47 protein-coding genes and 1 CRISPR repeat array are annotated in these 57,671 nt (G+C 58.1%); of the genes, 23 read left to right on the top strand and 24 right to left on the bottom strand.

Translation table 11 applies throughout. The annotated features are described in order from the left end of the window. Positions 1-15: 15 nt before the first annotated feature. From arsD to C463_RS13905, 6 genes are all read left to right on the top strand, one after another. Positions 16-342: an arsenite efflux transporter metallochaperone ArsD gene (arsD, locus tag C463_RS13930; RefSeq protein ID WP_008444912.1), complete on the top strand. Its 327-nt coding sequence runs from the start codon at positions 16-18 to the stop codon at positions 340-342. Then, positions 343-2,277 (top strand): arsenical pump-driving ATPase, encoded by a 1,935-nt coding sequence (gene arsA, locus C463_RS13925; protein ID WP_049905954.1) that lies wholly within the window; start codon positions 343-345, stop codon positions 2,275-2,277. Next, positions 2,274-2,642 (top strand): halo-CC-star protein HcsL, encoded by a 369-nt coding sequence (hcsL, locus tag C463_RS13920; RefSeq protein WP_008444910.1) that lies wholly within the window; start codon positions 2,274-2,276, stop codon positions 2,640-2,642. Before arsA ends, hcsL begins: the two co-directional genes overlap by 4 nt. Continuing rightward, positions 2,633-2,821 carry a halo-CC-star protein HcsS gene (gene hcsS, locus C463_RS13915; protein ID WP_008444909.1) on the top strand — a complete coding sequence of 63 codons (189 nt, stop codon included), beginning with the start codon at positions 2,633-2,635 and terminating at the stop codon, positions 2,819-2,821. The genes hcsL and hcsS overlap by 10 nt, the downstream gene beginning before the upstream one ends. A 186-nt stretch (positions 2,822-3,007) precedes the next feature. After that, positions 3,008-3,367 carry an ArsR/SmtB family transcription factor gene (locus C463_RS13910; RefSeq protein WP_049905952.1) on the top strand — a complete coding sequence of 120 codons (360 nt, stop codon included), beginning with the start codon at positions 3,008-3,010 and terminating at the stop codon, positions 3,365-3,367. Next, positions 3,360-4,205 (top strand): arsenite methyltransferase, encoded by an 846-nt coding sequence (locus tag C463_RS13905; RefSeq protein ID WP_008444906.1) that lies wholly within the window; start codon positions 3,360-3,362, stop codon positions 4,203-4,205. The genes C463_RS13910 and C463_RS13905 overlap by 8 nt, the downstream gene beginning before the upstream one ends. 283 nt (positions 4,206-4,488) lie before the next feature. On the opposite strand, the gene C463_RS13900 is transcribed toward C463_RS13905, so the two are convergent. Genes C463_RS13900 through C463_RS13855 form a run of 10 tightly spaced genes read right to left on the bottom strand, consistent with a single transcriptional unit; the run spans position 4,489 to position 18,486 of the window. Then, positions 4,489-6,012, bottom strand: coding sequence for a primase-associated protein (locus C463_RS13900; protein ID WP_008444904.1), 1,524 nt, complete (start codon positions 6,010-6,012; stop codon positions 4,489-4,491). Further along, on the bottom strand, positions 6,009-6,893 hold the full coding sequence (locus tag C463_RS13895; protein ID WP_008444902.1) for a DNA primase-like protein: 885 nt from the start codon (positions 6,891-6,893) through the stop codon (positions 6,009-6,011). Before C463_RS13895 ends, C463_RS13900 begins: the two co-directional genes overlap by 4 nt. Continuing rightward, entirely contained in the window at positions 6,890-10,714 is a 3,825-nt protein-coding gene (locus C463_RS13890; RefSeq protein WP_008444900.1) for a hypothetical protein, read from the bottom strand. Before C463_RS13890 ends, C463_RS13895 begins: the two co-directional genes overlap by 4 nt. Then, complete coding sequence (locus C463_RS13885; RefSeq protein WP_008444898.1) at positions 10,707-12,941, bottom strand: VirB4 family type IV secretion system protein; 2,235 nt, start codon at positions 12,939-12,941, stop codon at positions 10,707-10,709. Before C463_RS13885 ends, C463_RS13890 begins: the two co-directional genes overlap by 8 nt. After that, positions 12,925-14,046: a hypothetical protein gene (locus C463_RS13880; RefSeq protein WP_008444896.1), complete on the bottom strand. Its 1,122-nt coding sequence runs from the start codon at positions 14,044-14,046 to the stop codon at positions 12,925-12,927. The genes C463_RS13885 and C463_RS13880 overlap by 17 nt, the downstream gene beginning before the upstream one ends. A gap of 2 nt (positions 14,047-14,048) precedes the next feature. Continuing rightward, positions 14,049-15,164, bottom strand: coding sequence for a hypothetical protein (locus tag C463_RS13875; protein WP_008444892.1), 1,116 nt, complete (start codon positions 15,162-15,164; stop codon positions 14,049-14,051). Between the two features lie 2 nt (positions 15,165-15,166). Then, positions 15,167-16,024 carry a hypothetical protein gene (locus C463_RS13870; protein ID WP_193365871.1) on the bottom strand — a complete coding sequence of 286 codons (858 nt, stop codon included), beginning with the start codon at positions 16,022-16,024 and terminating at the stop codon, positions 15,167-15,169. Beyond that, positions 16,021-17,754, bottom strand: coding sequence for a hypothetical protein (locus tag C463_RS13865; protein ID WP_008444889.1), 1,734 nt, complete (start codon positions 17,752-17,754; stop codon positions 16,021-16,023). The genes C463_RS13870 and C463_RS13865 overlap by 4 nt, the downstream gene beginning before the upstream one ends. 27 nt (positions 17,755-17,781) lie before the next feature. Next, positions 17,782-18,201: a hypothetical protein gene (locus tag C463_RS13860; protein ID WP_008444888.1), complete on the bottom strand. Its 420-nt coding sequence runs from the start codon at positions 18,199-18,201 to the stop codon at positions 17,782-17,784. A 6-nt stretch (positions 18,202-18,207) separates the two neighbouring features. Further along, on the bottom strand, positions 18,208-18,486 hold the full coding sequence (locus C463_RS13855) for a hypothetical protein (RefSeq protein WP_008444886.1): 279 nt from the start codon (positions 18,484-18,486) through the stop codon (positions 18,208-18,210). A 196-nt stretch (positions 18,487-18,682) separates the two neighbouring features. Here C463_RS13855 and C463_RS13850 point away from each other — a divergent pair, with 196 nt between their 5' ends. Further along, positions 18,683-19,030: a DUF6788 family protein gene (locus C463_RS13850; RefSeq protein WP_008444884.1), complete on the top strand. Its 348-nt coding sequence runs from the start codon at positions 18,683-18,685 to the stop codon at positions 19,028-19,030. Between the two features lie 65 nt (positions 19,031-19,095). Here C463_RS13850 and C463_RS13845 read toward each other — a convergent pair whose 3' ends face one another. The 4 genes from C463_RS13845 to C463_RS13835 all read right to left on the bottom strand — a co-directional run bounded on the left by C463_RS13845 (position 19,096) and on the right by C463_RS13835 (position 23,669). Continuing rightward, positions 19,096-19,527, bottom strand: a complete 432-nt coding sequence (locus C463_RS13845; protein WP_008444881.1) for a TRAM domain-containing protein — start codon at positions 19,525-19,527, stop codon at positions 19,096-19,098. 239 nt (positions 19,528-19,766) lie between these two features. After that, positions 19,767-19,979, bottom strand: coding sequence for a hypothetical protein (locus C463_RS18825; RefSeq protein ID WP_137695258.1), 213 nt, complete (start codon positions 19,977-19,979; stop codon positions 19,767-19,769). A gap of 293 nt (positions 19,980-20,272) precedes the next feature. Continuing rightward, complete coding sequence (locus C463_RS13840) at positions 20,273-21,256, bottom strand: hypothetical protein (RefSeq protein WP_008444880.1); 984 nt, start codon at positions 21,254-21,256, stop codon at positions 20,273-20,275. A gap of 1,156 nt (positions 21,257-22,412) precedes the next feature. Beyond that, positions 22,413-23,669 carry a Cdc6/Cdc18 family protein gene (locus C463_RS13835; RefSeq protein WP_049905947.1) on the bottom strand — a complete coding sequence of 419 codons (1,257 nt, stop codon included), beginning with the start codon at positions 23,667-23,669 and terminating at the stop codon, positions 22,413-22,415. A gap of 909 nt (positions 23,670-24,578) precedes the next feature. Here C463_RS13835 and C463_RS19780 point away from each other — a divergent pair. Next, on the top strand, positions 24,579-24,872 hold the full coding sequence (locus tag C463_RS19780) for a hypothetical protein (RefSeq protein ID WP_239638914.1): 294 nt from the start codon (positions 24,579-24,581) through the stop codon (positions 24,870-24,872). Between the two features lie 72 nt (positions 24,873-24,944). On the opposite strand, the gene C463_RS19410 is transcribed toward C463_RS19780, so the two are convergent. Continuing rightward, complete coding sequence (locus C463_RS19410; RefSeq protein WP_008444876.1) at positions 24,945-25,985, bottom strand: restriction endonuclease; 1,041 nt, start codon at positions 25,983-25,985, stop codon at positions 24,945-24,947. Positions 25,986-26,014: 29 nt separating this feature from the next. Here C463_RS19410 and cas6 point away from each other — a divergent pair, with 29 nt between their 5' ends. The 8 genes from cas6 to cas2 all read left to right on the top strand — a co-directional run bounded on the left by cas6 (position 26,015) and on the right by cas2 (position 35,466). Further along, positions 26,015-26,821 (top strand): CRISPR-associated endoribonuclease Cas6, encoded by an 807-nt coding sequence (gene cas6 / locus C463_RS13815; RefSeq protein ID WP_080510854.1) that lies wholly within the window; start codon positions 26,015-26,017, stop codon positions 26,819-26,821. Continuing rightward, positions 26,818-28,968 carry a type I-B CRISPR-associated protein Cas8b/Csh1 gene (cas8b, locus tag C463_RS13810; protein WP_008444873.1) on the top strand — a complete coding sequence of 717 codons (2,151 nt, stop codon included), beginning with the start codon at positions 26,818-26,820 and terminating at the stop codon, positions 28,966-28,968. Before cas6 ends, cas8b begins: the two co-directional genes overlap by 4 nt. Beyond that, positions 28,965-30,083 (top strand): type I-B CRISPR-associated protein Cas7/Csh2, encoded by a 1,119-nt coding sequence (gene cas7b, locus C463_RS13805; RefSeq protein ID WP_008444871.1) that lies wholly within the window; start codon positions 28,965-28,967, stop codon positions 30,081-30,083. Before cas8b ends, cas7b begins: the two co-directional genes overlap by 4 nt. After that, positions 30,083-30,874 (top strand): type I-B CRISPR-associated protein Cas5b, encoded by a 792-nt coding sequence (gene cas5b / locus C463_RS13800; protein ID WP_008444868.1) that lies wholly within the window; start codon positions 30,083-30,085, stop codon positions 30,872-30,874. Before cas7b ends, cas5b begins: the two co-directional genes overlap by 1 nt. Next, on the top strand, positions 30,825-33,668 hold the full coding sequence (locus C463_RS13795) for a CRISPR-associated endonuclease Cas3'' (RefSeq protein WP_449271968.1): 2,844 nt from the start codon (positions 30,825-30,827) through the stop codon (positions 33,666-33,668). The genes cas5b and C463_RS13795 overlap by 50 nt, the downstream gene beginning before the upstream one ends. Then, on the top strand, positions 33,665-34,210 hold the full coding sequence (gene cas4 / locus C463_RS13790; RefSeq protein ID WP_008444864.1) for a CRISPR-associated protein Cas4: 546 nt from the start codon (positions 33,665-33,667) through the stop codon (positions 34,208-34,210). The genes C463_RS13795 and cas4 overlap by 4 nt, the downstream gene beginning before the upstream one ends. A gap of 2 nt (positions 34,211-34,212) precedes the next feature. Next, complete coding sequence (gene cas1b / locus C463_RS13785) at positions 34,213-35,205, top strand: type I-B CRISPR-associated endonuclease Cas1b (RefSeq protein ID WP_008444860.1); 993 nt, start codon at positions 34,213-34,215, stop codon at positions 35,203-35,205. After that, entirely contained in the window at positions 35,206-35,466 is a 261-nt protein-coding gene (gene cas2 / locus C463_RS13780; RefSeq protein ID WP_008444858.1) for a CRISPR-associated endonuclease Cas2, read from the top strand. Positions 35,467-35,567: 101 nt separating this feature from the next. Further along, positions 35,568-40,527: direct repeats of the CRISPR family, unit length 30 nt; unit sequence GTTTCAGACGTACCCTCGTGGGGTTGAAGC. 243 nt (positions 40,528-40,770) lie between these two features. Here the strand turns inward: cas2 and C463_RS18050 are convergent. From C463_RS18050 to C463_RS18820, 9 genes are all read right to left on the bottom strand, one after another. Continuing rightward, positions 40,771-41,856, bottom strand: a complete 1,086-nt coding sequence (locus tag C463_RS18050) for a TrmB family transcriptional regulator (RefSeq protein ID WP_008444853.1) — start codon at positions 41,854-41,856, stop codon at positions 40,771-40,773. Further along, positions 41,856-43,019: an ABC transporter ATP-binding protein gene (locus C463_RS13775; RefSeq protein WP_049905945.1), complete on the bottom strand. Its 1,164-nt coding sequence runs from the start codon at positions 43,017-43,019 to the stop codon at positions 41,856-41,858. Before C463_RS13775 ends, C463_RS18050 begins: the two co-directional genes overlap by 1 nt. Beyond that, positions 43,016-44,149 carry an ABC transporter ATP-binding protein gene (locus C463_RS13770; protein ID WP_049905943.1) on the bottom strand — a complete coding sequence of 378 codons (1,134 nt, stop codon included), beginning with the start codon at positions 44,147-44,149 and terminating at the stop codon, positions 43,016-43,018. The genes C463_RS13775 and C463_RS13770 overlap by 4 nt, the downstream gene beginning before the upstream one ends. A gap of 2 nt (positions 44,150-44,151) precedes the next feature. Further along, complete coding sequence (locus C463_RS13765) at positions 44,152-44,904, bottom strand: carbohydrate ABC transporter permease (protein ID WP_008444850.1); 753 nt, start codon at positions 44,902-44,904, stop codon at positions 44,152-44,154. Between the two features lie 134 nt (positions 44,905-45,038). After that, the gene (locus C463_RS13760) at positions 45,039-45,926 is read right to left on the bottom strand and encodes a carbohydrate ABC transporter permease (protein ID WP_239638913.1); all 888 of its coding nucleotides are present in this window, start codon (positions 45,924-45,926) and stop codon (positions 45,039-45,041) included. Between the two features lie 21 nt (positions 45,927-45,947). Continuing rightward, complete coding sequence (locus C463_RS13755; RefSeq protein ID WP_008444846.1) at positions 45,948-47,177, bottom strand: ABC transporter substrate-binding protein; 1,230 nt, start codon at positions 47,175-47,177, stop codon at positions 45,948-45,950. A 164-nt stretch (positions 47,178-47,341) separates the two neighbouring features. Next, the gene (locus C463_RS13750; RefSeq protein ID WP_008444844.1) at positions 47,342-48,877 is read right to left on the bottom strand and encodes a sulfatase; all 1,536 of its coding nucleotides are present in this window, start codon (positions 48,875-48,877) and stop codon (positions 47,342-47,344) included. After that, positions 48,874-49,119, bottom strand: coding sequence for a DUF1450 domain-containing protein (locus tag C463_RS20220; RefSeq protein WP_080510853.1), 246 nt, complete (start codon positions 49,117-49,119; stop codon positions 48,874-48,876). The genes C463_RS13750 and C463_RS20220 overlap by 4 nt, the downstream gene beginning before the upstream one ends. Next, positions 49,116-50,057 (bottom strand): hypothetical protein, encoded by a 942-nt coding sequence (locus C463_RS18820; protein WP_008444843.1) that lies wholly within the window; start codon positions 50,055-50,057, stop codon positions 49,116-49,118. Before C463_RS18820 ends, C463_RS20220 begins: the two co-directional genes overlap by 4 nt. A gap of 400 nt (positions 50,058-50,457) precedes the next feature. Between C463_RS18820 and C463_RS18040 the strand changes: the two genes are divergently transcribed. From C463_RS18040 to C463_RS18810, 7 genes are all read left to right on the top strand, one after another. Next, positions 50,458-52,428 (top strand): amylo-alpha-1,6-glucosidase, encoded by a 1,971-nt coding sequence (locus C463_RS18040; protein ID WP_080510852.1) that lies wholly within the window; start codon positions 50,458-50,460, stop codon positions 52,426-52,428. 350 nt (positions 52,429-52,778) lie between these two features. After that, a complete protein-coding gene (locus tag C463_RS13745) occupies positions 52,779-53,732 on the top strand; it encodes a mannonate dehydratase (RefSeq protein WP_193365872.1) in 954 nt (317 codons plus the stop codon). Positions 53,733-53,776: 44 nt separating this feature from the next. Continuing rightward, on the top strand, positions 53,777-54,640 hold the full coding sequence (locus C463_RS13740) for an NAD-dependent epimerase/dehydratase family protein (protein WP_239638912.1): 864 nt from the start codon (positions 53,777-53,779) through the stop codon (positions 54,638-54,640). 4 nt (positions 54,641-54,644) lie between these two features. Beyond that, entirely contained in the window at positions 54,645-55,697 is a 1,053-nt protein-coding gene (locus tag C463_RS18035; RefSeq protein ID WP_160163107.1) for a lactonase family protein, read from the top strand. A 569-nt stretch (positions 55,698-56,266) separates the two neighbouring features. Next, positions 56,267-56,503, top strand: a complete 237-nt coding sequence (locus C463_RS18815; RefSeq protein WP_137695252.1) for a hypothetical protein — start codon at positions 56,267-56,269, stop codon at positions 56,501-56,503. Between the two features lie 16 nt (positions 56,504-56,519). Further along, positions 56,520-57,062 (top strand): hypothetical protein, encoded by a 543-nt coding sequence (locus C463_RS13735; RefSeq protein WP_008444838.1) that lies wholly within the window; start codon positions 56,520-56,522, stop codon positions 57,060-57,062. 121 nt (positions 57,063-57,183) lie between these two features. Beyond that, on the top strand, positions 57,184-57,417 hold the full coding sequence (locus C463_RS18810; protein WP_152422422.1) for a hypothetical protein: 234 nt from the start codon (positions 57,184-57,186) through the stop codon (positions 57,415-57,417). Positions 57,418-57,671: the final 254 nt, after the last annotated feature.

Below are 57,671 nucleotides of genomic sequence, written 5' to 3'. Positions count from 1 at the left end.
CCTTCCGATCCACGAATGACTCAACTCACCCTGTACGAAGAAGCGATGTGCTGTTCCACCGGCGTCTGTGGCCCAGACCCGGACGATGAACTCGTCGAAGTCAGTGCCGCCCTCGACCAACTCGAAAACGAATTTGATGTCGACGTGTCGCGAGCGAATATGCAACACAACATCGAGGAGTTCCTCGAAACCCAGCAAATCGCCGATCTGGTCGAGGAGCACGGCCCGTCAATTCTCCCGATTACCGTCGTCGACGACGAGATCGTCGCCAGAGAAGCGTATCTCTCGTACGACGAACTCGCATCGACTCTCGAGGATTCCCCAGACCCACAGGAAGCGTAAATGACTGCTACACAAACGCCAGCGAAAGAAGTTGTTGAACCGAACAGCGAAGATACAGAGTTCGTCTTCTTCAGCGGGAAGGGCGGTGTCGGTAAGAGTACTGTCAGCTGTGCCACGGCAACGTGGCTGGCCGACAACGACTATGATACACTGTTGGTGACGACCGACCCGGCGCCGAACCTCTCCGACATCTTCAACCAGGACATCGGCCACGAGGTCACCGCCATCGACGACGTCCCGAACCTCTCGGCCATCGAGATCGATCCCGACGTCGCCGCCGAAGAGTACCGCCAGGAGACCATCGAGCCGATGCGGGCGCTCCTCGGCGACGAGGAGATCCAGACCGTCGAAGAGCAACTCAACAGTCCGTGCGTCGAGGAGATCGCCGCGTTCGACAACTTCGTCGACTTCATGGACAGCCCCGAGTACGATGTCGTCGTCTTCGACACCGCCCCCACCGGACACACCATCCGCTTGATGGAGCTCCCGTCAGATTGGAACGCCGAACTCGAGAAGGGTGGGTCGACGTGCATCGGGCCCGCGGCGTCGATGGACGACAAGAAGGCGGACTACGAGCGCGCCATCGACACGCTCTCGGACGAGTCCCGGACGTCGTTCGCGTTCGTCGGGAAACCGGAGTCATCGTCGATCGACGAGATCGAACGTAGCGCGAGCGACCTCGCCGAGCTCGGTATCAGCTCGCAGCTCCTCGTCGTCAACGGCTACCTACCGGAGTCGGTCTGCGAAGACCCGTTTTTCGAGGGCAAGCGTGCAGACGAACAGGCGGTCATCGACCGTGTGCAGTCGACCTTCGATCAGCAGGCGCTCGCGACGTACCCACTTCAGCCCGGTGAGATCGCGGGCCTCGAGCTGCTCTCGGACGTCGGTGGCGTCCTCTACGACGGCGAGGAGGCGACCGTCGACGTGGATGCGGCGACGCGACGGGCGACCAACGAAGATACCGTGGACTTCGACTCGTTTACCGATGGCGACGCGGTCGCCGAGGAACTCGTCCCCGTCGAGGAGACGCGGTACCTGTTCTTCACGGGCAAGGGTGGTGTCGGGAAGAGCACGATTGCGTCCACGACGGCGGTCTCGCTCGCGGAGGCCGGCTACGAGACGCTCGTCGTGACGACGGACCCGGCTGCGCACTTGGCGGACATCTTCGAGCAACCTGTCGGTCACGAACCGACGTCGGTCGGACAGGCGAATCTCGACGCCGCCCGCATCGACCAAGAGCGCGCACTCGAGGAGTACCGGACGCAGGTCCTCGATCACGTCCGCGAGATGTACGCGGAGAAGGACGACACGCAGATCGACGTGGAGGCGGCGGTCGCGAACGTCGAGGAGGAGTTGGAGTCGCCCTGTGCCGAGGAGATGGCGGCGCTCGAGAAGTTCGTGAGTTACTTCGAGGAGGACGGCTACGACATCGTGGTGTTCGACACCGCACCGACGGGACACACGCTTCGGTTGCTGGAACTGCCGTCGGACTGGAAGGGATTCATGGACCTTGGGTCGCTCACGAAGGGAGCTGCCCCGGCGAACGGCGGGAAGTACGACGAGGTCATCGAGACGATGCAGGATCCGAGTCGGAGTTCGTTCGCGTTCGTGATGTATCCCGAGTTCACGCCGATGATGGAGGCCTATCGTGCTGCGATGGACCTCCAGGATCAGGTCGGCATCGAGACGTCGCTCGTGGTCGCGAACTATCTGCTCCCCGAGGATTATGGCGATAACGCGTTCTTCGAGAATCGGCGCGCGCAGCAAGCGGAGTACCTCGAGGAGATCAGTGAGCGCTTCGACGTGCCGATGATGCTCGCGCCGCTGCGCCAGGAGGAGCCCGTCGGTCTCGACGACCTCTGCGAGTTCGGCGCGGACGTCACGGGCTTGGATGGCGTGGGCGAGGACGACCGCGAGGAGGTGACGGTGTCATGAGCGAATCCCCTGTCGAGACGAGGGACGTTGAGGCCGAGCTCGAAGCGTTCGTCGACGAACTCCTGGCGTGTGAGACGTACCAGGCGTTGGTCGACGCACGTGAGGCACTCGAGGCAGACGCCGAGGCACAGGAGTTGCTGGATACATACCGGGAGACCGAGCGCGAACTCCAGGACAGCGAGTTCGACGCGTCGCTCATGAGCGACCTCCGGGACATCCAAGATGACCTCTCGGAAATCGAGTCGGTCACGCGCCATCGCGAGGCCCGGGAGGCGTTCGAGGAGCTACTCGCGGAGACGAACGACGTCGTCAGCGAGCGAATCGGCCAGGAGTTCGCGCAGTCGCTCGGAGGTGGGTGCTGTTGAGCGACGTTGACGACGTTCTGACCGCTGCCGAATCCCTCGGTGGGGCGCTCGCAGAGGCGAAATCGGAACGCGACCGGGACGACTTCGAAGCCTTGCTCGATGACTGTACGGAGACGATCACTGAGGTGACCGGCGTCGACTACGGCGACGCCTGTGACGCTGGTAGCGACTGCTGCTAGACCAGGCACACGCTCTCCGATCAAGGCTTCTCGACCAGCAAAACAGATCACGGACTCGGCTTTCTTTGTTTCCTCGCGGTGGTTCGTCAGAGCTTGAGGGTCATTGAGGAGTGTCTGTGAACATCGGAGGAAGTGTCTTTTTCGAGGGCAACGTATTAGTGCTTGATTGTATAAGCTAGAGCTGATATGATTCAGGACGCAACCGCTGATGGAGTTATGGACGCATCCGACGCCTGCTGCGCCCCGCCTGGCAACGTCGACTCGGACGCGATGGCGACGGACCTCCAGACGCTCTCAGCCATGGGCAACGACACCCGGTACGAACTCCTCCGACGCATCGCGAACGCCGACGACGGCGTCTGCGTCTGCGACCTCGAAGCCACAGTCGGCGTCAGCCAGAGCGCGGTCAGTCAGGCGCTCTCCCGACTGTACACCGCGGGCCTGGTCACGCGGCGCAAGGAAGGATCGTGGCGCTACTACGAACCGACCGAGACGACCGAAGTTCTGCTCGAAACGCTCGACGACCTGCGAGGCAACCATGAGTAATGACAACGAGACGATGGTCGCCGATCGCGATCCCGAGGAGACTCGCGAGATGGTGCGGGAACGCTACGCGGGAATCGCCACGAGCAGCCAGGACTGCTGTGGTGACGTCGGTTTGGATGTCTCTGGCGACGGTGGTTGCTGTAGCGACGAAACGGAGGCATCCGGGAGCGAACGCCTCGGGTACGACGCCGACGATGTCGCGTCGGTCGCCGATGGCGCGGACCTCGGTCTCGGCTGCGGGAACCCGAAGGCGTTTGCCGCGATGGCTCCCGGCGAGACCGTTCTCGACCTGGGCTCCGGCGCTGGCTTCGACTGCTTCCTCGCCGCCCAAGAGGTCGGACCGGACGGCCACGTCATCGGTGTCGATATGACGCCCGAGATGATCTCGAAGGCCCGAGAGAACGTCGCGAAGAACGACGCCGAGAACGTCGAGTTCCGACTCGGCGAGATCGGTCACCTCCCTGTCGCCGACGAATCCGTCAACGTCGTCATCTCGAACTGCGTTGTCAACCTCGCCCCCGAGAAACAACGCGTCTTCGACGACACCTATCGCGTGCTGCGACCCGGAGGTCGCGTTGCAATCTCCGACGTTGTCCAGACCGCACCGTTCCCCGATGACGTCCAGATGGACCCGGACTCCCTGACGGGCTGCGTCGCCGGCGCATCCACCATCGACGATCTCAACGCTATGCTTGACGAGGCGGGCTTCGAGGCGGTCGAGATCGCGCCGAAGGACGAGAGCACCGAGTTCATCAGCGACTGGGACGCCGACCGCGACCTCGGCGAGTACCTCGTTTCCGCTACCATCGAAGCCCGAAAACCAGCCCGCGACGACTGACCGGCCGAATCGGTCGCACGTCGCTGTCCGCCCGCTCCCTCTGTTGTCCACGCTGTCCACGAGTACAGGTGCGACAGATCAGTGTCGTTCGAGCCCGACGGAGCCGAATTCGCGTACTGAGATATATATGACTCATAGCGGGAGGGATTATGGCCGTTATGCATAGACGTAGCATGGAAGAGACTCGGCCATCGCAAGCGGTTGTGTTTGGGGATATCCACGGGAACGCCACCGCACTCGAAGCCGTCTTTTAGGATTTCAAATAGAATCGGATAGCTGTAGTTCAGAATTGCTCAGTGGGACCAGCTGATCCCTCCTCAACCTGCTCGTACATCTCGTCCGGGAACGGGAGACTACCCCAGATTGAGTAGGGACACTGGTCTTGGCCGATACAGTAGCGCTGTAGGTCGTCGTTATCGCAGTTCATCGGCAACGGCGTGTCGCCGCCGATGGTGTTCGAGAATTCGTAGCGAACCTGGTACTCGGTCTCCTGCTCGTCGTACCACGGCCACCGAGAGAAGACGTCCTTGAGGTCCGCGGCGATCTCGTCGAGGCTGCTGTCCTGATACTGCGGGAGCCACATCACCATCCGCGCAAAGTTGTAGAGGTCCTTCCGGACGGGCTTCTTCTCGTGTAGCCGTTCCTCCATATTCGCCATACAGGGGAGTTCGAAGAGGTCCTCGATCTCTCGCATCTCGATCTGTTCGGCGCCAGTCCCGGCTCGCCCGATTCGGTACGTATTGACGCGCCCATCGCGGTCGATCGTGACGGCCGAGTGGGACTCATGGTCGGCTAGCGTCTTCGCGAGACTGCTCGGGCTCGAGATCCAGTCCGTTACAGAGGATTCCCAGTCATCTTCAGCGTCGTACGCCGCAACCGCTCGATAGAGTTCTTTCGCCGTGTGGAACTCGCCCTTTTGTGCGACCTCGTCGGGGGCGTCAGTTAGGGCCCGGCGGAGGACGCGGATCGTCCGCTCCCCACGATCCCAGTTCCGCCAGATCCGCTCGTGATGGCCGGTCTCGAGGAAGCGACCGATCCGCTCCGTAATCGCCGACTCGTTCGCAGTTAGCCACGTCAGCTGATCGTCGGAGAGCCCGTCTTCTTGTACCCGCAGGAGCTTCTTGAACGCCCGCTCAGCATAGTCCCGATACTTGCTGTCGAAATCACCGACCGGGACGTACAGCTTGTTGTCTTTCACTCGCGTCAGTATCTCCCGGCCATCGTCACTCCCCGTCGACGCCTCGTCCTCCCGAACGAGACATTTGCGTGACGCCGCCGCCATCGGGATTTCGAGGTAGAGACAATTCCCGAACTCCGGCATCTCCGTGATGCCCGTACAGACCCGACCTGGGTGTGGGCCATCCTCACCGGGCTCCTTGCTGTACAGCACGTCGGCGATGTCCTGTTGGAGCGATCCATCACCGTGGGCGCGGATGAGTGAGGCGAGATTGTTGACGTACAGCTCCCGGATGTCGTAGAGGACCTGGATGTTCCGTGGCGACGCGTGCTCGAATTTCGGGTGCTCTTTCACACAGATCGCACTCAGCGTCGCGAGCACTGCGAGCGTTCCCGGCTCGTCGACGAACGGCTCCTCAGCGGCATCGGCACGAACCTGCTCTTTGAACGCCGCCGTGCCGAACCGCTCGACGTCGTTCACGAGATCCTCAGGCTGGTCCTCGCCGTCGACGACGTATCGATTGTAGCCACGCGTAAACAGCTGGTTGATGCGGGTTTCACCGTACTCCAGCGGGAGTGCCGCAACTCGATACGCCATGTCCTCGTCGTCGGTGGGCGTACTCGGACTCATTCGTCGATCACCTCGGGTGTCGCCGAACGAACGTCGAATGCCGGGCTCTCGATGGGTTGAACGATGCTACAGACGTCGGCGTGAAGTGAATAGGGCAGCCGGGCGACCCGCCGACGGTCGGCCGTCACGACGGGGTCGATGGGGATGTCGTACGTCTCGAGAAGGAGGTCGTTCAACACTTCGCGACTCTGCTCATCGTACCGGTGCGCCGGGTCCGTATCGAGGAGGTAGACGTGGACCCCCTGCCCGCTGTACACGACCATCGTCTCCTCGGCATCGAAATCGTCTTCGAAGATATCGCGCACTTCGAACCCGTACTCGATGGCACGGTCGACGTCTTCGAAGGCGTACGGATACCCCTCTGGAGGGGCGTCAAGGATTTCTGCGTCGTTGAGGAGCGCATCGTCATCCCGGTCGTCAACGCTCGCCGAAACCAACTCGTCCGCTCGGTCGCGAGCGATCTCTTTCGCATCGATGTCGACCAAGAGGACCCACGGTCGTTCCCAGTGATCCAGCGCGTAGTAGACGGCGTCGGGCCGTGGATCAGGTTGCTCCAGCACCTCCGGGTCTGCGAGTGCGAATTCGCTGCGCCCAAGCGGGTCGTTCTTGGCGGGGTGGCGAATGAACTCCACAACGTCCTCGAAGTCGTCGAACTCGGGTGTCGTTCGTTCCCCGGATCTATTTGTCTGCCACGTATCCCGCCGGATGAAGTCCTTGTCCGGTACCTCGTCTTTACGAACCGGATGGGGGTCTCGAAAGCCGACGGCGTACTGCTTTGGCCCATCAGCCGTGATGAACTCGGGGAGGTCGCCGATGTAGCGCGGGAACTCCTTGACGTAGTAGGCGTAGATCTCCTCACGAGTAGCCTGTCGCCACGTCATTGGCTGACCTCCTGATCGAGATTCTTGAACCCTCGAACGGTGGTCATCCCTGCTGTATCGAAGTCCGCCACAGCGTTTTGGATCGTCGAGAACGACCGTGCGTCACGTCCGCTGACGCTCTCCTCGATCCGATCCGCGTCAGACAGCTTGTCCAGAACTTCGACGGCAGTCTCACGGTTGTTGAAAGCCCAGATTGCGTCGGCGTCCACTGCGCTGAGTTTATCGTAATCGTCGACCGGCGCGTGGGTGTTGTTGCTCGGGAGTTCTGCCTCCCCGACCCAGACGAGTTTACCCTCCGTGTCGAACCCGGCGACGTCGAACACGGTGTCAGCATCGTGTTCGTAGTACGGTTCCACGCGGGCGACATCGTCCTGCTGCTGAAGCCACAGCTCGAGGAGGCGAACTCCAACTTTGTGCGGCGTTTTCTCTCCAATATCCCCCAGTCCCGGACCCACCTGTAGCTTTTCGCCGAGAAGCTCGCGCCCCGCTGGAAGGACGGTGTAGTATTTCCGACCACAGACTGAGGCTTCCTCGACGAGGTTCCGGTCGATGAGCCGCTGGAGGTTGAGCTCCTCGTACTCGTCTTGGAGCGGACGCATCGAGTCCAGGAGGGTGTACTCGCTGGCGTCCCGGTTCATCACGTCGAGGACACGATTCAGGAACCGGACGTCGTCGCGACTAAGCCCGCGTTGTCGGAGTTCGTCATCGGGGACTGGCACACTGCTTTCCTGAACGGGCGTTGCCCCGTTCTCCGGCTCCACTGCTTGGTCACCAGCTGATTCCCCGTCCGTCTCGGTAGCCTGCCCGAACAGGGGGCTCATCTCTGACTCGTCTGCATCTGGGGCGCTGTCCGTCTCGGGCTGCGTAGTCGACGTCGATGCGTCCTCAGTTGTCGATTCACTGATGAACGCGGATTGCGTCGGGTCGGTCGCTGTATCGCCGTCGGCAGTCGAGCCTGTCGTGTCGGCTCCCGTACTACCCCAGCCAGTCTCCTCCGGAGCAGTGTTCGACTCAGTCGCCTCTGCTAGCCCATACTGGGCTTGTGTCTGCTCGACCATCCGTGGCCTGGACACGGACTTGAAATGGTCTTCCTGGGGCTCTGTGAGCGGCTGGTCGCTTTCTGGATGCCCCGGCGCAATCGGGAGCGGTTTCAGTGAAAACGGCGGCGGCCCAGTCTCTCCGAACGAGGGACTCGGGAGCTGGGCGATCCATTCACCGCTCGGAAGCGTGTTGATTCGGTTACGGAGTTCGGTCGGGCTGAGGTCCTCGTGGGCAAGCGACTCTGCGAGGTCGCGCTCGATCGAGATGTTGCCGATGAGCTTCGTCTTGATGTTGTTCAACACCTCGTCGTAGGCTCGCTCGTTCCGGTTCCGCACCTGCTCTGGGAACTGCATCACGAGCCCCATACTCAGGCCGAACGACCGGCCCTGCGGCAGTAGCTGCTCGGAGACGAGCTTCGTCGACGCCACCGGTGCGGCCTCCTCGATGATGAGGTTCGTGAGCTTCTCGTAATCGGTTTGGCCGTCGCGTCGGCGCACCTGGACGGCGTCCCAGAGGTTACTCAACAGGAGCAGCGTAATCGCTCGCTGTGCCTCCGGGCGAAGGTCGCCCAGATCGAAGATGATGGTGGCATCTTCATCGAGGAACTCGCGGAAGTCGAAGCGGTTGTCGACGTACTCGCCGGCGTCGTTTTGCTCAGGGACGTGGCTGAAGATCCGCCGGAGGTGCGCGTCCTCTTTGAGCTTGTCGAGGCGGTTCCCGACCGCGTCCATCGATACCTGGAACTGGTGGTTGTCCTTCGCGAAGTGGCGCGTCAGCGATTCCTCGATGTTCTGGTTGTCCGCTGAGACCGGGGGAATCGTCTGCTCGCGTTGCATCCGAAGCGCGGCGGCAAAGAGGTCATCCAGCCCGAACACGTCACTCCCATACTCCTCGTCGAACAGCGCCTTGATCAGGTAGCTCAGAATTTCGTTCGCGACGAACGCCTGACCGTACTGTTCGCGGCCCATAATCATCCGGAGGATGTCGTGGAAGTGGTCGACCTTGTCCTGAATCGCGTCCTCCCGGTTGCGACCGGCCTCGAGCGCGGGACGGATGTCGAAGAAGGAGAAGGCGGGGATGGTCTCCGGCACGCGGAAGTGGTAGACGTCGTCGAGACCGTCGAACCGATCGTAGTGGCAGCGCAGGTAGTTCTCACACATTCCGTCCCCCTTCGGGTCGACGAGGACCACGGGGCCACCAGTCGACTCGCGGAGCGAGAGCGCGTCGTTGATGATGGCCTTCGACTTCCCGCCACCAGTCGACGCGAACCGCCCGTAATGCGTCGGCAACAGGTCCGGCGGGATCCTGATCGGGTCCGGCCGTGGCTCACCGTTCTCGTCGAGGGCGTACCCGATCTCCATCCCGTCCTGGAACTGCTGGATCAGGTCGGGATTCGGCCACGGAAGCGGATTGCGGCTCTGCTGTTCGGCTCTGGTTCCCCGCGTCCCTTCGACGGTCAACTGTTCGGAAGAGGGGACGAGGACGAAGTTCGCGAGCTCCGTCCCACAGAGGACCAACTCGGGGCGGGTCTTCCCCCGACCCGTCGTCAACTCGCGATTGAGGAGGCGTTGAAGCGCGGCCCGTGCCTTCTTCTCCTTCGTTTTCTCACGGAAGCCGCTGTCCCGGAGGCGTTGCCCCTCGACCTCGTAGAACGGTCCATCAAGCGGGTCGAAGACCGGGAGGAGCGAGTCCATCCGGCCATCGAGGTCGTCGTGAGTATCGTCGATGGGGACGCCGACTGCCCGAACGTTGACCGTGAACGACCGTTTGGCGTTCTTCGCGTCGATGTACTCGATCCGCTTCTCGACGGACTCGCTGAGCTGCCGGTCGTCCTGATCGCTCCGCTGCTCCTCGACTTCGAGCAACGACCCGACGACTTCTTGGAAGAACGTGTCGCGGCCGTCGACGAGGTCCTCTTTCCGCACCTCCGCGTCGGACTGCCAGCTGGCACGCCGCTGGAAGACGACCTGGAACGCGGTCGGCGCTGTCGCCTCCATCAGATGGTCGATCAGCGACGCCAGCGCTGCGCCCGGTTCGTCGACGGACGAGAGGTCGCCGTTCGTTTCCTCTGCCGTGAACGGCGTCAGCGAGGTCATCCAGTCCTGCTTCCGTGACGCGGAGCCACACCACCGGACACCGAGCGGCGAGACAGCGTCTTGGGCCGGGCGAGCTAGAATCGTTCCTGCCGGTGTCATCGTTGGCTTCTCGATGGCTCGTCGCTCTTCGTCGTCGTCCGGCAGTGCATCGGACGGCGCTAGTTCGAGGGCTGAGTCCCCGATAGTAACATGATGATCGGGGACTCTCGTGGATGCCGTACCGCCGTCGACGACGGGGTCTGCTTCGGCTGTCTCGGCCCCCACTGATTCCTCGTCGACGATGTCGTACTGTTCTGCCGGGCCAAACTCGTACTGCAGCCGCCCGGCCTCGTAGTGTTCGACGAATTCCTGCGGTGTGAACTCGACTGGCTGGATAAGCCGGGCGGCAACGTCGACGTCGATGCGCTCGATGTCAAACGTGGCCGGATAGATGGAGCGGAGGCGTTTCTCAAGCGTATCGAGGTGCGCGTCGGCCCCGTAGAAGAACTCCACCGGGTCGTCCGGACCATCGCTGATCGCGAGGAACTCGAATCGAGGTGGTGTCTCACTGTGGAGCGGGTTCAGCTTCGCCCCGAGGCCCGACGAGCCAGGCATGGTCAGTTTGTGGAGGCTGTCGAGAACTCGGGGGATACTCTCCGGATCGAGTCGTTCGGATGTCGGCGTGACGCGCAGGTACTCAGCCATCGTTGGTCCCCTCCGTAGACCCGCCGTCTGGCTCAGCTTCGACGGCGTCTGATTCCTCGTTCAGTTCGCTCGTTTCGTTCGTTCCGTTCGTTGCTCGATGGTTGAGCTCCTCCTGGAAATCCTGCATCTCGGTATCGACGGCCTCATCGCCGGCGCCGGGCAGCGAGGACCGAACTTGGGAGGTCGGGTCGAAGTCGATGACCTGCTTCTCTTTGGGCATCGGTTTGACCTGGATGCCGCGCCACTCGCCGTCGACGCCCACCAGCGCCTCGGAGAAGCCGGCGTCCTCGTTGCCGGGGACAGCGTCCTGAACGAACCGCATCTGCGCGTAGTTCAAGCCGAACTCGTCGGCCCACTCCTCGTCCATCCCGTCGAGGCGATGGAACTGCTTGACCGCACACTGGTCAAGGATCGCCTCAGATTCGGCGTGCTCGAAGAACTCGTCAACCGTCTGGGTGACCAGCCGGATCGAGAGGTCGTGATGCCGGTGGTGGCGGAACACCGTCTCGAGGAACGCCAGGCTCGCGGCGTCCTGCATGATGTAGCGGGCCTCGTCGATGTAGAACACGACCTCCTTGTCCGAGACCTTCGCTCGCTCGTACACCAGCGAGATGAGCAACTGCATCGTCAGCGCCGTGCTGCTGTCGACGCTACCCTCCTGCTGGGCGAGATCGAGGTAGATGACTTTCTCGTCTCGGATGTCGAAATCCGACTCTTGGCCGAGATTCCCGTGGCGGCCGTCCGCCTCGAATGGACGGAGCTGGTCGAGGAGCCACGTCGCGTCCTCCTTGATCTTCCCAGCCTCCTCATCGGACCGGACGACGAACTCCTCGGGGTCGTTGACCATATCCTCGAAGACGTCCATCATATCCCGAATCGTCGGGCTCGGGTTGTCGTGCGTCGAGATGTCGTCGGTGATCCCGTTGCGCTTGTACGCCCGCTTGAGCCCGAGTTCCAGTGTCGTCCGGCGGTCGCCAAGCGAGATGCCCCGGAGCGCGAAGAAATTCGTGAGGAAGCTCATCGCGTCGTCAAGCTTCTCGTTGAACGGGCTGGCGTCCTCACCCATCGCCCGTTGGACGTGCTCAGGCGTCTCCCGGATCTCCAGCGGATTCAGGCCGAGGGTCCCGCCGACCGTGATCCGTTTGGCATCGAGCGCCTCCGAGACGCCGGCCCAGTTGTTCAGCGGTTCGAGGATGATGCCGATGCGGTCTTTGCTCTGTTCGATGGAGCGGATGAAGTTCTGCTTCGAACTGAACGACTTCCCCGACCCGGTATCGCCGACGGTGAACATCGCGTACCCGTTGTCCCGAGCGAACGGGTCGATGACGACCGGGCTCTGGTTGTCCTTGTGAATCCCGAACTCGACGCCGCCCTCTTCGAGGATTGTCGCGTTGTGCGGCGAGGAGAGCAACGCGCCGACGGCGCCGCCAAGCGCAATCGACGTCCGGCCGAACTCGTTGTCGCCGATGGGCGCGGCGGACTGAAGGGCGAGGTCCTGCCGACAGATCGCCGTCTTCGGGGTGAGGTTCGCGGGGTCGTCACGGAGCGCGCTCTTGACCTTCTGGACAGCGTCCTGGAGGTCGTCCTTCTCGTCGGCTCTGACCGTGATGAACATCCCTTGGTCGAAGACGTTCGCGCCGTTCTCGACGGCCTTGTACGTCGCGGCGGCCTCGTTAGCACGTTCCTGCAAGTAGGCACTCCGCACACTCTGTTCGAGGTCAGCGTCGACCTGGAGGTCGTCAGCGATGTCCTGCAGTTCGTTCCGGGCCCGCTCCTGATTCTTTGGCGTGATGTGGGCCGTCAGGTCGAACTGTACGTCGGTCATCTCGAAGAGCTCGGAGAGATAGCCGTCGTTGGGGTAGTCCGGGTAGTCAGCGATGTACAGTGTCGTCGTCCACTGTTCGCCGACCCGTGCCGCACGCGTTTCCCACTCGATCGCCGCCGGCGCGGTCACCGTTTTATGCGACTCGGCAATGTCGTCGAGGAGTTGGCGTTCGGCCGCGCCCTGTTCGATGGTCTCCTCGTCGAGCAGGTCCGAGAACTCGACCTCTTCCTCGTCGTCTTCGGTGTACCGGTCCCAGAGGAATTTCCCGCTGATTCCCACCAGTACCGCGAGCAGGATGTAGAGGGCCGCACCCTCGGCTGAGGTCGGATTCGTGAGCCACTCCGTAAGCTGGGCGAAGGCTCCGCTGCCCGTCTGGAGGACGGGGTTACGCATCGTGGGCATCCTCCCGGCGCGAGTGGCCGATGATCGGTTGTTCGCGAACGACGCTCTCCGCGTTGTCGTAGTCGTGTTCGCGGCCGTTCCAGAAGTCCATATTCAACACGAAGAGTTCGACCGTGCTGAGCCGGCGGGCGGACCAGCCCGAGGCCTGCTGGATGAACTCCGACCGCACGTCGTTGACTCGGCTATCCAGCTTCTCGAACATCTGTGCGCGGCGCTCGACGTCGGTGAGGTCCTCTCGGCGGGTCACGAACGGGTTGAAGAGGAACCCGATGACGGGGAACTGCGTCAGCTTCTCGGCCGGTGTCCCCTCGTCTCGGAAGCGGTCATAGACCTCCAACTGGGTGACTTGGACGCCGATGTAGTACCGCACCTGCTGGATTCCACGGTCGCGCATCTCTTTCGGCCGCGTCTCCCGATACTCCTCGAGGAGTTCCCGGAAGATCGGGTTTTCTTTGACGTCCTCGTCGTTCAGGCGGTCTTCGATGTTCTCGGTAATCTGCTCCACCGGAAATGAGCGGGTTGTCGCGTGGAGTTTGAGCTTGGAGTCGAGTTCCTTGTTGGCGAACTCCTCGCCGGCGTCTTGGAGCTGGGCCCAGTCGTCGGACATCGCGAAGTCCATGTTGTCCGGGTCGATCTCGATGAACGCCTCCATCGTGCCGTCGGCGCGCTGGATCGCGCCAGCCCCCGGCCACGCCCGTTCGATGTTCGTAAGGTCCTGCGTTCGTTCGTCGGGCTTGAACGGCGTGTAGTTCGCGAGCCCGCCCTCGTTGCGCTCTGTCTCGTTCGTACTACTGTTGGCCTCCTCTGGGGAACTGAACGTGATCTGGGGGCGTTTGACGTAGCGATAGACGTCTTTCGTCCACGTCCACGCGTTGAGGTGGTCGGGCGAGACGTAGACGATCGCGACGCCGAACCCGAAGCCCCCTGCGACAAACGGGAGGGCGAGTGATTCGATGCCGGTGAGGCCGGCAATGAACAGGCCGACGATCGGGAAGGCGATGAGGACGCCAACGTCGCCTTCCTCGATGTTGAGGTAGGGAATGCGGCTCTCCTCACCGAACTGGTCCATGATGCGCCGTGCGGCTGCGTCTTGATCGGTGGACATTGTTAGTGGATCCCTCTATCAAAGTTCATTCCGCGTTCCTCGCCCGCTGTATCCGACGTAGTACCACCGGGGTCGTTCTCGGTGCGTCGGTACGAAGGCATACTATCGCCACTCTCTCCATGACCGCCTCGAGAAGCAGCTTTCTGTGCGACGGCATGGCCGGCTGCGGCCTTCGGTCCCCACCGGGCAGCAGTCGTCGCGACGCCGGCGCCGCCGATGTAGGCCCCAGCGGCGACACCGCCGATGAGTGCCGCTCCCTTCGTCGCACCACCGAGAACCTTCGCGGTCAGTGGAGTCGCGAATTTGAACGTCTTCCAAGTCAGGTAAAGTGCGATCAGTGGGAGCGATGCCGCGACTAGATACCGCAAAAACGGACTACTCGGAGCGATGGCGTTCTGAGAGTACAGCAAGTCGTATCCTTTGAACACCACTGCTGCAGGCAGGGGCAGGACCGCTAACGGGACGAATTTTTTGCTGAAGCCCATCGCGATATCCGAGAGGACGGGGATGTTTCCGTAGGCCAGCGCGAACGCAATCGGCATTCCATACACGTAGACGTAGAGCAGGACTTCGCGAATGTAGTAGAGGGCCTCCAAAGCCCACATCGAGAGTCCTCCTATAAGTGCGAATACGAGTGAAAGCCCAGGGTTTGTGATTGAGACTTCGAGCAAATTGAGCATCGCATCGCCCAGAGAACCCAGACTCGGCATCAGCGCAATAGTGAACCCGTCCACAATGTAGAGTCCAAGAATACTGACCCAGTACCAGCTGATAATCAGAAACGCGCCGACCCAAGCAGTTTTCTTGGTGCGCCTGGCCTCGTATGCACTTCCAATATTGAATATACGGATCGTGTGACGGCCCTGAACGCACATCACGAGGAGGAGCAGCGAGATCAACATGATCTCACCACCGACAAGCGCGTCCTGAATCGACGGCCACGGAGCATTACTGGGCTCTCCGAAGACGAATGCACCGTCCGTCTCCGGCGTTGGTGTCCCGAACATCTCCTCGGTGAGGGTCTCATAGCCGGAACGCAGGCCGTCCATGAAGAGGCCGACAATCCAATCGACTACCTCTTTGAAACCCTCAAGGACGACGTCGATTAGATCAACCATGGTTAAGCCTCACTGATAGAAATTTCACAACTATCGGTTTCTTGGGCGCCTGAATACTGGATACTGTACGTTTTGGTGATTCGGTCCCCGCCAACCCGCGTCTCGAGTATTAGTTCAAACTCACCGGTCTTCGACTCCTCCGAACAGGACGTGCCTGCTCCAGGAACGAAAGCAAATGGCGAGCGTGAACTATAGAGCGTAAATTGCTCCCCGGGCGCGATTATGACCTGCTCGACCTCGGAGTCGGATTTCGGGTCGTAAATCCCGCTTACGTCTTCATCATCGACATAGTTCGTTCCCTCTTCGTCGGATGGATAGGGGACATCACCGATAAAGAGTAATTTTGTAACCGCATCGGGGCCCGTTCCCTGGTTTTCGAGTGTGACGTAGGCCTCCTCATCGATTTCGCTTACTGATCCATCCCACATCTCTTCGGGCTGGTTTCTACCGATGCCCATCTCGACGATCCCGAGGTTTGGCTGGACAGAAAGCGAGCTTTCACCAACTGTTTCCTCACCGCTGAGTGCTACTAGTTCGTACTCGCCTGGAGCGTACGTTGTGCCGATATCAAATGAGACTTGTTGGGAACCAGCGGCGACCTCCCGCTGTCCGAAAAGTTCGCCGTTCGGTTGGATGAGGTTGATCTGGTCGAACTCCGAATCCGAATCGAACTGGACTATGAGTTCTGTTCCTTCGACAGTCACCTGCCGGAACACACCGGATTCACCTTCTGGACTTGAACTACCGTTAGGACCGGTGCTTCCGTTGCCATCCATACACCCGGCCACGCTCGCCAGAGCGGCACAGGCGACTGTTCGGAGGGCGGTCCGTCTACTGATGTGGGGATTGTTTCGAGTCATGGGTTTTTCTGGAAGATGTCTTCTGGGCCGAGCATCCGCAGGAGTCGCTTGCCGGCGTAGAACATCACGAAGAACGGCAGCAGCTGCCAGCCGACCTCGAACACCAGCGCAAACCAGCCGTCGATTGTCCCCAGTGGATGCCAGCGCGCCGTCGCGGAATCGCTTACGTACGCGGGATTATGGCCAAGCCACGAACCCGGATGGTACCGAGCCGTGTAGATCCCCGGCTCGTCGATCGTCACGATTGCAACGCCGGATTCGTTGGTCTCGACGCGCTGATCTGCGACGGTGATGTACCCGTTCCGGGTGGTTCCGCCAATCGGGTACTGACGGCTATCGTCGAGCGTGATTGGAGCGCCGGTCTGATTATCCCGTAGCTCGATACGGAGGGTCGCCTGTGATTGGTTCTGTTCGAGGACCTTGACCGTGAGGTTGCTGTGCCGGAGCTGGCGCTCGGAGCCCCCATCCGGTTCGACAATCGAGGCGTTCACGCCACGGACTATCCCCGCAACGTGGAGCGCTTCGCGGTCGATGGTCTCCGCCCGAACGGCGACGCCGTACGTCGTCGTGTACGACTGATTGACGATGTCGATGTTGATGTTCTCGCCGATAGTGCCGACGGGCGACGGGCGGTCAGTCCCCCACGTCTCGATGAGTTCCGGTCCGTCTCGAACCGGCTCGGCACGCGGCCCGATCCGCGAGGGATAGGCGTGGACGTACACCGGAATTGCGTCTGACTCGACGGTGGCGCTCTCCGTCCGGTTCGACCGAACGAGCGTGTCCCAGTTGGTGTTCCGAGCGGTGTAGAACCGCCAGATGCCACGGATCCGTGCCTCACCGTCCTCCGTGAGCGTATATCCCTGCCACGGCCGGGACTGGAAGATGGCCACGCCGGCGTCGCCGTTGGGGTACTCCGCGTAGTAGGGGTACGCTGAAAGGTCATAGATCTCGACGGCGATCGAATCGGAGACGTTGCGTGATTCCGTCCGATAGGTGACGTCAACGTCCGTCCGGTCACCATGGTCGGTCCTGACAGTCTTCTTCAGCCGAACGCTAATCTCCGCCTCCAGCGTGAGATTCGCACTCCAGTCATCCTCGATTTGGTAGTCGAGGGCAGGCGCATAGGCCCCGTCACGCTCGGCGATGGTCTCGCCGTCCTTCTTCAACCGGACTTCCTCGATCTCGTGCTCCGTGAGCGACCACGAGATAGTCGTGTTGCCGGAGGAACTCTCGTTGGGCACGCGAACGCGGTAATCAACGAACCCGCGCATCGTCCCATTCGGCGCGATGTAGAGTGGGGTCTCACCGGACTCCAGGTGCCCTCGGGTAGAGGGTTGGAGTGCGAAGATCGTTGCGTGAGCATCTTCGATGAAGATGCCGTCCTCAAGGTCCGCGTGCGGCGGATGCACGGACGTATCTGCCCCGCCGGCGTCGAGGTCCTCGAAGTTGTTCCGTGTCCACGTTGCCGCGGTCGCGGGCGGCCGTTTGAACGTAACGTCCGTCCCGTTGGCGACCTGATGGACAGCGGAGCGGTTCTCGCCGTAGCGTTGGCGGTACTCCTCCTGGCTGATGTAGTTGTCTGCATCACGTGACCAGAGCGTTGCCGACTCATTCTCGGTGAGCCCATTCCCTTCCGTACCAGGTCGTGGCGGATCAGCGGCGACGATACCCGTGATTAGGCTCGTCGCCAGCAAGCCGGCGATGAATACAGGGAGCTTTCCTCGTATCATTAGGGGTGTGTTGTGGGAACTGGGTAGTCACCAGGGGACGAGGTCCACGCACTCTGCCAGCGGGAGACCCATTATCGACCCGGCGACGGTGTACAGCGGGCCGAGGACGACGAGGACGACCGCGGACTTCATCGCGGAGCGCTTGTGCCGCTTGAGACCCTTCTTCTGCTCGGGATTGAGAGTGAACATCTCGATGAGGGAGTCAGCCTGCCAAACGATGGCGAGGCCAACGATCCCCAGCGCAGTAGTTAGCTGGAAGAATCCCTCAATCATACTCGGAAGGTTATCTGCACTACAGACCGCGTTGTCCTGGGCGGCTACTGGTTCCACAGCGACGAGGCTGAAGAAAACGATCGTGAGCCCCGCTTGCCGAGCGATACTTTTGTTCAACAGTGACTGATTTTCAGCGCTTTGCTCAGAGTCGGAGGGAGTCTTGTTCTCTGACATCGCGAATTATTCGCTTTTGGTATCTCCAGCCGGCGGCTTGCGATCCTGATCTTCCACGAGCGACTGGAGATCAGCGAAGCGGTTGGTGGTTTCAGCGATCTCTTCGAGTGAGTAGCCCTGCTCGCGGGCCCGCTCGAGGAGGTCTCGGAATTCGTCGGGATCTACGCCACGAACGTCCATCTCTTCGCGCAGGGCACGACGATAGAGGGCTGAAGCGTTGATGTGGTCATTCCACATCAAGTATAGGTCGTCAATCTCTTCGATGGTCACCGATCTGGTAATCATATTTGTGTGGATTTGGCCACCGACACTGTGTGTTGGCGCACGGTGGTCGATACTTCTGAGGAATTAAGTGAAAATCGTTAGTTAACTAGGATTAATCCGAGATAATCCCAATTTAAACTGGTCACGGTTAGTAGAGAAGGTTCAATTCCTTATGTAGCACCCGAACGCTAACGCGGCTCCGATTGTTACATAAGGTATGGAGCAGCCGTCACCACCCACCTCGCTCCCGAAGTATCTCGCGGAGGGGCTCCCCAAACAGGACACGGAAACACTCCATGAGATACGGAACTACGTCGAGGCGCTCATCGAGTATCGCGACCAGTCGGTTGACACCGACGAGCTTCCCGAGACTGCCGAACCCGTCGAAGAGTCCGATAGCGCAGGAAGCGGGACCGTCATCAAAGAGAAAGTCACCTGTGGCGACGATAGCTGTAAGTGCGCTAGCGGAGATCCCGCGGATATACACGGCCCGTATCTCTATCGTTACTATCGTGAAAACGGGACGATGAAATCGGAGTACATCGGGAAGCCAGGAAGCGAGTAGGGTGGATCAGGATAGTCGTGGTTCCAACGAACCCAGTCAAATAGAAAGTTGCTACTAAAACGACGTTACAGCGCCCGTGAGTCGGGGTCGACGATGCTGGCAAACGCGACGTTTGCTTGGACTTGCTCGATCTCGACCGACGGCTCATCACCTGGTTGTCCGCCGGGGACGATCACGACGTAGCCGCGTTCAACCTTCGCAATACCGTCACCTTGATCACCAGTTGTCTCGATCGTCACGTCGCGGACTTCACCTTCGTCTACGGGAGGACCGTCCGAGGTCGGAGTTGGTTCTTGAGCAGTCGACTGGGATTGCTCTTCCTGAGTCTCCTGGCTGGTCGAGGATGCTGATGCCAAGATCGCGACGCGATAAGTTTCGTCGGCAGCAAGCGCGTCGTGTTCGATTTCACTCACGGGGACGTCCACAATATATGACCCGTCGCGTTCTTCGATTTGAGCACTAAACACAGAGCGAAGCGAATCAGAAATTTCGATCATCAGGTATCACGAGTGTAGCTAGTCAACGTATCTAAATCTCGCGTTTTGCGCACTCTGAGGTGGTAACCTAGTGTATGCTGAAGAGAACACGAAAATCCCGAACAGAAGCTCCTCGAAAGGCTAGCAGGCCAGATCGCTCAATACAGGTCAAGTAGTGATCAGTAGGGAGCACATCTTACCAGATACTCGTCACAAGTACCGCACAAGATACACAGCGCAGATCTTGTACAGCACTTTACTCAGTCAAGATATCCTAAGTCACGGAGCGATTCAATCGTTTCTTCATCTATGTCGGCTCTTTCAATTACTTGTTGTCCCTCAGTATATTGTCTTTTCATTGCGTCGCACAACTGACGGGCGGTGCGTAATTTGAATCTTATCTCTGAATCCGTCAAGTCTTGTTGAGCGTTTTTAAGCATCGTGTCTATATGCTCATAGGTATTCACTCCCATATTTGGATATTTTAGGGGAGAATATATGACGTTTACCGTGTTTCTCACGATTTACATACCAGTACAGATACCAATCGTATCTGGAAATTCAACCACCACAAAATACGCAAGCGCGTTCTATCGGCTAATTCGGCTGTAGATACACGAAATAAACGTCGCGGCAACTCTTCTACGGCGCCCTGTCCGGATACACTATCTAGCCAGTTCTCGTGGCTAGTCTCTCCTTTCCCATTAGGTACTGTCAGAGAGTTTTCTCTCAGTTTCAGCTGTGACAGTATTCTTCCAAACTCTGGCTATCCACCAGTTGAACGAGTATGGAATGATGTGCCGGGGTCAAAACTGGTGAGTTCAGTGATACGCTGCTCCAGTTCTTCGATCTCGGCTTGGAGCTCGGTTGTGTCTTCGTCGGCTCCAGCCAACTGGTCTTTGAGCCCTTGGAGACGGCTTTCCTTCATCTCGTCATCGACGTCTGCTTTCCGAACATACTCACTCTCCTCGATGTCATATACATCAGATTCAGAGAGTGACGTTACCTCCAACGCGTCATCGAGTTTGCTTGTATCAACACTCATCACTTGCTCGGGGTCGATTCCTTCTGATTCCAGTAGCTCAAGGACTTCTTCGTCATTTTTGAGTGTCCGGTTTTGGCGGACAGTCCGTTGAACGGACCCGTATTGCCCACTTACAGGTTGGTCGTGATGGAGACGGTCAAGCAAGACGCCACGGACGTCTTGTCGAAGATCGTTGGCGTTGCGCTGGACATCAGAAAGCAATGTGTAGAGGTTCACAAGCGTCGGCACGTCTAGTTCGGTGAGAGATGTCACATCATGTCGCTCGAGTGTATCGATCAACAGGAGCGCGTCTGCGTACACCGAGATGTCGGGCTCTTCTCGTGGGCTATCGTCGTGTTCGACCGTGTGCGCATCGACGAGTGGCGACGCTGTTGGCGTCTCGCTTTCAGAGAGGGTGCCGTCCCGGTCGTCGATCGTAAATCGCGCATGAAGACTCATGACGGTGGCATACGGTTCAGCTCCGGGTGGGAGGCGATCGAGATCGAACGCTCCAGCCGCATGGTCAACGCGCTGGAACAGCGTCTCAAACTGCTCTCGCTGGAGCGGGACGGTCTCACTGTCAGCCTGATACTCGATCAGCACTCGGTGTTGCTGGACGTCGGTGATGTGAAACGGCTTCTGAGAGAGCGGAGTGAGGAGTGTAGCGTCTGCTGGAAGTTCCTCCACGTTGTCGAGGAGGTTGTCCCACGTCACTCGAAACGACATACTGGCGATTCAGTACTGCGGGACAAAAGCATACGGGCGTGCGTGATAGCTCTCTGCGTGATTAACCAACAGAAACAACGAAAGCGCCAGCTTGTTGGTTAATTTCTGAGCCTATCCTCAGAGGATCTTTCCAAGGTCCCCAGTACTGCCTAGGTGTGGGGTGACAGTGGTCGTTTCGCGAGTTCCGTCTGCCTGATTGAGATGGTAATATGCTCACCACTTTCGGAGACGCTCTTCGGTAGGAGATTGTTGATACAGTCTCCGGGGGTGGACCTCATTCAGTAGTTAGCCGTCAGAGCTGCTAAGTCGTATATTCTCAATCTACTCAACGCACCGCAGGATCGCAAGATGGCTATTCATCAACAATGTGCTACACATGAGCGTCAGTCCTTACACGCTGAACAGGCGCAATACCACGGCCTTCAGGCCGTGGATACGCGCCGTCACTCGACGACACTTTTCATCGACACCTGTATAGTCCGAGTTTCCAATCCAAACGTTCAATTTCCAAGAATCACTACACAGTAGTAAGGTCAGGTCGGAACGGAGCAGATTCCGAACGACCTTCGGAGGCGGCCACGCCGCCAACTCAATGAGACAGTATCCGAAACGCCGGCGCGGTGAACACGAATGCTTGAAGGGTTCGCCTGTGCCCGTCGGCTTGAGCAAGCCCGACGATACCTCCGAATCCGTCAAAGCGTCAACGACTCTCTGCTGGCAAAAACAACAGATGGGAGTCAACGACGCCGAGGATAGGAGTAACGGCGGTTTGGCACCGTCAGTCAGCCACCGACCACGATGGCTGGGTTAGACGCGGACTCCCGTGAAGTGGCGGCGTCCATGGTTGCAAACCTGAAACTCCCACCGCTCGGGAATCCTCCGCGTTAACGCGGAGGAGAATGTCAATTTGTGCCACGCTATGTCGTGTAAATCAGCAGAGGACCCTCCACCGTTTCCGGAGCTTTCAGTGGAAGAATCGATCGGCCTTAGCTAACAAATCAGAACAAAAATACCGCGTTGTTGGGGAAGGCTAGAGTAGGCGCATTCGCTCTCTTTCTGCGATTGTCGGAGGTCTGGGGGTACTTAGACCCTCCACCGTTTCCGGAGCTTTTCGGCAACGAGATATGGTTCTATTTAGCCTCGCAGAAAAGCTCGTTCAATAGTCGGAGATATCCGACTGAAGCAGATTGTTATCGTCAGCTGTCGACTGGATGATGTTCGCGAGTTCTTCGAAACGTGTCGTATCGAGGAGGACTTCAAGTACTGATTTCAACGGGACATCAAGCTCGTATTCGTGATACCGACCAGCTGAGAGCCCCTCGTTCCGTTCAAAGAGGTTGATCAGTCCGAGCATATTCATATCCGAGAGGTGGTCACGGACACGACGTTCACTCACGCTATCAGCGTCGAGATGGCTACAGATTTTCACGTATCGCTCGTAGAGATCACGGGACCGAACAGGAACTTCATCGAGCGCCTGGTGGTACGCAAGCGCACAGAGGACAGCATGCCCTTGGGTCGTGAGTTCCTGCATCCCCTCGTAGAGTTGGTTCTTTTCGAGTTCGTCTTGCGCCTCACGGACGTGCTCCTCAGTTACCGTGTCGGAATCAGCCGCTTGGGCAAGCTCGCCAGCTTCACGAAGTAGTCGGATTGCCTGTCGAGCTGATCCAGTATCTTGAGCAGCAAATGCCGCACAGAGCGGGACAGCATCATCGGATAACACATCATCGTGGAACGCTTTCTCGGCACGTGGGTTGAGGATCGAGCGGAGCTGATTCGCGTCGTATGGTGGGAAGAGGATCTCTTTTTCCGCGAGCGTGTCCTTGACTTTTGGCGAGAGATTGTCCCTGAACTGGAAGTCGTTACTGATGCCGACGATCACTGGGCGAACATCGTCGACGTAGCCGTTCGATCGTGCACGAGGGAGCCCGTAGAGGATGTCGTCGGAGTTGCCGATATTGTCGATCTCGTCAAGAACGATCACAACAGTACCACCCAGCGCATCGAGTTCTTCATAGAGAATATCGAACACTCGTTGCTGGGAGTAGCCGGTAGCACTGATACGGTCTTTATCCTGGCTGTTACGGAGTTCGTTGACTAAGGCGACAGCAACTTGGTAGGACGAGGAGAGGTTCTCGCAGCTGACCCAAACCGTCGAGAGATGGACATCGTCGTATTCGGCAGTATCGTTCTCCAAGTGCGACAGCATATACTTCGTCGCGACGGTCTTTCCCGTTCCTGTCTTCCCGTACAAGAAGATGTTCGACGTCGGGCGGTTATCGATGATCGGCTGGAGAGCACGCTGATATTTTTCGAGTTCCTCGTCCCGTTCACGGATATCCTCGGGCTCGTAGGAATCGTCGAGGGGTTCGGCGTCAGCGAACACCTGGCGATCCCGTTGGAACATTCCCATGATAGTCTGCCACACGGGAGATATGATAAAACCACCGTTTCCGTAGCTTCCGAAGCGTCCGAAGCTCACCTACTTATAAGCAATACACACACCACCATTTCCGGAGCTACGATCCTTTATATAACGCAGTCACTCCACTGTTTCCGAAGCTATCGATAGCTCCTCCGAACCCGATCCAGAAATACCATTATTAGCAACCAAAAAGTTAAGACAGTTTCCTTAGAATAGTACCCGCACTGGGGTTAATATAAATTCACAGATTAGGTATGTGTTTTATTGAAGGAAACAGAAGTCTATTGATCGACGATAGTCTTGGTTAATGTTGCCGTTTCTTTCGTGGTCCCCTTCTTCTCTCGTGGATAGCTTCGGAAATGGTGGTGTGAGGGTTCACCTTCTTCTCCCGCCAAGAAAAGCTCCGGAAACGATGGTGTGTATACTCCCGTCTTCGAGCTGGTCTTTGCGTGGGAGAGACTACGTCGAACTCGCAACGTAACTCTCGTCAACGACGCCCGTTCCATATCAACACGAATCACGTATCACGTATAGCTCCGGAAACGGTGGAGGGGTGAATCAAAAGTCAAATCCCCTCTTTCCGCTGCTCTCAACACCCGATAATCACCTGATTCAGCCGATCTAACCGGGGATTGCTCCGGAAATATCGGAGGGTATCTTCAGTTCCAGCAGACCTCTCGGAGAATTGCTCGCTCAAAGTGGAGTGTGGGTGGTCCCGACTGGCGTCTTGTTTGTTGGACGCACTGTTCTGACGACGAACTAGCCTCGAGAGGTCCGACAGTAGATTGTACGGAATCGCATCGGTGGTTATACTTGAACACTTGTACGGCGGTGTGTGAGGTCGACAATTAGAACGGCTGTCTGGTCATCGGAGACACTTGAAGACGTGGTGTGTGTGTGAGATCGGCTGGGACTTCAGCGTCGATCGCTGTCGGCGTACAGCTCGAAACACTCGAAGCACCGGAGGGTGAAGACAGAGACAAGCGAGGTACCGTCGCGGAGGCCGGTGGTCTACTCCCCTCTTCTCGGTGGTTGAACGATATCTCCGAGGGATCGAACCAATTGGATCCCGTTCTCGTAGTCAGTCGTCACCCGATACCCTTCTTCATCCTGCTCAACGGCCCCTACGCTTGGATGGGCGAGCAGTTGGAGAGCGGATCGAACCTCTTCGGTGGTTGGGATATCGTTTGAGTCCTCAATGCCCACGACGATCCACCGGACGTCCTTCGCTGTCTCCACGGCTCCGTCGGGACACTCGAGAGCTCAGATGACCGCAAGCAGGGTTTCTCCAGCATCGATCCGGTCCTGGATGTACTCATCGAGGAGATCGAGTCTGTCGTCTTGGAAGGCCCCAGAGCGTGTCAAGAGGGCTAGTATCTCCTCAGGTGGGACGGCATACTCGTCCCGGCGATCGAGGAGCTCAACGAGATCGTCGACGGCGATTGTTGTCAGCTCGGTCGTCTCGGCATTATCGATCACTTTCGGGGCGAAGCCTGGAGCAACCACGATGGCGTGATCGGCTCCACGCTGTCGTCGGTGTTTGTCTACGTTGGTGACTTCCAACGAATTGACTCGTCCGTTCCCTCGGGCCTTCACTTCGACAACGACGTGTTCGGGAGATCGGATCTCCACGTCGGTGTCACCCCCTCCTTCGATCCAGTCGGCGGCACAGCCCAGCCGGGAGAAGGCCTTCGCAACGAGTTTCTCAAACTCCTCGTGGGCGTCCCCATCTGTGCTGGCCGCCTGGAGCTGGTCGGCGAGGTCGGGAGTTGGTCCGTCGTCTTCATCGTCGACGGGGTGAACACGTTCGCCGGCATCGGTCAGGTCGGCAATGGCGGTCTCGACTGACTCCTCGCCAGAGAGTTGGTTGAGGCGCTTGTCAGCGACCCGGGTGAATCCCTGTGGGCGGTAGGTCTTGTCATAGCCAACGAGTTCGTTGAATTCCTCAATGTCGACGTCGACTTCCTCAATATCGGTGAGGAAGGTCATGTACTCCCACGGACTTTCTTCGTTCCAGCGACCGTGTTCAACGTTCTCTCTCCAGAGATACTCCGCAAGGTCGGGGTCGTGTCGGAGTTGGAGGACTTGCCCCCTGGCGACGAACGCACCATCGTGGTAGACGAGCGCGATGTCGTTGCGCTCGACGTTCCGCCACGTCCCATCTACTGAGGTCCCCCAGACGTGGACGAGATCGTCGTCGGATGTTGTCCGAAACAGTTCGAGATCCTCGTCATTGAGGTAGGACTCAATATCCGCAATTGGGTGCCCATCTCGGATGAACTCAGCGAAAAGAATAATTACCATAGGATAAGTGGGTAAATCGACATAACACTGTGAGACTACTAGCACGGTTACACGCGCGGGCTGATGCCGCATACGACAACGCGTATCACCACAAGCTCCGAGGTCGGATCTGGCGAGCGTTACAAGACACGGAGTACGAACAGTGTCATGACGAAAACCGCCCACCAGGATTCAATTACAGTAACCCCTTCCCGCCGGGAGATATGCAGGAAGGGGACGAGCGAACTCTGCTAATTTCGGCCCCCCAAGAGCAACTACTGGCCGATGTTGCAGAAGACCTGACCGCCGATCGCGAGCTCAATATCGGCCAGATGCCGTTCCATATCGACGAACTCACGTCACTGTCACCGGATGTCGGCGAACCGGGGAGCAGCGGAACGATCGAAACTGGCACTGGACTCCTCGTGCGCATCCCACCATGGCGTTGTGATGATTATGGAATTGAGAACCCCGGCGAAGAGGCGGTGTATTGGCAGCCAGAACACACAATCGAGCCACTGCGCGAGCAGGTCGAAGCGAATCTCGACCAGAAACACGATCTGTTCAGCCCGGAATACCTTCCCGGCCCAAGCGACACTGAGGGCGATCTCTTCGAGGGATACGAGCTACTGAAGACGTTCGCCGTCCCGCTCCAGGTAACCGCAGACCAGGAGCTAACCTTCGTGCTCTCGAAGTGGCAGTTCAACTACACCGTCCGAGACGATGACCATCGACGCCACCTCAACCTCGCGCTGGACTGCGGGCTTGGGGAACGAAATGCGCTGGGATTGGGCTTCTGTAACTTGGTCGAGAAGCGCAACCCGTACGGCGAACCCGCGGCGGAGGTCCACGGATGAGTCTGCTCCCCGAGCCGTCGACGTTCGAGAAGCGTTACAGCGACGACGAGAAGCTGGCGAGCGAGCTGCCTGATCGACCGATCACCTCGCTCCGCGATCTCCAGTACGTCTACGGGCGTCTATACACGCTTGCAACCGCCGGAGGTGGCGAGTACGCAGCCTACCTGACGCCGGAAAAATCGACCGACCTGTTCGACGAGCCCGAGAGCCTACTCTATCTCCGCGTCGATCTGAGTGGAGACAAGCCCCGCCTCGACCCCGACCAACCGATCGGTGTCGAGAGCTACGGCGAGGAGAAAGTCAAGGCAGTCGCCCACTCGTGGTATAACGCCGCAAAAGGATTTGACCACAGTGTCACCCACCGAACGGGCAAGAACAAAGAGCCAGAGAAGGTCGCGGAGTATCTCCACGAACGACTCACCGCGTGGGCAGCTGACGACGTGATCCAAGAGGCTGTCGCCGATCACGAAGACGGATGGATCGTCGACGCGCTCGCCGAACTCGGCGAGAGTGAGGGACTTAGAGAGCGCATCGAGACAGCCGTCGACGAACAGCTCGACGGCAAGACGACGGCGCTCACGACCGTCGCAGTCAAACTCGAGCCTGACGGCGAGTATCTCCTTCCGGGTGAGGCGAGTTCCGTATTCAACGAAGCAATGCGAGCGCGCAAGCGATCGAAGCTCGTCTCGAAGGGAGAGGCTACGGACTCCATCGGTGAGGCAACCGATCTCGTGACCGGAAATCGAGGCCCGACTGTCGGGACAGCAGAGGATCCGCTGAACTACTTCCTTGGCAAGCAGCTTGAGAAGTTCCCCGGGTTCGATCCAGACGAGGCGTGGCGGACGCACCCAGTCTCGGAAGACGTTGCAGTGACGCTGATGAACGCGAGTACGTTCGTCGACGCCTGCGACTACTACACGATGGGAGCGAACGTCTACTACCTCCCGTACTTCTTCGGGCGGGTCGGTCCGGCAGACGCGAGGGACCTCTACGGACTCCTCTACGACCTAGTACACGCCGGAGAGATGAGCCCGCTAGAGAGCGCCTACCGAAGCTATCAGGACACCCCGCGACTACAGGAAGTGGGAGAACGCTTCCGGTTCTACGTCGCCGCGGTGATGGAACACCAGACGAAGCGCTTCGACGTGTTCGGCGACAGCATGGACGGGACGCTATTCTCGCCCGTCGAGCTCACTAGAGCTCACCAGCGGGTACTCCAGTCGTGGCTGTACGACGCGGAGGGTGACGCCGACCACCCCGGTCCGGGGCTTCGAGCCGCGTTCCCGACACCGGACAACTGGGATATCTTCGTTCCGGAGGAGTCGGCATTGCTGAGCATCCTCGCAACCGGTTGGTACTTCGAACAGACGTTCGCGCCGGCCGATGACGACGACGCCAGCGCCGACGACTACCGGATCCGTGCGCTCGTGGCTGTGCTCTCGGACGAACCGCTTGATGTCGAGATGGTGCTCACAGAGTACGTGGAACGACTGCTCGAGGACGAGGGCGAGGAGTTCCCGAGCTTCCGTGTCTCCGCACAGTACGCACAGCTCTGTGCGCTCGCCGAAGCGGGGCTTCTCACTGGACGCGACGCGTACGAACCGGTTTCAGAGCCGCGGCAGTTGACACACAACCATACAGAAGATATGCGACAGGACACACCAGCCCGAGCTGACGGCGGGAACGTCGCCGCGGCTCGGGAGACGAAACTCGAAAAGTTTCTTGAACAGACGCCGGCGCTCGCGGAGGATCAGCCTGAACGGCGTGGCAGTTTCCTCCTCGGCGCACTGGTCGGTCAAGTAACCGGCTACCAGCAAGTGAGCGAGGGGCGCTCGACGACGTTGATCGACCAGTATCCGATCAAGGCCGTCACGGAGTCGAAGCTGAAACGCCTCGCGAGCGACGTGCTCGACAAGAACGTCGTCTACTCCCGGGAGAACAACATGGCCGGGACGATGTACCGTGAAGTCGTCGACCGACTGGTAACGACGCTTCCCCAGATCGACATCGACGGCGATTGGGAACTCGACACGACAGACCTCCGGTTCTACTACTCGCTGGGGGTCGCCTATGGGATGAACAACTGGGCGAGTAGCGACGATGAACAGGCCGACGACCAGCCCGAAACCGAGGAGGAAGAAGCATGACTGACGATACATACGCCGACGACAGCTACGACCCCGTAACGAACCGCTCCGAGATCGTCTTCGGCTACGACGCTGTCGACGCCAACCCGAATGGAAACCCCCTGAGCGGGGCAAATCGACCGCGGATCGATCCCGAGACCCAGCAGGCGATCGTGACGGACGTCCGGCTGAAGCGCTACCTCCGCGACCAGCTAGACGACGACGGCCACGGCGTCTACGTGCGGAACGTCAAAAACGAGGCGGGCAAGCAGTCCTCGCGTGAAGACCTGCTCGCCGATCGGATGCGCGAACTGGATCCCGACGACTGGGATCTCGACGATCTGGACGACGACGAGGCCGCCGAACTCCGCGAAGAGGTGTTTGGCACCTTCCTCGACGCCAGCGCCGACGTACGGTATTTCGGCGCGACGATGAGCGTCGACATGAAGGGGAATTACGAGGGGTTCGAGGACTACCTCCCAGACCACTTTACCGGCCCTGTCCAGTTCTCGCCCGCGAAGACGCTCCACCCCGTAACCGAGAACGAGGAGTACAACAGCCTCACTAGCGTCATCGCGACTGGAGAAGGGAAGGAACAAGGTGGGTTCGACCTCGACGACCACCGCATTCAGTACGGCTTCATCGCGTTTCATGGGTTGGTCGACGAGAATGGTGCCGCTGACACGAAGCTCTCCGAGGCGGACGTCGAGCGACTGGACACCCTGCCGTGGCGCGCGATCAAGAACCAGACCATCAGCCGGAGCAAGGTCGGCCAAGAGCCACGACTCTACCTCCGTGTAGAGTACGAGGACGAGAGCTTCCACCTCGGCGGGCTCACTCGCGATCTCGACATCGACGAAGAGCGCTCGGCCCCTGTGGACGAACTCCGAAACGTCCGAGAGTTCACGCTCGATGGGACTGAGCTCGTCTCCCGGTTGGGCCGCCATGCCGACCGTATCGCCCGCGTTCGTGTCGTCGCCAGCGACGTGCTCGACGTGACCGTCGGCGATGAGGTCTACACTGCGGGCGACAAGCCCAGCGAGCATGGCTTCTATGATGCGCTCCGCGAGGCTGTCGGCGACGCGGTCGAGGTCGTCGACGTCTACGACGAGGCTGCCGCGACGATGCCCAAGTGATGGCCCAAGAGTCACTTGAGAGCTGGACCGACGAGGGCGACGGGCTCCCAGAGACGTGTCTCTCGTTCGAACTCCGCGGAGAGTGGGGTCACTTTCGACGGGTTGAGGGGAACATCGTCAAACAGACGTACCGGATCATTCCCCGGACGACCGTCGCCGGCCTCGTCGCCGCGATGCTCGGACTGGACCGAGACAGTTACTACGAGGCGTTCAGCCAGAACGTGTCGGCTGTCGCGGTGGAGCCGATCGACGAGCTCCGAGCGATCAATATGCCGATGAACACGCTCTCGACGGCCAAAGAGCACATGACGACGATGCCCAGCCGCGGGCATGCACGGATCTCGATGCCGGACCCGTCGGAACTCCGCCAGCAACACAACTACGAGGTGCTGGTCGAACCGGCCTACCGTGTCGACCTTCAGCTCGCGAACGACGATCTCCGAGGCCGACTGCAGGACCGACTCTGCGATGGGACGTCCTACTACCCGCCGAGTCTCGGCCTCTCGGAGCATCTTGCAGAGGTCACGTATCTCGGCGAGTTCGAGGTAACGCCACACGAGAGCGAGACTACCAATGTCGATTCGGCGGTACTCGAAGCCGTCGATAGCGTCGAACTTACCCCTGAAACGGAGGTCAAAGTCGAACGGTCACCGGCGTTTATGGCGGCCGACGAAGGTGGTCGGACGACGACAGCGTTCCAGTCGATTGCGTACGCAACTGGAGCGGAGCCACTCCGAGCACATGATGTCAAGACTCACGAGGTCGACGGTCGACGGGGGATGTTCTCGTGAGCCGCGAGGGGGCGTAGTCATGGTCGATTTCACCGACCGACCGTCACACATCGGACCAGACGGGGAACAGATCCCACTCGAAGAACATCTCGACGACGTCCGCGAGCGGGTCGGATGGCTCGTCCCCGACGACGCCAAGACGCCGGAGGGGAACTCACTCTCCGAGTTGGCGGAGGTGGTGACACGAGTCCACGATTTCGGAAAATTGACCGCGTGGTTCCGCGATCATCTCCTTTCGGACGACGCACAGCCAGCTGGACCGAAACACCACGCCCCGATATCGGCGCTACTCGCCCACTACGCGTTGGAGGCACGCGGGTTCGACGGCGCCGATCAGCTCGTCGGCTTTCTGGCCGTCGCGAGACACCACGGACGCCTCCCCGATACCGCCGACTACGTGCACCGAGCGAGCGTCGAGCAGTCCGGACGGATACAGACACTCTACCGGTCCGACGCGCTCGAACAGGCAGCACACATCGACGAAACGGTTCCTGAACTCGCTGAGGCACTCGTGGACCGAGCGACGGGCGGTGCTGGAGACTGGGAAACGTTCCACGAACGGCTCGCCGATTCCGATGCAGCCATCGAGCTCCCGTGGGTCGCGGAAGCCGTCTGTAGCGGCCGGCGACTTCGCCCCGCACCGGAGAAACTTCCTCCCAGCTTCTACGAGTCAGTGCTACAGGTCTGGAGTGCGCTCGTTTTCGCCGACAAGGCGAGCGCGGCGTACCTATCGACCGGAATCGAAATCGGCCGGAAGGCCTACCGGTCGCCGACCCCTGGGCGGCTAGAAATCGACGCGTACATCGACGAACTCCAGACTGAGAACGCTGAGACAGAGCTGGACCCGCGCACGGAACAGATGAACGAGCGGCGCGAGGACGCTCGACAGGAGGTTCACGCTCGCGCCAAAGAGTTCGTCGATGACGATCGGAACGTCGCGACGCTGACGCTCCCGACGGGCATGGGGAAGACACTCACTGGACTGGACGCCGCCCTAACAGTGCTCGAGGGGAGTGAGATGGCGTCGAACCCTAACGAGGGGCGTCTTGTCTATGCACTGCCGTACACCTCCATTATCGATCAGGTGGCTGAACAGAGCCGCGAACTGTTCGGGACCGGTGAGAGAGGCGAACGGCTCACCGTCGATCACCACCTTGCGGATACCCTCGTCTCGCCGCCGGACGAGCCCGAATCAGTCGCCGACGACGCCGTCGAGAACGTCGGCGCCCTCCTCGGCGAGAGCTGGCGGTCGGGAATGGTCGTGACGACGTTCGTCCAGGTGTTCGAGAGTTTGGCCGGGCCGACAAACGCCCGCTCGATGAAGCTCCCCTCGCTGTACGGGAGCGTGGTAGTTCTTGACGAACCGCAGGCGCTGCCGCTCGAGTGGTGGCCGCTTGTGGACCGGCTGGTCGAACTGTTGACCGACGAGTACGGCGCATCGGTGATCGCAATGACGGCCACACAGCCCGAGCTCCTCTCTGCTGGAGACCGAGAACCGTTCTCTCTCGTCTCGGATCCCGATCCGTACTACGCTGAGCTGGACCGGCTCGACTTCGTGCTACACCCCTCCGCGGTCGCGATGCTTCCCGGGGAGAACGAAACAGGAAGTGAGACGAGTGACGACGCAGAGTCAGCAGCACTCCCTTACGACCGAGCCGGTGAACTCGTCGCGAACCGGGCCGACAATGGCGACTCGGTGTTGGCGATCTGCAACACGATTGACAGTGCGCGCGAACTCGCCGAATCGGTGGATGACAGGACGGAACCGCTGGACGTCAACGAGGTGTACGACGAACTACTCACCGACGCGGACCGATCGACCGAGTCGATACGACCCGAGCGGACGCTCGCTGACGCGGTCCGTCGACGACGCTCGGGGCAACCGCTGTTGGTCCACCTCACGACACGCCACCGGCCGTGTGACCGACGCCACCTCATCGACGTGGCGTCCGACCTCGCCGAAGCGGGTGAGCCAGTGTTGTTTGTCTCGACACAACTGGTCGAAGCAGGCGTCGACGTGAGCTTCGACGAAGTGATCCGCGATTTCGCGCCGATGGACAGCCTCGTGCAGGCTGCGGGTCGGTGTAACCGGTCATACGGCCGCAACCGTGGGCGCGTGACGGTCTGGCAGCTCGCGCCGCCGCCGAACCGCGAGACAACGCCCGCAAGCGCGGTCTACGGTCGAGGAGAGAGTCTCACCAAATTGACTGGCCAAGCGCTGGCAACGGTCTACGACGGTGACCCGATGCCCGAGCCAGACGTTACTCGAAACGCCGTCGAACACTACTTCGACCTGCTCGATGGGCGTGACGTCGGTGCCGACGAGTACGTGGAATACCTCGAGCGGGCAGAAGCCGAACAGCTCGGGCGACTCTCGCTCATCGACGAGCGGCCCGCCGTCGACGTGATAGTGACGAGAACGGCCGATGAGCGCGAGACCGTCGAAGAGATCCGGCGAGCGTTCGACGAGTATCGGTGGGACGACCTGGACGACCTCGTCGAGTCGACCGGGGATTGGCAGGTCTCCGTTCCCGTCTACCCCGGCGACGACGACACGATAGAGAAGCTCGCTGCATGCGAGCCACTGTTCCCCGACACCGACCGGCTGGNGGTCTCCGTTCCCGTCTACCCCGGCGACGACGACACGATAGAGAAGCTCGCTGCATGCGAGCCACTGTTCCCCGACACCGACCGGCTGGTGCTTGACGGGCGCCCGGGTCGGCATAACGGCTACTTCGACGCCACCGACGGCGTCGTCATCCCTGACACGAGCGTGGAGGCACGTCTACTGTGAGCGATCCCGTCTCTCGGCTGGTGGCCACGGCACAGGGCGACGCCGTCGACAACCCGTTTCGCGTCACTGGCGTGATGATGCAGTACTACTACGTCTGCGAACGCGAACTCTGGTTCGAGAGCCGGAACGTCGAAATCGACCGGGAGAACGCAAGCGTTGCCCGAGGTACTCGTGTCGATGAGTCCTCCTACGGCGAACGTTCACAGGAGAACCTTCGACTCGGGATGATCGCTCTTGACCTACTTGAAGACGGCCGGGTGGTGGAGGTGAAACCCTCATCGACGTTGACAGAGCCAGCGCGAATGCAGCTCTCGTACTACCTCTGGTACCTCGACCGGGTATTAGGCGTCGAACGTGAGGGCGTGTTGGCACACCCGACTGAGCGTCGACGCGAGGACGTTTCCCTCGACGACGACCGATGCGACAAAGTCGAGTCGGCAATCCGAGGGATTCACGCGATCGTGACCGCGGACAGCCCGCCGGAAGCCACTGAGAAACCGTACTGCGAGTCGTGTGCCTACCACGACTTCTGTTGGGTCTGATCATGGACAAGAACTACCACATCTTTTCGGACGGCCGCATCGAACGGAGCGAGGATACAGTTCGGCTAGAGACTGACGACGGTGAGAAGAAACACATCCCCGTCGAACACGCTGAGGCGATCTACCTGCACGGACAGATCGACTACAACACGCGGCTGATGTCGTTTCTCAATGAACATGGGGTCGCTGTCCACGTGTTCGGATGGAACGACCGATATGCGGGGTCGCTAATGCCCGAGCGTGGTCAGACGAGCGGTCGAACTGTCGTCGAACAGGTCCGGGCGTACGACGACCCTGAGCAGCGGCAGGCTCTCGCCGCGTCGTTCGTCCGTGGGAGTATCCATAATATGCGGATGAACGTCACGTACTACGACAGCCGGGACTATGAACTCGGGAACGTAATCGATGACCTAGACGAGGCAACTGCGCGTATCGACGACGCTGGCGATATCTCCGAGCTCATGGGCGTAGAAGCGACGGCCCGTCGAGCGTACTACCAGACCTTTGAGGCGGTTCTCCCCGACTCGTTTGCGTTCGATGGGCGAGACTACAACCCCCCACCGAATCCGGTGAACGCCCTCATCTCATTCGGAAATAGTCTAGTATACGCAAACTGCGTCTCAGCAATCCGTGCTACCGCGCTTGACCCAACCATTAGCTATCTTCACGAACCGGGTGAGCGACGATACTCGCTTTCGTTGGATATTGCCGATCTATTCAAACCTGTGCTGACGGACCGATTGCTGTTTAGGCTGGTCAACCGAAAGCAGATCGACCAATACGATTTCCGGGATGAGGTCAGCTCTTGTCTGCTTAACGAGGAAGGGCGAACGACGTTTTTGAAAGAGTTTGAACAGACACTTGAGCGTACAGTCGAGCATCCGACGCTGAACCGGAAGGTGAGCTATCAGTATCTGCTTCGTTTGGAGGCGTACAAGCTCAAGAAGCACCTGTTAACCGGCGAATCGTACGATTCGTTCAAGCGGTGGTGGTAGATGTACGTCATCGTCGTCTACGACATGGAGGCCGATAGGACTCACCTAATGCTCAAACTCTGTCGTCGATATCTTGTTCACGTCCAAAATTCAGTGCTTGAAGGGGAGATCTCGGAAGGTGATCTAGCGACATTGAAGGGGGAAATTGAAGATCTCCTACAGGAAGGGGAATCAGTAATGATCTACGAACTCTCCTCGGATCGGTTGTTGAACCGTACTGTATATGGGAACGACCCGACCGAAGATAGCCGCTTTCTCTAACTGATGTCAACCCCCCGGTGGTTTGAGGGGGATTGCAGGTCGACGGAAATAGTGAAGTGAATCCCGGAAGTTGAGGGTGTATGGTGGGCAAAATCACCATGGTTTCAGACGTACCCTCGTGGGGTTGAAGCGGGCGAAGAAATGGAGTCGATTATGAACCTGATCGAGTTTCAGACGTACCCTCGTGGGGTTGAAGCGGTCACTTGCGTAATCGGCTCGGCGTCCGCGTCGGACGCGTTTCAGACGTACCCTCGTGGGGTTGAAGCTGTGAGGCTACCCGTTATCGACAGGTCGCCCGTTGGTTTCAGACGTACCCTCGTGGGGTTGAAGCGACTTTGAGGCCGAGTGGGACGTGCGCCTGTTAGAACGGTTTCAGACGTACCCTCGTGGGGNGGTTTCAGACGTACCCTCGTGGGGTTGAAGCGACTTTGAGGCCGAGTGGGACGTGCGCCTGTTAGAACGGTTTCAGACGTACCCTCGTGGGGTTGAAGCGGATCGTGGATACCCATCGAGTCAACCATATCGCGTTTCAGACGTACCCTCGTGGGGTTGAAGCAGCCGTCCCGCGATGGACGAAGTCGAGCAGGACAGTTTCAGACGTACCCTCGTGGGGTTGAAGCCAGAGATGTGTTACTCGGGCCGCCGTCGTAGTCGTAGTTTCAGACGTACCCTCGTGGGGTTGAAGCGTATTCAGGCAGCGAACCAGCCTGTACAGCGTCAGTTTCAGACGTACCCTCGTGGGGTTGAAGCGACCCGACTTCAAGGTCGTCGTGGCGTCGTCCCATTTGTTTCAGACGTACCCTCGTGGGGTTGAAGCTCGATGGTGACTCGGAGGCCGTGGTCGGCTTCGGTGAGTTTCAGACGTACCCTCGTGGGGTTGAAGCTCGGAGAACTCAAACTCGTCAGCGTCGGGATCGGAGTTTCAGACGTACCCTCGTGGGGTTGAAGCCGCTCGGAGATGCAGGGCGTCGTTACCGTGGAGGACTCGTTTCAGACGTACCCTCGTGGGGTTGAAGCGGCAAATTGTCGAGCGTGATCGCACAGACCGGCGTCTGTTTCAGACGTACCCTCGTGGGGTTGAAGCTGATGTCGATGGATCCGCCGCCGGGCTGTGCGTATTGTTTCAGACGTACCCTCGTGGGGTTGAAGCCACTTTTGCCGTGGGGTTGGCGCGGCTTCTTACTCCCGTTTCAGACGTACCCTCGTGGGGTTGAAGCGTCTCGTCGCCGGCCTTACGATACCTGTGACAACACGTTTCAGACGTACCCTCGTGGGGTTGAAGCCGCGTCGTCGACCGCGTCGAGCGCGAGACTGCCGAGGTTTCAGACGTACCCTCGTGGGGTTGAAGCCGAGCAGCAGAGGACAACACGGGCAACAGCGTCACGTTTCAGACGTACCCTCGTGGGGTTGAAGCGTAGTGCGCCCAGAGGCGGGTGCCGCCGTCCGGCGCCGGTTTCAGACGTACCCTCGTGGGGTTGAAGCCGCAAGTACTCGCCCGAAGGCGACGCCGCTGGCTGTTTCAGACGTACCCTCGTGGGGTTGAAGCGAGGGGCCGCTTGAGGTGCGCGACATCTCCAGCGGTTTCAGACGTACCCTCGTGGGGTTGAAGCGAGCAGGACGAGCTCGACGATGTCGACGTCCCCGTTTCAGACGTACCCTCGTGGGGTTGAAGCGTATTCAGGTCAGCGAACCAGCCTGTACAGCGTCAGTTTCAGACGTACCCTCGTGGGGTTGAAGCGGGCTTCCACCCGGCGTCGTGTCCGTTGAGACACCGCGTTTCAGACGTACCCTCGTGGGGTTGAAGCGACCGGCCGTGCTCTCCACGGACGTCGTCGACACGCGTTTCAGACGTACCCTCGTGGGGTTGAAGCATCGAGGACCATCATGGCTGGGTCCGGGGATCCGAGTTTCAGACGTACCCTCGTGGGGTTGAAGCTGTGAGGCTACCCGTTATCGACAGGTCGCCCGTTGTGTTTCAGACGTACCCTCGTGGGGTTGAAGCCTGCCGGAGGTTGAGGTCGCCGGCGTTCGTGAGAGTGTTTCAGACGTACCCTCGTGGGGTTGAAGCTCCGGGAGCGCGTCGACGGCGGCCGACACATCGATAGTTTCAGACGTACCCTCGTGGGGTTGAAGCGACCGCGTGAGCATCGCCTCGACGTCGTCGGCACCTCGTTTCAGACGTACCCTCGTGGGGTTGAAGCGGAGTGATACCGGCCGAGGGCGTACCGCCCCGTGAGGTTTCAGACGTACCCTCGTGGGGTTGAAGCGGTCCGGGCGGCATTCAGGTCGGCGGAGACAGCGGCGTTTCAGACGTACCCTCGTGGGGTTGAAGCCGCGAGGTCTTCGAGGCTGTCCAGGGCGCCATGTCGGTTTCAGACGTACCCTCGTGGGGTTGAAGCGGTGAGTCGACGAGTACGGTCGGCCTTGCCGAGGGTTTCAGACGTACCCTCGTGGGGTTGAAGCCACGAGTCCGTGTTCTCGTACAGGCGTTCTACTGCTTGTTTCAGACGTACCCTCGTGGGGTTGAAGCTGCCGGTCGGGGGCTAAGACGAGACTGTGCCCGTTCGTTTCAGACGTACCCTCGTGGGGTTGAAGCCCGCGGTGCGTCATGCCGGCACCCCGCTCAGGTCGAGTTTCAGACGTACCCTCGTGGGGTTGAAGCGTCTTGAGGAACTCCTCGGTGAACTCGCCGGCGAACGGGTTTCAGACGTACCCTCGTGGGGTTGAAGCACCGAGCGCACGAGCTACACCGCGACCCACCGCGCGGTTTCAGACGTACCCTCGTGGGGTTGAAGCGCCCTTGAGGAAGCAATCGACGAGTACGGCGCCGGCGGTTTCAGACGTACCCTCGTGGGGTTGAAGCTGTAGCGGCGCGGCCGACTCTCCTTATCTCCACCTGTTTCAGACGTACCCTCGTGGGGTTGAAGCCCCGAACCCGAGACGCCAGCTGGCAACGACGGCGGTTTCAGACGTACCCTCGTGGGGTTGAAGCACGCGGCAGACGCACGTGAGCACGGCCGACGCCGTTGTTTCAGACGTACCCTCGTGGGGTTGAAGCCACGGCGGGTCGATCAACATCCCGACCGGAAGCGGTTTCAGACGTACCCTCGTGGGGTTGAAGCCTCAAGGGCGAACATCTGCTGCTGGACCCCGCCAGCGTTTCAGACGTACCCTCGTGGGGTTGAAGCGGCAGGTAAAGACGACGTCAGAGCCGAGCGAGGACTGGTTTCAGACGTACCCTCGTGGGGTTGAAGCGCCCCGGCGACCGCCTCGAACTCGATCTGTGCGGCGTTTCAGACGTACCCTCGTGGGGTTGAAGCCACCCGTGTCAGCGAGGTGGGCCGCGTCGTGGTACGGTTTCAGACGTACCCTCGTGGGGTTGAAGCCCGATGGAAGGGATTACCCACTCCACCTACTCGTGGTTTCAGACGTACCCTCGTGGGNCGGTTTCAGACGTACCCTCGTGGGGTTGAAGCCCGATGGAAGGGATTACCCACTCCACCTACTCGTGGTTTCAGACGTACCCTCGTGGGGTTGAAGCTCGTGGCCGGAGTTGCCAGACCTCTCCCCGCCTCCCGTTTCAGACGTACCCTCGTGGGGTTGAAGCGGCGCAACACCACTGGATGACACGGATAAATAACTGGTTTCAGACGTACCCTCGTGGGGTTGAAGCTCGACCGACTCCAGGTCCTCGGCGGTGACGTGGCCCGTTTCAGACGTACCCTCGTGGGGTTGAAGCGATGTCCGACGTCCCCATCTCTTGGTAGATCGCGTAGTTTCAGACGTACCCTCGTGGGGTTGAAGCGCGGACAGCCTCCTCGAGGCCGACGAGCTTCCGGAGGTTTCAGACGTACCCTCGTGGGGTTGAAGCAGGTCGCGGTACTCATTCCGCACGGCTTCGAGGTGGGTTTCAGACGTACCCTCGTGGGGTTGAAGCCGACCTCCAGCCGACGTCCTACGGGTGGGCGGACCTCGTTTCAGACGTACCCTCGTGGGGTTGAAGCAGATCACGAGTTCAGTCAGTCGTGGACTGAATACGAAGTTTCAGACGTACCCTCGTGGGGTTGAAGCTTCGAGGTCGTCGTACAACTCCCGCGGGAGCCACACGGTTTCAGACGTACCCTCGTGGGGTTGAAGCTCCGGACGGTAGTCGATACCGAGAGTGGGTAGCCGACAGTTTCAGACGTACCCTCGTGGGGTTGAAGCCCCGACGCGGCGTCCGACCGGGAGTGCGAGCAGCTCGTTTCAGACGTACCCTCGTGGGGTTGAAGCGAAGCGCCACTCGTAGTCGATCTGGTACTCCGTGTCGTTTCAGACGTACCCTCGTGGGGTTGAAGCGGCGAAGGGCCGACGCGGCCACGTCGGCCGCGCTTGTTTCAGACGTACCCTCGTGGGGTTGAAGCGGCGTCACGTCGCGGCCGGTCACGAAGTCCGCTGCGTTTCAGACGTACCCTCGTGGGGTTGAAGCGGCGAGCCACCAGCCGAGCGTGTCGGCGTCGATCGTCGTTTCAGACGTACCCTCGTGGGGTTGAAGCTACACCCATGGACGACGACACAGTCCTGAGCAACGCGTTTCAGACGTACCCTCGTGGGGTTGAAGCTGAGCCGGTGGGAGGGAGACGACGGATTTGTAAGTCGGTTTCAGACGTACCCTCGTGGGGTTGAAGCAATGAGTTCTGGGCGAATCTCGCGCGCGAACGTGGTTTCAGACGTACCCTCGTGGGGTTGAAGCGGTTCAAACCTGCTAAGTCCGGTCGCCTTGCCGAGCCGTTTCAGACGTACCCTCGTGGGGTTGAAGCAACCAGAAAGACGAACGGCAGCACGAAATTGAAAAGGTTTCAGACGTACCCTCGTGGGGTTGAAGCGTATCGACACGGCGGGTTGGGCGGCGACCGCGACGCGTTTCAGACGTACCCTCGTGGGGTTGAAGCACCGTCAGTTGTAGAGAATCGACACCCGTACCAGAGTTTCAGACGTACCCTCGTGGGGTTGAAGCGGATCGAGGACCCGCCGGTCAAAAACTGGGACGAGGTTTCAGACGTACCCTCGTGGGGTTGAACCGAGCAAGCTGTCGAGCTCTTCCCCATGTTCGATCCTGTCTCAGAAGAACCCTACATATCGAGATAGGGGCCGCAACCCCGAAACGTGGGACTACGAATGTTGGCCAACTGGAATGGGGTCCTGACATAGTATCGGTAGCTCTGTGAAGTTATTCTGACGTTCAATATCAGAAACATAGAATCGCTGTGTGAACATGTTCAATTGTGACTCAACGCCTATTCAATAGAACGGAACAACCAATCATCAGCCTCCACTCGGTGAGACCTCAAGTCCCTCAGTAGCTATATCTTCAACAGTAGCCTTCCATCCGCCGACAGAGACTTCTTTCCCGTCAATATCGACAAGCAACGCCGCCTTGACAGGGATAGAAACCTTGTAATCAGTATCGGCTGGTCCTTGTAGTTCATAATCAACAACAGTCCCCGTCCAAGCCCCACTCATTCTCGAACCAGTTTCATAGCCGACAATACGGACGTTCAAAGGCTCATTGTTATCAAAATCTGTTTTGAGATCGAGGATCGCTCGCCATGGGTCAAGGTATCGGCGTGGAAGGGAATGCGGTTCTTGAACAATACTGGACGAGGTCCAAATCTGCTCGTAGTACTGTTGGAACTGAAGGACTAAGTTCTGATTCGTGACGACGTGGTAAGACCGTTCGTCGCTTGTTGGCATGTCACCGCTGTATACAGAATATGAGCGATCAGCGGCAACAAACAGGTCTGACAACTTTCGGGATCGAACAAGTAAGTTGTCGGGGAACGCACCTTCTGTGACATTCGCGTCGAAATCAGAGGTTGTGACGACAAGTCGAACCGTAACGCCGCGGTTGAGGGCTTCAAGAATGTCGTCTTCGAATTCTGCGTATCGATCAGGCGTCAAGGAGAGCGCGAGCCACCACTCTGCAGTCTCAATCGCGCTGCGGATATGACGATTTGCTGACTCGTCGTGGCTCAATACCGTGACAGAGCCACCAGTAGCCTGTTCGCGTTGGTGGGTTGTCTCAAGTTGGCTAGAGACAGAGTCAATTACGTTTGAGAATTCACTGACATGACGTTCTTTGTAGGCATCGAGTGCGACGTCAGGTGGGGGGGCCCCGACTGTTTTCCCTCCACTCTTCTCGTGGACCTCAACAAGCCCCATCTCGCTGAGATCATCAATGACATCGTAGATTCGGGCCTGTGGCACACCTGATTTCTCGACGATCTTCGGCGGGCGCGCTTCGCCAAGTTCGACTACTGCGATATAGGTTCGAGACTGATATTCGTTGAGCCCGAGCTCCTGAAGCCGATCTGTGAGGTGCCCCACGTCGAGGCTGAATTCATCACTCATTACTCGCCACTCTGGGGTTCGGACTCGCCATGATCAGCCGATAGCGCGCCCGACTGATTACGATACTCACCCGGATCGACAGGTGGCGTTCGAATGGTATCTCCAGTCTCCATATCAAACAGGTGAACATGGTCAGACGGAAAGTTAAGTCCTACAGTTTCTCCTGGAGAGAGCTGTACTACGGTTGGGACGATACAAGTCAGCGTGCTGTTGACAAACTCGATCTGAACGAAGTTGTCGTTACCTTGATACTCGACATGGCGAACAGTTCCAGTCACGGCATCATTCGGTGGTTCGGCAAGTAACTCAAGATCTTCTGGGCGGATTCCGAGTTGGACCGACCGGTCAGTTGCCTGACCGTCGTCTGACAGACTGACGAGTTCCTGCTCATTGAGTAAACAAGTCACACCACCGGTACGGTGCTCGGTGTTCACGTTCAATAGATTCATCGATGGGCTCCCGAGGAAGGACGCAACGAACCGATTCGTTGGTCGAGCGTAAGTCGCTTCAGGTGTTCCCGTCTGCTGGAGCTCACCGTCGTTTAGAATAGCTAGTTCATCACCCATTGTCATCGCTTCTTTTTGATCATGTGTGACATATACAGTCGTGACACCGAGTTCCTGCTGGATATGCTGGAGCTCAGTCCGCATACGCGAGCGTAACTTCGCATCAAGGCTGGAGAGTGGTTCGTCGAGAAGGAACACATCTGGGTCACGGACGAGTGCTCTACCGAGGGCGACCCGCTGTTTCTGTCCGCCAGAGAGTTCCGATACCTCACGGTCGAGAAGTCCATCAATATCGAACATCTCGGCGATTTCACGCACTTTTGTAGTCCGTTCGTCCGCTGAGAGCGAACTTGAGTGCTTGAGCCCATAGCCGATGTTCTCCCGCACGTTCATCGTTCGGTAGAGCGCATAGTTCTGAAATACCATCGCGATCGAACGCTCACTCGGCGACTGGTGCGTGACGTCCTCACCACCAATGTATATCGAGCCTTCTGTCGGTTGCTCGAGGCCAGCGATCATTCGGAGCGTCGTTGACTTCCCACAGCCAGAGGGGCCAACGAGAACGAGCAACTCGTCATCGGCGCGTAGTGAGAGATCCGATACCGCAGTTTCGGAACCAAAGCGCTTCGTGACGTTTTCGAGCCGAAATTCAGTCATACATCCATCACCTTGCCGGTTGAGTCAAAACACATCAGTCTATCACGATCTAGGACGAATGAGGTGGACTCGCCTTCATGTACGCCTTCTGGGAGCGTTCGTAAGCGGGCTGTGAGCGTGAACCCTTCGCGGGACAACAGCAATTCGTAGGCCCGGCCGACCGGCTCAATGAGTTCAACATTGAAAGACACGGAGTTCGACCACCGTTCAACCCCGATCTGCTCTTCAGTCGACGGCTCACCGTCAACCGTCGCTGGGTAGATATGCTCTGGACGAACCCCAACCGTGGCTGCAACTTCTAGTGAACCAGCTGGGAGATCGATCCCAGCCTGGGTGACATTGTCTGGATCTAATATATTCATCGGTGGGTCGCCGATGAACGAGGCAACAAACTCGTTAGTGGGGTGTTCGTAGATTTCTTCAGGCGTGCCGATCTGCTCGATGTGCCCGTCGTTCATAACTGCAATCCTGTCTGCGATACTCATTGCCTCTTCTTGATCATGCGTGACATAGAGTGTCGTGATGTCAAGCCGCTGCTGGAGTTGCCGGAGCTCGGCCCGAGTCTCCACACGTAGTTTTGCGTCCAAATTGCTCAGCGGTTCGTCCATACACAGTAGATGTGGTTGCCGGACGAGCGCTCGGCCGACAGCAACGCGTTGTCGTTGTCCACCGCTGAGCTGTGCGGGCCGCGTTTCTAGGTGTTCATCCATTTCGAGTAATTCGGTAATTTCCTCGATCCGTTCGGTCGCAACTTCCTCTGAGATCCCAACCTTTCGCAGCGGGAACCGTAGATTTCCACGGACAGTCTTGTGTGGGTACAAAGCATAGCTTTGGAACACCATTGCGACATCTCGGCGCTGAGGTGCTTGTCGAGTCACCTCTTCGTCGTCGAAATGGACTGCTCCCTCAGTCGCGTGCTCGAGTCCGGCGATTGTTCGCAGCGTGGTGGTCTTGCCGCATCCAGACGGACCGAGCAAAACAAGCAGTTCGCCGTGTTGAATGGACAGATTCAGATCGGAGACTGCGACAACATCGTCGTACTCTTTTGTAAGTCTCTCAACGCTGACCGCGCCAGATGTCGACGGTTCCGAACCTGACGTAGATTCCGTCTCTGTTGTGGGTTGTTCCATTTTTATCCCTCCACCGCTCCCGCGGTTAGCCCTTCAACCATATACTTTTCGAGGTACAGAAACATCACAATAATCGGAAGCGTGGTAATAATTGATGCTGCCATAATCTCGCCCCAGACGTTCTGGAACGCACTGTCGAGCGTTTCGATACCAATAGGAAGCGTGTACAGCGGCTCTGACTGGAGGAAGACGCTCGCGAACAAGTACTCATTCCAGGCAATCTTGAATGAAAAGAGGAACGCGGCGACGAGCACCGGTAGACTCACTGGAACAATGACGCGTACGATCGTTTCGAGCCGAGAGTAACCGTCAATAAACGCCGCCTCCTCTATTTCCACGGGGAGCGATCGGAAGTAGTTCCAGAGGATATAGAGTGTCAGCGGGAGCGTCTTTACGGTGTACGTAATATAAAGACTCAGCCTAGTATCGACGAGTCCGAACTGAACCAGTAACTGGAATAATGGGATCACAAGCGTGATGGCCGCGAGCATATACACGACGATGATACCTCGGCGAATAGTGGTGCTTCCAGGATAGTCGATGCGCGTAAAGCTGTAAGCTCCGAGAATACTGACGACCAGCGCAATCACAGAAGTGATTAGTGCGACTGACAGACTGTTGAAAAAGTATGTCTGGACAGGGAATGTACCGCTCTCAAAAATAACGTCGTAGTGCTCGAGAGTTAATGATTCCGGGACTACACCGCGATCACGCGAGTACAATGCCTCATTAGGGGAGAGGCTCGTGATGAGCATCACATAAAATGGGGATAGTGAGAAAATGAGCGTTAATACAGTCGCAGCGTAGAATCCCAGTCGACCTAATAGCGACGATCGCCGATATCCATCACGCAGAACTCGAAAACTGTTAACTACACTCTCTCGGACCGTCATAGCTCGTCTTCCCCCACGAAGCGCATGTAGCCGGCTACCATGACCAATTGGAACAGAAACAGCATGACGGCAATCGCCGCACCGAGTCCTTGGTCGTAGGTTGAGAACGCCGACTTGTAGGCGTAAATCGGGAGTGTTTCAAGATTTCGGGTGAGCAACCAGACCGGCTCGAACGCGTTGAACTCCCAGACAAACCGCAGGAGTATCGCAATCAGGATCGTTCCTTTGAGCTCCGGCAGGATGATGTCTTTGAACTGTGCGACCCGACCAGCCCCGTCAATCGTCGCTGCTTCGTACATGCTCTGTGGGATCGCTTGTAATCGTGCGATAAACAGGAGGAACGCGAACGGGAAATTCCGCCACACGTCGAAGAGGATCGCCATCGGCAAGGCCTGCTCGCGGGATTGGAGTAGTCCGACTTCACTCTCGTAGAGACCAAGCCAAGCGAGAAGATCAGGGAGGTTCCCCCATAGCGGATCGAGCATGAACTGCCAAGCGAACGCGACGGCAATGATAGGAGTGACGTGCGGGAGAAGAACGAGGCCACGAGCCAGCCGTCGACCGCGGAACGTCCGATCAAACAGAATCGCGACACCGAGACCGACTGCGGTGGCAAGCAGTGTACTCCCCACCGTGAACACGACGGTGTTGATTGTCGCATCCCAGAATCGGGTACTGCCAATCAGTGCCTCATAGTTCTGGAAGCCAATCCAAGTCGGTGATTGGTCCGGATTGAGGGGGACCTCCGTGAATCCGAGATATAGATTGTATGCCAGCGGATATATAATGACCGCCCCGATAAGCAGTACCGACGGCAATACTAGCAGATACCCTAGCAAGGTCTCGCGTCGGCGTGGATCGATGTGCTCGATCCGATCTTTCACGAGTGTGGTAGTCGACATTCCCTATACTTCGTCCCGCATCGCCTCTGCCTGCTCTTGTGCGACGGTCTCGGGATCATCACCTTGGACCGCGACGCGGTTCACGGCCCCTTCGACGAGCGCCGCGCTCGCGATGTCACCGAATGCGGGAACCTGTGTCCCATCAACGAGATCAAACCGCTCCATGTTGTCCATTGCCGAGGTGAACTGTGAGATCGTGTCTCCCCATGCCGACAGGATTTCGTTGTTTTGGTACTCTTGAGTTTCCGTAACCGATTGTCTAGCTGGAACCATGCCACCGGGGGCCGCGTGCGCCCACGAGATGTAGGCCTCGCCGGAGGTCACATGCTCGACGAGACCTTCTGCGGACTCCCGTTTCGCGTCGGAGCTGTTAAAGATAGGATGACCGAGCACCTGCCCGTACGTCGACTGCCGTGAGTTTTCCATGTAGGAAGCGAATCCAGTGTCTTGAGCCATCTCTTCGCCGACGTTGTTCAGGATGTGCCGAAGAATATTCGTCGACCACAGCGTCATGTGGATCTCCTCGTTCTCGTAGAGCTGCCGGGTATCGTCAAAGGTGATTGCGCCGGGCGTATACTGGCTAAGATCTTGGACATACTCCAGTGTCTCGACGATCTCCGGTTCGTCGAAGACGACCTCCCCATCGGCGTTGACGACAAGTCCTCCGTTGGCACGGGCCATCTGGGTGAAACACTGGCGCGCGTACGCGTCCTGCTGGGTCCCGAACCCGATCCCATACGTACCGTTATCGGGGTCATGAAACGTCTCCGCGGCCTCAAGAATAGCGTCCCAAGTGAGCGGATCGTCGAGACCCTCCTCCTCGAACGCGCTCTGGCGGTACCAGACGCCCTGAACCCACGAGGTTGACGGGACCGCGTAGTACCCCCCGTCGGGATCGCTGACGAAATTGAGTGTCGCGTCACGAAAGTCGTCTTCTCCCAACTCTTCGACGACCGCGGTCGCACTTTCAGTTGACACGGCGCCGTCGTTGCCGAGACGCTGAATGTCTTGGACTGCCAACAGTGCCGCGTCGGGTAACGAATCGGACGAGATCGCGCTCTGGAGTTGGGTACCGATGTCGTTGTTGTCGACGAAGTTTGTCTCGACATCAACACTGGTGTCCTCTTCGAACGACTCGATCGTCGGTTCGATTACTGAGCGCCGGTCCTCAGAGTTGTGAATACTCCAGTACTCGATGGAGTTACCCCCCCCTCCGCTGCTCTCGCCACCCATACAGCCAGCAAGACCGCCGGCGAGCGCGGCGGCGCCTCCGAGTACGGTACGTCGGTCGAGCTGCGCGTTGTGGGACTCTCCCATATGTACTCTATTATTAATAATGAACTTAAATATTTGGGTGACAACTATTCTAAGTAGTTGTTCTAGTATGACTCAGATCCTCAATCGGATGCTACCGGCGGATCAAGGTTAATGCGGGGATACTCGGTTGCTGGCACCGATAGATCATCTAACCTGGATGCGAGTAGCTTTCGCAGTCGTCGTCTCTCTGCGGATGCCGACGAGGACACGTCATGATCTTGAGTGGGATCAACAGCTGTATCGAACAGCATCGTATCGTCCTGACGAGAGATACTTGGCACCTCGTAGCACCACACAGGAGACTCCGCATACGGAAGTTTCGACACTGTCAGATCTTCAGGCGGGTCAGGGGGATGGAAAACGGCACGCGGGTTCAGCTGGTAGGTTGAGTTGACAGTGGCCGGCCGCGTCTCGTCGCACTGGCGATGGTATGTATACCGGCCGTCGGTGACGTTGATATCGGATCCCCAGATGCCGTACAAGGCGGCGTCGCGAATCGAAACCGCGTCTCCCTCAAGTAACGGTATCACCGACCGGCCGTGCGGTCCGTCCGTCTCACCACCAAGTAGCGACGCGATTGTTGGGTGTAGATCCACTGCGCTCGTAAGCGCGTCGACACGGTCAACTGTCTCGCTGTACGCAGGGTGCCAAATAAGCAACGGCGTGTGTGCCAAGGTATCGTACAGCGGTCCGTCGGCCTTCCCGAGCCATCCGTGATCACCCAGCGAGAACCCATGATCGGCGGTCACAATCACGACCGTATCCGACCATGCGTCAATAGCGTCGAGTCGGTCACAGAGTCGCCCGAACCACTCGTCGACCATCGTGACCTTGCCAGCAAACTGCGCCTTGACGAACGCGAGTGATTGATCGTCAATGGCTGCCTGGCCGGCATCTAGGCGACCCCAGCGTGGCCACACCGGGAGCTCCGGGTTGTGAGGATCCGCATCGGTGTACATCGATGCGTACGGCTCTGGGCAGTGGAACGGCTCGTGAACGTCAAAGCTATCGACGAAACAGAACCAGTCGTCCCAACATTGGTTGTCTTCAATCCACTCTGCCGTCCGAGAGAACACTTTCGGTGCAAAAAAGTCCGACTCGACTTCTGGATCAAAATTAGCGACGTTCCGAGCGTACTGTGCTCGGTGCATGTAGGACAGTTCGTCAGGATCGCTCGCCTGAATCTGGGAGGCAAACGACGCGTCGATTTCTCTGGGTGCTGTTCGCCACGCGTCATGCTCATGTCCGCGGACGAACTCGAACCCGCTGAAATCCTCGTAGTACCCCGAAGCCCCGTGCTGGAAGTAGTGGTAATGATCTGTCACGAGGCCCGCTACCGTCCCAGTAGAGCGGGCGATTCGGGGGAGAGTATCATCAAACGGCTCGATTGGGCCCCATCCGCGCCACGGAAATTCACGGGTGCCCGTAAGCCACTCTCGACGCGCCGGCATACAGAACAGACTACCCGCATAATGAGTGTCAAACACCGTCCCGCGATCGGCGAAGTGATCGAGATTCGGGGTTTCTACGGCGTAGTCGTAGCCGAACGGCCGATCACGATAAGCCGAAAGGAAGTCCCAACGGAGACTGTCAATCGAAATGAACAGCACGTTCACTCCGGGTCACCCTGTTTCAGCGTATTGATGAATTTCTCACAATCGGCGCCGTCGATAGGAGTCCCGTTAACGACGAGAAACGTGGACCGATAACATCGTCCACATCGGTCGAGACAGGTAGAACCACGGATATCTATATCGGTGTGTTCCAAGGCTACGCGTTGTTGTGGGGAGATGTTGGCGAGGCAGTACTCAACGTATAGGGACTGATCGTCAACGTCAGGAAAGTGGCGCACAGTCATGTTCGGAACCTCTCCGAGGTGAGTTGTTGATGATAGAGCGCGAATGACCCGTCGTCACGGGCCATCTCGAAGTATACATCCCAGCCATTGTCAGTTAGTAACACATCCATGTATCGGCACGTGGCGAAAGTCTGTGGTGCGAGTCGGTTATTTGCCGTCGGAGCCGAGATGATTGGACCCTGTGGGGAAGTGTCCTCGCACGTACGGAGATCTGGCGAGATTGCAAGTCCGGTTCGGAGATTCCACGTACTGCCATAATCCGTTCGCCCGGACCCATCATAGAAGACGTACCAGACAGGCGCGTCAGGTGCCGGCACGACACAGGAGATCCGGGTCCGTTCGTCATGCCAGAACTGACTGTTTAGGACAGGCTCATCTCGACGCGACCAGGTATCACCGTCGATGCTCGTCGCGAGGTGTGCCCTCGTACTATGACCGTCGCTCCCCGCATAGAACATATAGTACTTTCCACCTGTTGTGACGACGTACGGGTCTTTGACCGTCGAACGGTCCGTATGATCGTCCTCAGGTCTGAGGACATCGCGAGCAGTTGCCGGGTCAAACGCTGCTAGTTCGTCAACATCAGCGAGTTTTTGGATATGCCAGCAGTTTCGGTGTGCGTCAACCGGCAGGTAGAGTTTGAATTTTCCCGAGTCAGGGTCGGTCGTCAACGCAGGGCGCTCAATACTTGTGACACCGAGCTCCGCTGCGGTAATGCGAACCCGCTCAGTATATGTCTCAATGCCATCGCGTTCATAGATCACAATCGTATGTCCTCGCTCGTCGGGATTTCGTTCACGAACAGCGAGGAACGTCCGTCCCTTATGACGGTGGACGCACGGCGCACCGACCCAGTTTCCCTCTCCACGCTCGGGTGGTTCCATGATCATCGTGGTGGCATTCGCATCCAAAGGCGGCGGTGGGGCAAAGTTTCCCATAGTTAACGATTATATTCAATCCAAATATAGATTTTGTACCACTACTTTAAGTTGTTGTTTTGAAACACACAGACTAGTGAGTCATCGATCTCTATTTCACTAAATCAGCCCTATTTATAATAATAGAAGGCAGCCTATCCGTTGAATCGTAGTTGCGACAGCTGAGCCGATGGCCTGTCTGGTTTTATATGGTAGACGAATGATATAGTGTGAATTTCCGTGATAGCGCGCTTATTAAGATACAATTCTCGGTTCTAGAGAATACAACTACTGAGAGTGGAGGTACACAAAAGATTATATATTAGCTTTCGTTGGTTATAGATACGGATGTATATCGCACTGCGTCGCAGCCTCCTGATCGTCGTGATCAAAACGAGAACCGCTGTCGGAGGGCACACGCATGCCAACTAACATCTCTCTTATCGACGGGTACACACTGCTTCAAACGACACGATCTGGTGTTAGACCGACACATGGTGGGCTCTACCGTCGGGATACACGGTTCCTCACTGGGATTGATGTAACTATTGACAACAACTCTTTCAGCGCCATCGGGGACGATCTACTCGCACCGAACCATCACCTAGTTCGTCTTGCTGACGGATTCTCAACCGTCAACGAAATCTCTGACTCCGGCGAAGACAAACGAACCTCAGTGATTCTGGAACGCGATCGACGTGTCGCCCGTGATGGGCGGTTCAGCGAAGTAATTTCGGTCACCAACCACTCAACTAATCCGGTCAGCAAATATATTTGCCTAGAATTCGACGCTGATTTTGCAGACCTGTTCGAAGTCCGCGGCGTCAACGCTGGGATTGATCGCGATATCGAGACAACACTTGAGAGTGACTGTATCACTTACGCGTATGATTACGAAACTCCTAGTGGAACACCCGTTCAGTACGAGACTACGATTTCGTTTGATCCCGTTCCTGACGACCTCGCAAGGGGACGTGTAGACTTCCAATTCGACCTTTTGGAGCAAGAGACAGGCACCGTCCGAATGAATGTCAAAACATCTATTGATACTACCCCAAGCTCACGCTTAGCAACGACCTCACTCCCGGACATTCCAGTAATCGAGACCGAGACAGAAACGTATTCTGAGACATTCGAGCAGGCCGCCGCTGATCTTGAGGCACTTACGGCTCACTCCTCACATGGTCCTGTCTTGCTGGCCGGCGCACCATGGTTTGCCACCGTCTTTGGCCGAGACTCTCTGTTAACGGCATTTCAACTTCTTCCTGTCGTACCTGAAATCGCGGTAGGGACTCTATCATATCTTGCTGACTACCAGGCGACCAGCTACGACCCTGCCCACCGTGCGGAGCCTGGGAAGATATTCCACGAGATCAGACACGGCGAACTTGCTCGCCGCGGTGAAATTAACTACGACCCCTTCTACGGCACGATCGACGCAACCGCACTGTGGATTATTCTGTTGGATGAGACAGTCCGATGGACCGGGGATGAAAAACTTGTTGAGCAGTCCGCTTCGAACCTTGACACCGCGCTTGAATGGGTGACCAATGCGATGGATGCTGTCGCCGACGATCCGTTCGTATACTACGATACGACAGATGACAGCCGACTCGTTCACACTGCGTGGAAGGACTCAGATATGAGCGTTCAATACGCTGATGGTACAGAAGCTACACCACCGCTTGCCAGTGCTGAAGTCCAGGGGTACACGTACGATGCGCTCACCAGAGGTGTCCACCTGCTCAGTACTGTCCTAGACGAGCCTAATAGGGCAGACGCCCTCGAGTCACGCGCGAACCAGATCTACAAGCAATTCAATAGAAAATTCTGGCTTCCCGGACGCTCCTACTACGCTGCGGCGCTGACTGGCGATGGCCAGCGAGTGGACGCGTACACGTCAAATGTCGGACAGTGTCTTTGGTCTGGGATTATCGATCCTGATCGAACTGATACTATCGTAGATCAATTGTTCTCTGATAAATTGTACTCGGGGTGGGGTATTCGATCAATGTCGACCGCTGACGACGGATATAGTCCTGTTTCCTACCATATTGGGAGCGTCTGGCCTCACGATAATTCCCTCATCGCACTCGGTCTCGCACGGTACGGTTACGATGATCGTGTCGAGCAACTCTCAAAAAGTATTCTCGATGCTGCAAGCAACCACACGGATAATCGTATACCGGAGGTATTCTGTGGGTTTTCAGACCAAACCAAACCGATCAGCTATCCAGAATCATGCGAACCACAAGCATGGGGCGCAGGAACCCCATACGCTTTGGTCCGTGCTCTTTCCGGTGTCAACCCGCCTGATTCCGATGTTTCTCAGAATTCTAGTGACGAGTCTGGATTTATTTCTGCCGCTGTCGAATGGTTCGCAGCTCAGTAAGTGAGTGACATGATATCGATCGTATCAGGTCAATATAGCTGGAAACTGGCAGAGGCCTTCGGTGTTTCTACCGTGCTTACTGAGCGTGCTGCCTCGTATGACGGCGCAGGCGACCAGTTTTGGACACTAAATTACCAACTTCTCGCATGTACTGGTCTCTACTGTGTCGCCACCCCATGGTATAAGAAGCGGCTCCAGACAGAACGGGGCGATGATCTTGTAGCCTTTGCTTACCGGATGTTGAGCACAACTGCCACCCAGGTAGTGCGTAGCTTGCGTGCTACCAATCCATACATAGCCCGCCGACCGACACTCCACGACCACGAACACAAATGACTGACCGCTACGACATGAACCCGACCGTAATGCTCCCGCCGAAGCCAGATCGACGGTGGACTATTGCTAAGCAACTCGGCATTAACACTGCTGTCGTCCGTTTTTGGGGAGTCAACAACTGGTGGGAGTACGGCACGCTCCAGCGCACTGTCACCCGCTTCGCCGACCACGGCTTCTCGCTGGACGTGGTCGAGGACCGCCCCCCGATGGAGAAGACCGTCCTCGGGGAGGAGGGCCGCGACAAAGAGATCGAGACGGTCAAGACGCTAATCGAGAACATGGGCCGACTCGGGATCGACACCTACTGCTGGGTGTGGACCGAGAATCCACTCGGCGTGGTCCGAACCTCGGATTCACTGCCAGGCCGCGGCGACTCCCAGCGGATCGGCTACGACCACCAGTGGACAGAACGCGCGCCGGACCACGAGGCTGCTGGAATCACCAAGTCAGAACTGTGGGAGAATCTGGAGTACTTTCTTGACGCGATCGTCCCTGTCGCGGAGGAGTACGGAGTCAAGCTCGCGCTCCATCCTGACGACCCACCCACCTCACCAGTGCGGGGCGTTCCGCGGATCGTACAGTCATACGACGACTACCGCCGAATCCTTGACCTCCACGACAGCGAGAATCACGGCGTTACCTTCTGTCAGGGGAATTTCTCGGCGATGGAGGGCGACACAATCGAGGCCATCCGCGAATTTAGCGACCGGATCCACTTCGTCCACTTCCGCGACGTCGAAGGCAACGAGCGCAGTTTCGTGGAGACGTGGCACGACGAGGGACCGACCAATATGAAGGCCGCCATCGAGGCGTATCGAGAGATCGGTTTCGACGGACCGATCCGGCCCGACCACGTCCCACGGATGGTCGGCGAACAGGACCGCGAGGACGCTATGGCCGGCTATACCGACATGGGCCGGCTGTTTGCGATCGGCTACATCAAAGGTCTACTGGAAAAATTCGGCTGACAAGCACGGAGACCACACAAAGCATGACAATCGATACGATAGCGGTGACCGGCGGCAACGGCAAGATCGGCGAAGCGATCCTTGACCATCTGAGCGACCACGACTACGAGACGGTCAATGTCGCGCGTGGTAAGCAACGAGAAGATGTCTCGGACCGGTACGTCACTACGGATCTGCTGGACGCGGGAGACACGTACGGTGCGCTCGCGAAGTACGGCGCCGACGCCGTGATCCACATGGGGACGATCCCGAACCCGTACAGTAACCCAGACTTTCGCGTCTACGAGAGCAACGTTCTCTCAGCGGTACACGTCTTGGAGGCGGCCGATGAACTCGGCTTGGAGTCGGTGTGTCTCGCGTCGAGCATCAACGCACTCGGTAGTGAACACCAGGAGCGACCCGCAGACGTTCGCTATATCCCGGTCGACGAAAGTCACCCGCGAACGCCGGACGATTCGTACGGAATCGCGAAACACGCCATGGAAGTGACGGCCGACGGCTTCGGACGACGGCCCTCATGTGACCTGACAATCTCGTCGCTACGGTACCCGTGGGTGATGACCGACGCAGAGATGCGCGAGGCATTTATCGAAGTCGATCGGTCGCTTGATGTACTCAGCAATGTACACCCTGCTACCGGCCGCGACGTGCTCTTTTCGTACCTCGCGATGGCGGACGCGACGTCGATAGCGCGGAAAGCCGTTGAAGCTGACTTCGAAGGGCACGAATTGTTCTGGGCAGTCGCAGGGGACACGACTGCCGATGAGCCAACGAGCGCGTTGATCGAAGAGTTCTATCCGGGTGTAACCATTCATGAACCGCCCGAGGACCACGAGACGCTCTTCGACCTTTCGAAGGCCGAGTCGCTACTCGGGTGGGAGCCGACGCAGACCTGGCGAGGGTTGTAGTCGCATGATCGATGAGTTGGAACACGGCCTTGCGGTCATTGGGTCTTACACCGAGTCCGGCGAAGCCGGGCTCACTTCGTACCAACTCGAAGGCAACTCGATCGAACGACTCGATGTAGCCGACGAGCCTAATCCGTCGTTCCTTGATGTTCACCCGTCCGAGCCACTCATCGTGGCTGTAAACGAGTGCGAATCGGGAGAGGCGGTCTCCTACGAGGTAGACTCTACGAACGGTCAGTTCACCCGGCTTGACCGGACAGAGACGGGCGATGCTGGCCCCTGTCACGTCGAGGTCGGTCCGTACGGCAAGTACGCGATCGTTGCTCACTACGCGGGTGGCTCCGTGGCCCTGCTGTCTCTGAGGACAGACGGAGCCCTCGACGGGCCGCTAGACCTACGGCGTCACGAGGGGGGCGGTCCGAAAAATGACCGACAGGCTTCACCGCACCCTCATTCGGCTCAGTTTGTAACCGACTCGCTCGTCTACGTACCTGATCTCGGCGCTGACCGGGTCGCAGTATACGAACTTGACCGAGATACTGACCGGCTCCGTCCGCTCCCGGACGCGGCGGTCAGCTGCCGGCCGGGGTCAGGCCCGCGTCACTTCACAGTACCCCCGACAGCTCCGGTCGGATACCTCGTGAACGAACTCAACGCGACGCTCTCGGTTATTGACCTTGCTGACCCTCACCGGCCGACAATTGTGGAAACCCTATCCACACTCCCAGACGGCGTCGAGTCAACTGATACCCTTGCCGCTGACGTACACGTCCACCCATCCGTAGAGTACCTGTTCGCCTCGAATCGTGGCCACGATTCTCTCGCCACGTTCCGGATCTGCGCGTCCCCGGAAGAAATGGTCCGTGAAGCGGTCACGCCGACCGGCGGCCGATGGCCCCGGAACTTCGCAATTCATCCGGACAGCGAACGCATTTTCGTCTGCCATCAACACAGCAACGACGTGACACTATGTGCGTTTGACGTTGTAACTGGAGAACTATATTCAAAAGAATCTCTGACAAAAATAGGCTCTCCAACATGTTTGCGATTCATTTGAGAGCCACTCTATCACCTAACTAAGTTCCAACTGATCTCAAAAATACGTCGAGAAGGAAGTGGTTCTCGTGAGGCCGTGTAAACCCGTACTGGTATAAATAAAATAGGCCTACACGAGAACACGACAAAGGTTGAGCCGTGCGAGTCATAACACACACCCGGATATCGAGAACTGGCCGAGACACCTGACGGTAGTTCGACGAGTCGGCGGAGTACGCGGGCAGCGAGCAGCCCTACGCGGTACTGTTCAACACGGACTAGGATGCGATAAGTTTGGATGTAAACGGTGGCCTCGAGCTACAAGCCGATGGTGAGCAGGCAACTGCGTCGCAGAAGCAGTTCGTGGAGATTGGGACAGCGCTGGAGGGCGGTGATCGCGATAAGTGAGAGGTTCAAAGCGACGGAATGGGCCTACTGGTGGTGCGACCCGTCATGGACTGAGACGAAGGAACTCTCGAATCTCTTCGAGTGTGACAACGATTAAGACGAGTTGGAGAATCTCCTAATAGAATCCCAAACTCAAAAATAGTCTATCCAACCTTTTTGTCTGATCAAATAGATGTCGGGTATATGAGTACCGGTGCTAAGAGCGCGACACACGCCCGCAACGCTATCCGATACGCAGCGGTAGCGGTTGTTATACTGGCGGCTTGGAACTTTTTTGCTCCATTCGTCGGGGCACCATCGTGGGCGCCATACCTAGATGTTCTACCAGTGATTGTCGGTCAGACGGAGGCAGATAGGTTCGTAAACGCCACTCACATCGTCGTACTCGTTGTCGGTGCCATAGTGGTGATGAGGGTATAGAAAGTTAGTTTCACTCATGCTGTTGATAATCTCAATCGGCCCAGACGCTCTTGATGTTCTTCAGGTGGTTTTGCCATTCTTTGGTGGTCTAGCAGCGGTCCTATTGGGTATGGTTCTACGCGTTTACCGTACTAACTCCCAGAGAAGACGTGAAATCCTGAACACAATCGACCTTACCAGCAAATACGCAGAGGGATCACTGACCGAACTGAGATCGGAAGAAAACAGGAAGAAAGTGGCAGAACGTGTTGAAGAGGTGTACGTCGAGTATGATTATTTACTGACCTCGCTTGGATCACACGAAATTGAGGGAATAATATTCAGCTTAGATAGGTACGAGAACCCAGATGAGATGACCAAGATCTGGAAGGAGATCGGACTTGATTTTGAGATCGACTCGACGAGTCGGACTCGTCTTGAGCTCTGGAATGAGGGACCTGACAGAGACAGCTACAAGCTGGTAAGAGACGTAACTATTCGAGGTGCTATGAAACGGTTCTTTGGGTTTGACGAAGCCTACGAGGAGAGGTCTGAAGTAAACTATGAAGACCTCAAATAAACAGAATTCAACTCTGGTTATGATCAACAGTGAAAAGAGATAGCCTGCGTTTGAGAAGTAATCAGTGAGATGGCGTTTTTCAGGCGGTCACTTCTTGTTAGATGGCATCATTCCTTGGGATATGAGTGACTTGGACATCCCTAGTGGGCCAAAAACACCGGGCGCAATCAGGCGAATAGCAGTTATCGCGATCGTGTCTGTAGTTTTGATTATTTTTGGAAGCGTGATTGGTGTCCCATTTGTTGATACGATAGGGGAGTTCGCACTTGAACACCTACTTCTGATGGGTTCGATTGTGGGATTCGTACTGTTACTAATCGCAGTTAAGAACCGAGTCTCGGAAGTTCAATCGTAACCGTTCTTTAGCTACAACGTACAGACGCTCTTGGGAAGCAGGTTGTTGGTCAGGTAGAGCTGGCGCTGTGAAAGCGTAGCGGGCAAGGGGGACGCGGCAGCGTCACCCGAATGTAATGTTCCCATTTGAATTGCTTAGCTCAGAGGCGAGCGCCGCGAACCTGCTGTAGTACCTAGCGTAACTTTTGAAGATAGTCACCGAGGTGATCATCGATCCAAGAGGCTGCGAAACTAATCTGAGCTGTAAGCTTCTCA

The organism is Halorubrum californiense DSM 19288 (genome assembly GCF_000336875.1).
GTDB lineage: Archaea > Halobacteriota > Halobacteria > Halobacteriales > Haloferacaceae > Halorubrum > Halorubrum californiense.
Note: the sequence above shows the minus strand (reverse complement) of the source record. Positions and strands in the feature narration are given on the sequence as shown.

Coding starts and splice junctions, on each gene's coding strand:
- arsD (WP_008444912.1), top strand. CDS start 16: ATGACTCAACTCACCCTGTACGAAGAAGCGATGTGCTGTTCCACCGGC.
- arsA (WP_049905954.1), top strand. CDS start 343: ATGACTGCTACACAAACGCCAGCGAAAGAAGTTGTTGAACCGAACAGC.
- hcsL (WP_008444910.1), top strand. CDS start 2,274: ATGAGCGAATCCCCTGTCGAGACGAGGGACGTTGAGGCCGAGCTCGAA.
- C463_RS13910 (WP_049905952.1), top strand. CDS start 3,008: ATGATTCAGGACGCAACCGCTGATGGAGTTATGGACGCATCCGACGCC.
- C463_RS13905 (WP_008444906.1), top strand. CDS start 3,360: ATGAGTAATGACAACGAGACGATGGTCGCCGATCGCGATCCCGAGGAG.
- C463_RS13900 (WP_008444904.1), bottom strand. CDS start 6,012: ATGAGTCCGAGTACGCCCACCGACGACGAGGACATGGCGTATCGAGTT.
- C463_RS13895 (WP_008444902.1), bottom strand. CDS start 6,893: ATGACGTGGCGACAGGCTACTCGTGAGGAGATCTACGCCTACTACGTC.
- C463_RS13890 (WP_008444900.1), bottom strand. CDS start 10,714: ATGGCTGAGTACCTGCGCGTCACGCCGACATCCGAACGACTCGATCCG.
- C463_RS13885 (WP_008444898.1), bottom strand. CDS start 12,941: ATGCCCACGATGCGTAACCCCGTCCTCCAGACGGGCAGCGGAGCCTTC.
- C463_RS13880 (WP_008444896.1), bottom strand. CDS start 14,046: ATGTCCACCGATCAAGACGCAGCCGCACGGCGCATCATGGACCAGTTC.
- C463_RS13875 (WP_008444892.1), bottom strand. CDS start 15,164: ATGGTTGATCTAATCGACGTCGTCCTTGAGGGTTTCAAAGAGGTAGTC.
- C463_RS13870 (WP_193365871.1), bottom strand. CDS start 16,024: ATGACTCGAAACAATCCCCACATCAGTAGACGGACCGCCCTCCGAACA.
- C463_RS13865 (WP_008444889.1), bottom strand. CDS start 17,754: ATGATACGAGGAAAGCTCCCTGTATTCATCGCCGGCTTGCTGGCGACG.
- C463_RS13860 (WP_008444888.1), bottom strand. CDS start 18,201: ATGTCAGAGAACAAGACTCCCTCCGACTCTGAGCAAAGCGCTGAAAAT.
- C463_RS13855 (WP_008444886.1), bottom strand. CDS start 18,486: ATGATTACCAGATCGGTGACCATCGAAGAGATTGACGACCTATACTTG.
- C463_RS13850 (WP_008444884.1), top strand. CDS start 18,683: ATGGAGCAGCCGTCACCACCCACCTCGCTCCCGAAGTATCTCGCGGAG.
- C463_RS13845 (WP_008444881.1), bottom strand. CDS start 19,527: ATGATCGAAATTTCTGATTCGCTTCGCTCTGTGTTTAGTGCTCAAATC.
- C463_RS18825 (WP_137695258.1), bottom strand. CDS start 19,979: ATGGGAGTGAATACCTATGAGCATATAGACACGATGCTTAAAAACGCT.
- C463_RS13840 (WP_008444880.1), bottom strand. CDS start 21,256: ATGTCGTTTCGAGTGACGTGGGACAACCTCCTCGACAACGTGGAGGAA.
- C463_RS13835 (WP_049905947.1), bottom strand. CDS start 23,669: ATGGGAATGTTCCAACGGGATCGCCAGGTGTTCGCTGACGCCGAACCC.
- C463_RS19410 (WP_008444876.1), bottom strand. CDS start 25,985: ATGGTAATTATTCTTTTCGCTGAGTTCATCCGAGATGGGCACCCAATT.
- cas8b (WP_008444873.1), top strand. CDS start 26,818: ATGAGTCTGCTCCCCGAGCCGTCGACGTTCGAGAAGCGTTACAGCGAC.
- cas7b (WP_008444871.1), top strand. CDS start 28,965: ATGACTGACGATACATACGCCGACGACAGCTACGACCCCGTAACGAAC.
- cas5b (WP_008444868.1), top strand. CDS start 30,083: ATGGCCCAAGAGTCACTTGAGAGCTGGACCGACGAGGGCGACGGGCTC.
- cas1b (WP_008444860.1), top strand. CDS start 34,213: ATGGACAAGAACTACCACATCTTTTCGGACGGCCGCATCGAACGGAGC.
- cas2 (WP_008444858.1), top strand. CDS start 35,206: ATGTACGTCATCGTCGTCTACGACATGGAGGCCGATAGGACTCACCTA.
- C463_RS18050 (WP_008444853.1), bottom strand. CDS start 41,856: ATGAGTGATGAATTCAGCCTCGACGTGGGGCACCTCACAGATCGGCTT.
- C463_RS13775 (WP_049905945.1), bottom strand. CDS start 43,019: ATGACTGAATTTCGGCTCGAAAACGTCACGAAGCGCTTTGGTTCCGAA.
- C463_RS13770 (WP_049905943.1), bottom strand. CDS start 44,149: ATGGAACAACCCACAACAGAGACGGAATCTACGTCAGGTTCGGAACCG.
- C463_RS13765 (WP_008444850.1), bottom strand. CDS start 44,904: ATGCTCATCACGAGCCTCTCCCCTAATGAGGCATTGTACTCGCGTGAT.
- C463_RS13755 (WP_008444846.1), bottom strand. CDS start 47,177: ATGGGTGGCGAGAGCAGCGGAGGGGGGGGTAACTCCATCGAGTACTGG.
- C463_RS20220 (WP_080510853.1), bottom strand. CDS start 49,119: ATGACTGTGCGCCACTTTCCTGACGTTGACGATCAGTCCCTATACGTT.
- C463_RS18820 (WP_008444843.1), bottom strand. CDS start 50,057: ATGGGAAACTTTGCCCCACCGCCGCCTTTGGATGCGAATGCCACCACG.
- C463_RS18040 (WP_080510852.1), top strand. CDS start 50,458: ATGCCAACTAACATCTCTCTTATCGACGGGTACACACTGCTTCAAACG.
- C463_RS13745 (WP_193365872.1), top strand. CDS start 52,779: ATGAACCCGACCGTAATGCTCCCGCCGAAGCCAGATCGACGGTGGACT.
- C463_RS18035 (WP_160163107.1), top strand. CDS start 54,645: ATGATCGATGAGTTGGAACACGGCCTTGCGGTCATTGGGTCTTACACC.
- C463_RS18815 (WP_137695252.1), top strand. CDS start 56,267: ATGAGTACCGGTGCTAAGAGCGCGACACACGCCCGCAACGCTATCCGA.
- C463_RS13735 (WP_008444838.1), top strand. CDS start 56,520: ATGCTGTTGATAATCTCAATCGGCCCAGACGCTCTTGATGTTCTTCAG.
- C463_RS18810 (WP_152422422.1), top strand. CDS start 57,184: ATGAGTGACTTGGACATCCCTAGTGGGCCAAAAACACCGGGCGCAATC.